The following is a 55,907-nucleotide window of genomic DNA, read 5'->3' as shown; positions in this document are numbered from 1 at the left end:
AATACCCAGCTTTCCGGCGCGGACGGCAAGGTTCGCCGCCAGTTGCTGGACAAGCTGAGGCTCGCGCAGGAAGGTTTCCACGATCCGCTTTGCCTCCGGCATCAGTGCCTGCCGCGTCCCTGGCTCCTCCATCCCGAAGATCATCATCCTCGCAAGGTCGCGCCGGTTCAGGCCCAGGCCATTGTTTCGATCGGAAATGCCAGCTTCCTTGAGCTTTTGTTCGAGCTGGCTGATCAGCGCTTGAGCCTGCGCTTCGTGATCATGCTCCATCGCCAGTCGCATCAGGTATTCCCCAACGCGGTCAGCGCCCCCACCCTCGCGCAGCTTCGACTGCGCCTTTTGCAATACCGCGGGATCCTTGAGCATCTCTGCACCGATTGCAGGCCAGCGCTCTGCAAACTCTTCGGCGGCCCGCCGCACCGCATCCGAGGGAAAGCCATTTGCCTGTGCCGCGGCTACGCCAAGGGGCTGCGCTTCTGTGAAGGCGGCGTTGCCAGGACCATCATGAATGGGCGTCGGATTGCCGCGCTCCATGAATCTCATGGACGCTGCCCCTTGTTGCTCAGCGGGCGTCGTCGCACTAAGTAGACCTGCCTTTTCCGTGGCCGCCCCCTCGGCCGGACCGCCCAAGGCGGATTTGTCGCCAAAAAGTCGCTTGATGAACGCGAGTACAGCCTTGAGAAACCGCGTAATCCAGGCGACGACCTGGGCGATCATCGACCTATCCTTGTCTAGCATCGAGTAGCCGGCCGACCAGCCGCGCTTGTCGGTCCCTGTCGCCTGCGCCGCAGCCTGCGCTACCGGGCGCTTCTGCCCCGGCGGCGTCGAGGCATCGATCTCCTTGTACTGAACGTCCTCCGGCTGCGCGCCGGCGAAGGTTATTGCAACCATAAATTCTCCTTTCTTGAGCAAGAACGGGCCCAAGGCCCTTTAATTGAACAGCCGACTCTGCGAGAAGCGCTTGTTGGCCATATCGTCACGCGCCTCCGCTTGATCAATTGCCACCGTGAGGTCGATCCGGTTCTCCAGCAAATCGCGAGGGCGGATCGGAATGAGCTTGAATACGCTGGTCGTGGAGCCGCTCTGTGCCGTTCCCTCGAACTCACCTGCCCCGCGGCTCACCATGTCATGCGCCGCAAGCTCAAAACCATTGGAGCTCCGCGTCAAAACATCCAGCCGGCCGCGCGTTTCGACTGACAGGCCCGCTAAGTCCTCGACCATAAGGAAGCACTCACCACTTCCGCCGGCACGCGCCAGGCGGCCTCGCATCTGGTGCAGCTGTGACATGCCGAAATGATCGGCGTCCCGGATCACCATGACGGCAACGTCCGGAATGTCAATCCCGGTCTCGAATACCGTCGACGCGATGACGATCGGCGTCCGTCCGCTCGCTACGCTCTCGATTGCTACGCGCTTCTCTTCGTCGCTCATTTCCCCGTAGAGGGTGGCAACCTTGCCTGGAAATGCCTTCTCGAACTGCTCGGCGGCCTTTAAGACGGAGGAGCGATTGGCGGTGATGTCCCCCTCCTTGCCCTCGCCGCTGACGGAACCCACTCGAGGGATCAGGATCGCTGCGCGTTTTCCCGCTGCGACGGCTGCCTGAATCGCGCCAACGGTCATCTTCCTCTGTCCCACATCAATGAGTCGGGTTTGGATCGACTTTTCGACAGGCTGTTCGTCAATAGTGAATACCTGCACGCCAGGAAACAACGATAGCGCCATGGTTCGAGGGATGGGTGTGGCCGACACGTCCAGGACGTGCGTCCACGGGGCGACCATCCGCTCGCGCGTGGTGGTGTCAAGCTTGTGTTGCTCGTCAGCGATGAGCAGGTTTGGCGTGTAACTGGCCTTGGCCGCCACAGTAGTCATCCCCGCGGTACCGACAAGGATGGCTTGCGGATCGACGATCTTCCCCCCGGCCTCCACCCGCTGTACTGCCACTGCATCGCCGAAGCGACGAACAAGATTCCGGGCAATCTGGTCGGCCAGCAGGAAGGTCGGTGCGACAATGGCCACGCGAGCGCCCAGTTGGTGCGCGGCCACGGCCGGCGCCAGGTATGCGAGCGTCTTACCGGTTCCCACATCGCCACAGAGCAAGCCGTTCATCGGTGTGCTGTTCTGCAGGGCCGCCGCGATCCCAGCCGTTGCGCGCTCCTGATCTCCGGTCGGCTTCTCGGGTTGCGACCGGAGAATCTTCGCGGCCCGCTCAACGATGCCACCTTCGCCGCTGCCGCCAATCGGGGCATCCGGGTGTGGCGCTCTTGCGTTCTGACGCAGCGCGGCAGCCTGGATCGCCAGGCAGGCAATGCGCTTTGCGGTTGTGAGCGCTGCGGTTCCCTCTTCGGGTGTAGCCGGGGCATGCAATCCGGCGAACAGATCCTCGAGGTCGGCGAATTGGTCCGGGGCCTCGCAGGCTTCGAGAATCTGCTCCTCAGGAAGGCCGCACGCTTCGCAGATCGCCTCGACGGCGGAACTCAGAGCCAAGTCGACGTCCTGATCCAGTACGTGTCCGACCAAGGCGTTCACGGCGTTGCCGGCCACTCGGCCCGGGATACCGAGGTAAATCGGCATCACCTTGCCAACATACCGCGTGTCGAGCTGCTCGACGTTGTCCAGGCAGAGCTTCGAACCGAAGCGAACCGGCCGGGCCATGATCAGAAGAAAATCGCCGACCTGGATGTCCTTCCATCCCCAGACCGCGCCGAAGATCCCCATGCTGGCGTGGACGCCCGCTGCGTCGGCGACCGAGATGTCCAGTCTCGCAGTGCTCTTCCCAAATGGGGACTTCAGCGGCACCTTCGATCCGGGCGCGAACCCCAGGATTGGATCCCTCCCGTCCTCACGCTCAACCACCCTCACCAGCATTGGGACAGGCCGCTCGGCCCCGGCCACCTCCGCGAACTGTTGGGCTACCCGGCGGAAATCCTGATGCCTCGCGGGCGCGCACAGAAGCGCCTCCTCAAGCCGGCGTAGGCCTAGCCGCGAGACGGTCCTGTCAAGGGTCGGATTGGACAAAAGGGCCATCTGGACACGTATACCGGTGACATCGTTAAGTTTACAATTATAATCATACGCCAAAATAACTTCTGGACGCTCAACCGGCGTGCCACCCTTTCTGACCTGCTATGAGAAGCCCTTACCGATACCTCAATGCCGGCCCATCATCCCGGCTCTATAGCGTCCTTGCTGATCAGATATCCAAGTCTCAGACAAAGGCGCCTGTGGCACAGTGGATCTCGCTGATCGGAAAGCTCACTCAGAAAGGCGTCAAAGGCAACGAGATCGAGGATTCAAACCTCCTCCCTACCTTGGAGTTGCGCGACCCAAAGCAATCGCTTACCAAGGACGATTTGCTGCAGATGCTCGTGTCGACCACTCCGACGATCAAGGAGATCGATCTTGCGCGCCCCAAGTACGCCAATTACAAGCAACCCGGTCCCAGCGCCTATCAGGAAACGCTCTATGTCCTCAACAGCCAGAAGGCAAACATAGAGGACCGGATGGACGAGATACGCTTCGAGCTGGAGGAGTTGGACTTCGATCTGGATCGCCTAGCGCGGGATCCTGGCGCCGTAGTCCGACTCGACGCGGAGCGCCGCGCTCTGCTGGCATCCGTCGACAAGGCACATGATTTTTCACACCACCACTTCTCGGATATGGAGGATCCTGAGCGGCCCGGTCAGAAGATCGCCAACCTCCTCGCCCATGCCCGGACGACCGTGCGCGGCGACCTCTTCATGATCGAGGAGATTCAGTCGGATTGGGCCCAGCGCGGGCGCCGCCAGGATTGGGCAAACATCTCTAAGGGTCCGTTTGTGACGAACACCGAAGTCTGGTCTGGACTCATCCTGCGCCGGACCCTTCAGCGGGCAGCTGAGAATCCGGCAATCCGCCGTGTGGCATGGATCACCGCCAACATGCGCAATGGCTGGAACAACGAGCGCCAGAGCGACGGCTTGAACGACTTCTACCTGAAGATTCTCCCGAAAATCGCCGAAAAGGCCCTCAAAGGTAGCGACCAGAAGATCCGGATGAACGCAGTCAAGTTCCAGGAGAACGGTCCCGAGCACAGCGTGCCCGGGTTTGACATGACGCCACAGGTAAGGGAGGTCCTCTTGAAGCCGCAACCCATGTATTCCCGCGACGTGCTGCACAACACCCTGGCAGTGTTGATCGATGACCTTCCCGAGCACCAGCAAGCCTATCTTAGCCGCGCCCGCGAGATGCTGGGCTCCGTCGCCTCTGTCCGCCTTGCCTCTCAGATCTACGATGCGGCAGGCTCGGAAGTCGCCGGTAGCCAGATCAACCGCATGATCCTCCTTTCATTGCGTGCGAAGGAACCCGACCGTGTCTTCTATCACGAGTGCTGGCACTACGCACAGGAACACTTGATTGAACAGGAGAAGAACAACGCGATTGACCGCGCGTTCCGCGCCGGCTCGCCGCTGCATGCTCTGACGGTAAAGTGCCTGTCGGAGCGCGGACTGCATAAGGCGGCAGCACAGTGCAATGACCCACGCGAAACGGCTGCCCACGCGTTCTCGCTTTGGAAGACTGGCGTGCTCGCCCTCCCAGCCGAGGCGACACCAGACACCAGCGAGGTTGCCAATACCTTCGGGGCGGTCGGTCGCACGGCTGACGGCTTTTTCGCGTGGATGCGCCGGGTTGCTGGCGAGGCTCTAATTCAGAGCGATGCTACCGATGTGCAACTCGTTGCGGCGATCTTCGAGCAATTGGCCTCTGGCGACCTGGCGGAACACGATGGAGAGTGCCCTGGCGACGACGATCATGAGGTCGCGACAAGGCCGCGGATGCGCTAGCCCCCTGCAATCGCTAAGGTCTACATCATGGATCCACAGATTATCGGGCTGAATGGCGTCTCAAAGCACGAGCGCAAGGCAATCGCATCGGAGTTGGAAAAGCAAGCGCACGCGCGCGGCCTGGCGCTCCAGGCTGTCAGCCTTACCGCGCTTCTGATCGACGAGCTGATCCACGCATTCCCTTCGGCTCGCGGCATCCTCGATGCAGCGCTTGCCGGCCATCCGCCCGATGGGGCGCATGGCGGATTGGCGCTGAGCCAATGCGCCGACCGGGCCTTTGTCCGCGCAGCGATCGAGTTCGCTGACGAGCGGGATCTCGAGTTTGACGACCTGGGCCACTTTTTTGCCCAGCCGCGCACGATTGAGCAGATCTTCCACTGGTGGCGCGTTGCCTATCGTGAGCGGCAAACCCCTGGTTACTTCTTCGAGCTCGCACGCGCTGGCTTCAACACCCTCCGCCAACGTGGAGGGGCAGACATTTACCTGGTGGAAGACGCCGACACCATGAATGTCTGCCGCCTCATCCGTGGTGCAGACGGAGAAAACTGGCTCGGTGCCCTAGCCTTTGGTGACACCCGCCTTTTGGGGCCGACCGTACGTGTTCCAGCGACCGCCTTGAACAGCCAGTTGGCCATTTTCGTCCGCCACCAGTTCGCACGCAGCCGAACCGACCACGTGGCCCGATGGGCTGGCCGCCAACACGCGACCACGCAAGTCGACGCAGAGCAGATCCTACTCGACGCTGGGGTTTGGTTTGACCGCGCGTACAGCCGCGCCGGACCAACGCCAGGCTCCGTCGTCTATTTCAACCGCGGTGATGAGCTCAATGTAGCCATGTATGACCCCTCCATCGGATCGGTGAGCATTTTGGAGGACGGTCGCGCCGATGGTACTCCGGAGGAGCGCCGCGTCGACGTACCACTCGTACTTTCCGACCCCAGCCCGGAGCGATCTTTATCGCCGCGCCTCGGTCTCTAATTGGTCCATTTATTTTGACGTATCAGTATTTTTCGAACGATGAACCGCCGGCGTGGCCGGCCCATCACCAATAAGGACACCTCTATGTGGCTCAAGAACGCAACGGTCCTTCGACTCGTAAGCCTCGGCCAGCGTGCCGACGCGCTCAACAATGCGCTCGGAAAACAAGCTTTCACGTCTTGCGGCAGCAGTGACTTCGCATCCAGCGGATGGGTACCGCCCCGCGCCGATGGATCGCTGGCCCATGTAGTGGGTCAGCAAGTTCTGCTTAGCTATTGCATCGAGAAGAAGGTACTGCCAGGTGCCGTGGTGAAAGACGCACTGGCGGCCCGTTCAGCGGAGATTGAGGCCCGCCAAGGCTTCAAAGTAGGCCGCAAGCAGCTGAAAGAGCTGAAGGAATATGTCACGCGCGAGCTGCTGCCAAAGGCCTTCGCAACGCGCAGCAAGACCGCAGTATGGATCGATCCCGTCAACAACCTGATCTGCATCGACGCCGTCGGTTCCAAGGTCGACACCATCGTGACCGCCCTCTTCCGGTCCATTGATCGGCTTGAGGCCACGCCGCTGCATTGCAACCTGTCCCCCGCGGCCGCGATGACGGACTGGCTAGCCAGCGACGAAGCACCCGGCGGTTTCACTGTCGACCAGGATGCCGAGCTCAAAGACTCTGGCGAGGGCAAGTCTACCGTGAAGTTCGCAAACCATAGCCTCGATGCGGCGGATCTTGGTCACCACCTTGCCGGCGGCAAGCGGTGCACGCAGCTGGCAATGACCTGGGAAGACCGAATCTCGTTTGTCCTTACCAGCGCCCTGGGACTGAAAAAGATCAAGGCTCTGAATGTGATCAAAGACGAAACGAAGGATAACGGCGAGGACGCGGACGCCAGATTCAATGCCGACTTCGCGCTGATGGCTGGCGAGCTTGGCAAGCTGATTGCTGCCCTCAGCGGAGCACTCGGGGGCGAATCGCCGGCCGAGGGCGTCCGACATCGAACCGATGAACAAGAGCTGCCGATGGCGGCGTGAGAATTTCAATGAGTAACAAACTACACCTCGAAGAGATCCGTTTGCCTGCGGACTGGGTGGGCCAGTGCTTCACACAAACCCAGGGCGATATCACTTCGCTCTACGCTTCCCGGGCATCTGAAACCACCCCTGCTCGCATTGCCAGCTGTGGCCCATTGACCGGTGACGTGCTAAAGGCCTTGGCTGTTGCGCTCAGTGACGCGTGGCGAACCGGCCGCGGGCTCGCCCCGAGGGCTGACCCTGAGCCATATGAAGTGCCGATTGGTGCAGAGGTGCCTATGCGACGTCAGAGCGCGCAGCGGCTGCTGCTAAACACTTTCGGCGCAGCGCCGATCGTCACCTTCATGCAACACGCGAGCAACGTTGCCCGCGAAGCGGACCCGCTCCTGAAGGACCTGGTCTGGCAACAAGGCCGTCGCGGCTACATGGTCGAGTACAGGCTGCTGGACCAGGCGGGTAACGTTGTAGCCGCCGACGTCGAAAGCAATAAGGCCCTTCGCGCCGCCCGCATTGCGCGGCTGGCCGATGTCGACGCATGGTGCATGCCTCTTGAGGACTTCGAGCTCAGTTCACTGGCAATTCCGGTGACCAGGGGAAACGGTGCGAAGGAGTCCCGTATGCTGGTCGTTGAAGGCGCTCAGGCCCCGGCCGGCGCTCAGGACCTCAACGCGCTCCGCTCCGAGCTTGGCCGCATCTACGATCGCGCGACAGTCGGCAAGAATGGGCTAGAGCTGGCGCCGCGGCAGGAATGGATCGCATCGTCGGTTACGCAGCTGTTGAACCGCGCTCTGGACAGCGACCTCCGGACGTTCCAGATGGCAGGTGCGAAGGCGATGATCTTCTTTCACGCGGACAACCCTCGCCTGAATCCACATTCAGTCCGTTCGATGGTCCACTGTGACCTGGTGGTAGCGGCCTGCGAACGGGGTGAGCACGTGCCGGATGAGGTGATTGCCGATCTGCGCGCAAGGAATCCTCGGATCGAATTGCCGATGGCGGCGCCCGCCGCAGACCGTCAATCGTATTCGCGCCCGACGCTTCATTGAGTAGCGTGGCCACTAAGATTTTGAAGGAGCAGTCGTTGAGCCCGTAGGCATCCCCTAAACGAAAAAAAGCCTGGAGTTGGCGCTCCAGGCTTTTTATCGGCATAGACAAAGGGGTGGAAGGCTTCGAAACCCTCTTGACTTGACCTCTAAGACAGTTCGAGTCTACGAAGCCTCGCCCTTCGCTGTCAATGCTCTCTCCACAAATTTGCGCGTTGATCGAAGATGAATTTAGGCTTCGAAGGGCTTCCTATTGCCCAAAAAACAACAGCATGCGGCGGTGCGTTGCATGCTCCATCCTCGATGGTCAGCGATGGCCGGGAACCCAAGGCAGCCAGGTGCGATGCTGGGCGGCTGCCTGAGCGGATCCTCAGAGCGATCGCATTGGTCTACGAGTCCGATGGGCTCCGGGCTTTGCACATCACTAGTCGCCAAGTCCTGGCCACGCTCATCCGCTTCGCACTGAACCAGAACGATCCCACCTCGCTCGCCTTCATGAAGAAGTCAACGATTGCACAGCACCTCGCGATTAGCGAGGCCACTGTCTATCGAGCGCTCGGGGTACTTGAAGATGCCGGGCTTATCGAGCGTGAACGGCAGCAACGCACCAGGGCGCAGCTCGAGGTCGTTGGCCGGATCGGGTTCACCGCAAAGTTGCTGCAGTTCATCGGGATCGCTGGCAGGCAACTTGGGTCCGCTGAACCTCCTCCGACCGGCCACGATGAGTCCCAGTCCCGCTCTACATGTCTCGCACCGGTGAGTGGCGTAAACAAACCCAAGCAGTCTTCTACGAAGAAACATCCCGGGCGGGGAGTCTTTGTGCAAATTGACGATCGGGCAGTCCCCATTGATCTGGCGCCTCTCGTGCGCGATCAAGAGCTTAAGACGTCCGCCCTCTTCCTTCTGATGCGGCTCGCGAGGGAGGCTGGCCACCGACTGTCGGACGTCGTCTCGGCATCCGGCCATGCTCTCGGGCCGCTCCGGGGGCGAGAACTGTTCGCCTACCTCAAGTCGCTCCTCGGAAAGCCCATCGATTATGGCCATGTGGTCCGGACTCGGAAGGCCCAAGAAGATGAAAGGCACGCAGCCGACGCTCGGGCCGCGCAGGACCGGCAGGAGGTTGCCCAACTCATTGAGCGGTACCGCGGTAGACGGGTGTCAGCACCCGACGGGCGGATCTATGAGGTCGACTCGGCGTCGATCGTGATCACCGAGGCCAACGGCCGCCGAAGTTCATTAGGGCATGGCCAGGCGCGCGCCTGGCTCATCGAGATGGACAGAGCAGCGACTGGGTTCATCCGTCCTCTGGCCCAACCGTCGTCAGCGACAAGGTCATCGTCGGCCATGGCACAGGCAGCTATTGAGCAGCTTCGCAGCCTCGTCGGCGGCAGCCAGGCCTCCAAACATCTTTGGAGGCTGAGCTCGGGGGCCAGGTTATGCGCTTCAACGCGCTTGGAGGCGCTTTAACGCGCTAGTTGAACCCTCTGGGAGGTGAGAGTTACGCGCCTCAAGGCGCCAGAGTGCGCTTCAACGCGCTTGCGCGGGCTAAGACGCGCTTGAAGGCGCTAGATCAGTCGGCCTTGCCTGATACAGACATCGTCGTTGTGCAGTTGGTGGGCTGGGTGGGATTCGAAGGTGTGGCCGGCATTCAAGCTGAGGTGCTTGGGGCAGGCGAGCGGGGCATGGCGGGAGGGCCTTGGATGGTGCATCGGTTTGGGCCGCAGCCTTCATAGTATCTGCGGAGGTGCCGTTTAGAGCACCGAAGGTATGGTGTATCGGTTTGGTCCGCAAACCGGGCGGTGCGGCGCAAAGGTGCATCGGTTTGGTGGCGTGCAGGGAAATTTGCGGGAATAGTGAGCACTCCCTTCGTCCACGAGCGCCAAACTGAGGTGGAAGGAGCCGCCTCCGCAAATTTTGCGGACCAATCCATTGCACCATCGTCAGTCAAAGCCGCGATCTGGTCCCTCGGGCCCCCCCACTGCGGACCAATCAACTACACCTTGAGGATTTGCGGCCCAAAAGAATGCACCTTCAGGTCGTACTTAGCTTCTCGGTGTGTCCTTAGGACACGGCTCAGACCCTTCTGAAGGGCTTGCGGGCCAATCGTTTACACCTTTGGTGGTGACTGGGGCCCGGAGGGCTCGGTTCTGTCTTCCGTTACGGGATGGCTTGCGGACCAATTTGCCAGCGCCTGCGATATTTTGCGCACCAACCCATTGCACCTTGATCCCCGCCGCGGCCTTGTAACCCTGGTGCCGCGGACGTAGCCGTGCGGACCAATGCGTTACACCATAACTGTCTTGCGGACCAACCGATGACACCCCACAAGGATCCGTGCCTACTTGCGGACCAATGAACTACACCATGGCTTCTGCGGCCCAATTGATTGCACTTTGAGGTTTGCTTGGCCACTCTGGACCCAAACCCTTTCCCGTTGTTCGAGGGCTCCAGCTGCGGGAACGCCAACATGAAGCCGCCGTAGAATGCCATCACATGGCTGGCGATATCGCCTGGTTGCCAAGCGAGAGCGCGTAGCTTGCGCCGTCGGAGAAGCCGGCATAGCCCTGCCGCCGCGGGTTGCAGCCGTTGCCCCTGTTGCTTTGGGTCGCTTTTGTTTTGGCCCGGGCCTCAGTGGATGCTAGAAGTGTGGATAAGTACCGTCGGTTTTGACTGTCCGCAAATCTTTGCGGAGAGCTAGCAGCTTCGTTTACGTATACCAACTAACGTATACGACCCGGGATTTTTCTTGGAAAATCAAGAAGTTACATCGAGCAAAGTGTTAACGATTGGTGTAAAGGTGGCATTATTTGGTCCAAAGGTGGTCCGCAATGGGCCGCAAAGGTGTAATCGGTTGGCCTCAAAAGGTGCTAACAGTTGGTGTCAAGGTGCAAGTAATTGGTGCAAGGTGTTAACGGTTGGTGGCAACAGCCTAATCTGCCGGAAAGTCGCACGTAGATTGGGTTTCCAGGCGGCTGGCTCGCGTCGATGGTGGTATGCATTGGCCCGAGGGTGTCATCGATTGGTGTGAGTTGGCGATGGTGCTGCGCAAAGGTGCAATCGTATACTTGACTCATTACACCTTTACAGCGATATTACCGTCCGTCACTCTGTGTACTCGGCGCCCTCTCCATGTCAAACGTCCCGAAGAACATTCAGGAGCAACTAGGCTTCGACATCTTCAACGCTGTCCGCGAGGATCTGGGGCCCACTACCGCAATCACCGAATCGCCGCGGGAGATCGGTTACCGCAAGACCAATGTCCTGATCGACGTGTCTCCGATGTCGCTTGTGGCCAGGCGAGCAATCAACGCCTTGTGGCTCACCGTATCAGAGAATCCGGATCTCGAACATTACGATATCGAACTCAACTACTTCAAATGGCTTTCGAAGTTTGAAACGTCGAACAATGTTGCACATTTGAAGAAAGCTTTGCGTGAGTGCCAGGCCTCATCCGTTCAAGTTTCTGTTGAGGATTCAGGCGGCGACCCGCAATGGGTATCTGTGCCGCTGCTGGGCTCAGTTGGGATTACCGGCGGGCGCGTCGTGTTCAAGGTCGACGAGATGATCCGTCGGCAGTTGAAGGATCCGCAGCGCTACACATATCTCTCCTTGCGCATGTCAGCGGCGTTGAGCCAGTACGCCTATGTTCTTTATGAACGGCTTGGCTCGCTTCGTTTTATGGGCACGACCGGCTGGATCCCAATCGAAGATGTCCGAAAGTGGGTCAATGCCGATGCCGTGAAATCGCTGACGGAATACAAGCAGTTCAAGCGGTTGGTCCTCGACAAGAACATTGCTCAAATCAATGAGCTGACGGACCTCTACATCGAATACGAGACGAAGACTGCGCCGGGCTCGCGCCGCGTAGCGGCGATCCGTTTCAAGCTCCGGGATAACGCAGAGGGCAAGCTGGTTCTGGATTTCGCGCAGCCGCACGAGCTGAAGGATCTGTACGAGACGCTTGTGAAGGGCTTCGGGCTGAGCAAAAAGCAGATCAACGAGATCATTAGCAATCGCGAGGTGAACACGGATGAGAGAATCCGCGCCGCGATCGAGCTCGTGAAGTATCGGGTAAAGGTCGGTGTGGTCAAGTCACCAGGTGCCTATCTCGTGCGAGCGATCAACGAAGGATGGGCTATGAGCGAAATGGAGCGGGCTGTTGCTGCGGGGAATGCGCCTGCCCTGCCCGCTGCCGAGCCGAAGGTTCCAACAGCAGAGATTGAGTTCGCCCGAAATCTTGAGAGGGATATCGAGGAGGGGTTGGCCATCTTTGACTCCCTGGGGTCTGACGATCGGTTGAAAGTCCTCGAGGGCCTGTACAAGGAGACGACTTTTCAGATGGCTGCTCGCCGGCAGAAGGTTAAGGCGAAGCCGGATGAGGTGGCCATCTTGGCTCGCAAGGCGTTGAAATTGGAGCTTGGTCAGTACGCCAAGCGCTGGTCAGACGCGCGCCAAGCGGCATAAGACTCCACGACATAAAAAATATATCTCTCAAAAGATACGTCGTTCCCGCTTTCTCGATTGAAACTCATTGGCATGGGTCAGAGCGCGGCCAACGACCCACGTATGAAAGTGGAGCTTGGCGCCGCTGGCGTTACCATCCACTACTGCGCGGTCCATCACTTCCATCGCAATTCCAGAGGTGTTCCGCCGTCTTCTCCGTACCTTGGCGGCCCGATGCTTTCAAGCATGAAACCAGGGCTCATCCAGGCGCCGCGGCATGCTCCCATTACTTTCACGCTTGAAAGTCCGTCGAGGGGCAGTTCACTCGGCCGGCTTTCAAGCATGAAAGCTCGCAACCTAGCTTCTCCGTCGGCTACCCGGAATGCATCCGTCAGGGCTCCACCGTACTTAGGCATGCTTTCATGCTTGAAAGTTGGTCAGGGCTGTCGTCACGTGCGGCGTCGCTGGGAGGCGGCTTTGACCACAATATCGCGACGGTTGGCTCCCCGACTTTCAGGCATGAAACCTCAAGGGCCAGTCGCAGGCTGGGCCGGTACTTTCAAGCTTGAAAGTTCCACAGGGTGAATCCTGGGCGTGGATGGCTCACTAAGCTTTCAAGCATGAAACCTTACGGTCAGCGGCAGACTGCGCCGGATACTTTCACGCTTGAAAGGTCGGTCAGGTAGTAATCCTCGTCGTGGTTCGCTTCGCTGAAGCCTGGAAGCAAAAAGACCAAAGATTCCGCCGAACAACCTGAGTAGCTTTTCCACGCTGAATTTGCGTGGAGGGCTTGAATCCGGGCCTGCTTTCACGCTTGAAACCCCGCATGCCCAACAGTTCCGCAGGGAATGGTGAGCTTTCACGCTTGAAAGTGGATGTCGACCAAGATGGAGCTGCTGCGCTTTCAAGCATGAAAGCCGCCGTCGAGATCCGGTTCAACTGGGAGCTTGCAGGCGGGCCAATTTGCGAGCTTTCACGCGTGAAACCACTCGGCCTTACCCGCGAGAGCACCGCATTCAAACAACAATGGCTTCCCCGCTAAACCTATGCGCCAAAGGCGAGACGACTCATCGTCCACATGCAATTCTTGGTTGTGGTCCATGTGCAACGCTCAAGTGGGAATTTGTTTGCTTTCATGCTTGAAAGCGCCTAATACGATGTGATGTGTCCTACAGTGGCGGCTGGGGTCGAATTTGCAGATTTGAAAAATATTTTTGGAGAAATATATGACCGCAAAGGTTGTCACCGTCTTCAATCAAAAAGGCGGCTGCGGGAAGACGATGGTCTCGATGCAGCTTGCGGCCAGCTTCGCCTTGCGCGGCCTTCGCACACTACTTATCGATATGGACAAGCAAGGCACCAGCACGATCTGGGCAGGGCAGGGCGGCGTTGAGAAGCCGTTCCCGGCTACTGTGATCAGCCTGGCGCCCCTTCGGGAAAAGCTGATTGGCGAAGTCGCCAAGCACGCAGAAAATTACGACGTTGTCCTGATCGATTGCCCGCCGGCGATCGAGTCATCGATTCCGTGGGCAGCACTCAATATCTCGGACCTGGCGTTGATCCCGGTTATCCCGTTGATGGACAACGTCTGGGCTAGCCGTGAGGCGAAGGAACTGGCGCGGCGGGCAAAGGAAGAGAACCCGGAACTTCAGACCTATTGCATTCCGTCGATGTCGCGCCGCGGAAACGTCTTCAAGGCTTGTACCGAAATCCTGCAGGGCGACGAGGAAATCCCGCTACTGGACACCGGTCTGCAGCAACGAAACGCCTACGGGGAGTCGCAGATGTTTGGGCTCAGCGTCCACGGGCTATCGGGGTCCTCCGCGGCGACTAAGGAGGTGGAGGAGCTGGCCAAGGCCGTGCTGACGAAGCTGGGTATCAGCACGGCGAAGAGGCCGGCCAAGACTAAGCCCGCCGCCGCCAAGCAGAAGGAGGCAGCATAATGGCTAAGAACCGACTCGAGCAGATGAGGGAGCAAGCCACTAAAGCAGTCAATGCGGCGCCGCCTGCTGACCGTTTCGCGCGGGCGCAAGCATTGGTGGAGCGCCAGCCTACGGGCTTCTCAGAAAAGCAGCTTGAGCCTGCTCACGACACGCAACCCACTGCTGAGATCCTTCGTGGGGATTTCTCGCACGAGAGTGCCGCTGCGCCGCGGGAAGAGGGCCGGAAGAAGGACATCTCGAGAGCAGCGCCACGAGCTTCTAATGAGCCGTATTACGAAGAAGCGGACATCGGACTCATTGACGAGAATCCGTTCAACGCGCGACGTCTCTATCGCCCGGAACGCGTCCATGAGCTTGCAGAGAGTATGCGTGCAGACGGTCAGCTCGTTCCCGGTATTGCGACCATCCGCAACGGGCGCCGAGTACTTGCCGGCGGTCACTATCGCTTCAAAGCGCTGAAGGCCGCGGGGATTCAGCGCATGAAGCTGCTGGTGCATGAGGAACTCACCGATCAGCAGCTGTATCAGCTTTCCTACAAGGAAAACGCCGAGCGCGAAGCCCAGTCTCCATTAGACAATGCTCTCGCGTGGCGCGCCCTGATTGACCAAGGCGTCTACACGAACGAATCCGCCATTGCGGAGGCTACCGGCATGTCCTTGCCTAATATCAACAAAACGCTGGCCATCCTGAAGCTTTCCGACAGCGTCCTTGACACCGTCAAGGAGCGACCAGACCCTTTTGCTCTCTCCACGCTGTACCAACTGACTTTGCTGGAACGTGTTGCCGGCCCTGCGGTGGCAGGAGTCATGGCGATCAAGGTGCGCGACGAGGTCGCAGTATGCCGGGACGTGGAAGAGGCGAGGGCGCGATACGAAAGCAAAACCGCTCGCAAGCAGAAGGAAACGTCTCGACAGCACCGTCTGCTCGGCGCCGACGGCTCGCCACTTGGCGTTCTGAAGGACTGGGACTCGGGAAAGGTCTCGTTTGAGATTACCCTCCTGGATCCTGCTCAACGCCAGGCACTTGTAGAGGAACTCAAGGCCAGGTTTGCACCGCAGTCGGCATCTGACGCAACCTGATGGTGGCTGAGCGCCACCGTCTTCCGCACCGTTTGATGCAACTAACCGCCCGGATCTTCACCCGTCTGGCAAACCCGTCGCGACGTTCATCTGTCGTTTTGTTGTCCTGGGCCGAGTCGAGGGCGGCAAAGCCGCCAGGAAGACGAGCGCGGGCCGAGGGGGAGGGCAGTCCGGCCTCTGCTATACCTCGATGAAGATCCTTCGGCCACCGGCGATCCCGATGATGTCAGGACGGATGTCGCCGTCGGACTTTTCGACCAGGACCTCATCGAGGCTAACCAGGCGTCCCGGAAGGTCGGCTGTACCCCAATCCGGGATCTTGTAGTTAAGACTGAGCGAGGTCTTCCGCGTTTGTAGTCGCGTACTCGAAGACGTCGAACCAGGTGACGTTCCGATTGCGATCCTGGATGCGTAGCCCGTTGACAGGGATCGGGTGCCGAACTACGCCGCAATGGGCCAAGAATAGGCGTCGTACTTCCGCAAGGATCCATTTGACCGCCATATGAAGCGCTGACTCATAGCCCGCCGTGCAGTTTTCCGCTCGGTGGTGGGCGAAATGCCAGACCTGCGCGTCGCCTTGCTTGGCGACCATCCGCGCGCCACATCCTGGGCAGATGCATTGGCACGCCAATCCGCTCGCGAAGTCTCGAACAGAAACTATCTCGCCGGACGCATCCAGGGCGAAAGGGAGTTTGGCGACCAGTTCCATCGGGACAGTTGTATCACATTTAGCGGTCTAATCTGCACCTGGCGTACAATGTTAAATGTGACTCGCACGTAACATAATGTAAATTATGCGAAAGTGCGGTTTACCTCACGTTATGAGGCGCTGGCTACGAAGGGACTCACGAGATGACATCCAGGGATGAGGAAAGCGCAATGCTCGACCGGTGTGCGGCCGCTGCGGTCGGCGAACTTGACGCTGCCAGCGATCAGCGGGAGGCCAATATCTTCCGTCTGGCCGCCTTGGTCCTGGGGCCGCGATTTGACGCCGAAAACCGGCGGTTGATGTTGGCGAGCGAGCGATACTTCAAGGAGCATCCTGCCGACGTCGTTCCAAATGTAGAAGTCGTGCGCCGGGGCTGGATCATCGGATTGCCACGCCTGCGCGACATGCTTACCGCGCGGCTCCGCCCGCAGGATCCGGGTACAGTGATGCTGCGGCGGCGGACGATGGAGTGATCACAAGGCTTAGGAATGCAGGCAGCCTGCCCGCCGCGCGGTCTCAAGACGGGCTGCATCCGATGCGCTGGCCTGCCGGGCTAACCGGTTGAGCAATTGCTCACACTCCGATCCGGCATCGAAATTCACTGGGACCACCGTCCCGCGCGGCGAGCCAACCGGATCCGAGTCGGCTCCCTCGAGCCCGAGGTAGATGTGGCGCGACAGAATTGCCACCATCACGATGAAGGCGGTTGCCAGAAGCAATTGAAGACATGTGGATTTGGCCGGCATTGAATCCTACGGACGCTGCCTTTCCCGCGCCGTCTGCGTAGCGTCGTCGGTTTCCTGCAGCGAATGGAGAAAATCCCCCACCAGTGCGACACACTCGTCGAAGCTCCTGTTGAAACTAATCCGCTGGATCCTGCCGAACTGCTCGCGCATGATCGGCGGGCCGGCCTGAACCTGGTCCAAGAAGGCTGCTGCGTGTCGAAGCAGAAACGGCGCAGCGTGCACGAGCGCTGTGGGTTCTTGCTCGACCACGACGGCCAGGTCAAAGAGATCCCGTGCGGTGGCCCGGTCGCCACGATGGTAAAGCTTCTTGGCAACGATCTCGGCTGCGGTCTCCACCTTGACGGGTTGCCCCATGATCTCCCAGATCTCGAATGCCTCGTCGGTCAGGTTGGGCGAGGCCACGACGTCGACTTCGCCGGCGTCGAGGACCAACTTCACGAAATTCCCTTGCTCAACATAGTCGCTCGTGATGCTTTCCGCGGCCTCGCTCAAACGCGGCGTCACGAACCCCAGGTATTGCGGATCCGGTACAAAGAGGTCGATATCACGGGAAAAGCGATGGCGGTACCGGAGCATCAGGACCGTCCCTCCCCCGAAGGTCCAGAACGGCTCGATGCCCCCGTGCTTTCTGACCTCGTCCATCAGCGTGAAGGCGTGCGGGAACAGGCTTTCCCAAATGTCACCCTGGAGTTCAACCTTCATGCCCACAGGCCTCCGCGTGTAGCCATCAAGGACTGCGCGAGCCGCCTGAGGTTCTTCCAGATGTCGGCCGGATTCCGGTGTTGCTTCGCCGCCACTTCCGCGACTACCTTGGTGACGAGCTGCAGAGGCGCTTCATCCAGAACTTGGGCGACTTGCGGGCGATACTCCGACGGCACCTCCCCGGTGGCCAGGGCGCGCTCCAGCTCGTCTGGTGTGAGCTCGCCTGTGTAGCTCACGTTGGCGCCCTTCGCGGCCATCCACAGCGCGCGCGTCGGCGCCCCACTGGCCAGTCGGCTGTCATCGGGATCCGTTATATCGAGTGCCAGGCCGAGCACGTCCATCAGCCGCCCGAGCGTCTGGATCGTGGCGTTGACGCTGCCGTGCTCAATGCCGTTGAGCGACTGGCGCGAAAGCTCGGCCATGTCGGCCAGCTGCTGTTGGGTCAGGCCCAAGGCAACCCGCTTGCGTTGAATCGCGTTACCCAAGAGAGCAGGATTCACGGCGATAATCTCCAAACATGTGTCAAGTATAGACGACAGCCTTGGGAACATGTTTTTCCGCCGCCCGCGTGCTATAGTCCGCACACGGCTTGGTCGGAGCCGGCTGCCCACCTAGGCGAACCCGGACGGGACGATCTCCAGACAACCTTTTTGCCATTTCCCTTGATGCGGAAGCGGCGGCAGTGGGCACCGCGCGTCCTTTCCAGCACCAGGAGAAATCGCAAATGCCGAACATCCATCTCTTCACCGCCGCTGACATTGAGAAGCTGAAGCAGTGTGCGCGCAAGCTCAAGCGGGCTGAAGGCATTCCTCATCATCTCGCCCTTGAACGGGTGGCACAGGCAGTCAAGGCGCCCACCTGGCACCACGTGGTTGAAGCCTACAAGGCGACGGACGCGGTCGACCAGGCTCTCGTGTCAGGGCTCGTGCTGGCGTTCGATGTCAAGGACGCCGATCATTTCGACGCCAGTGAGGCCGGGTTCGTCGCTGACGATCAGCGCATCGCGGAACGAGTGTTCGAGGACATCGTCGATATGCACCGCTATGGCCTGAATGACGACGGCGTGCCGGCGCACCAGCTTTTCGATGACGACCAGATTCGCGAGTTTGCAGAGGAGGACCTGTGGAACTACCGGTACTTCAGACTCACTGCCAGCGAGTCGCCCCACAACATCGAGGCAGCGATGGTTAGCTTGCGAAAATTTTGCTTTTTCGGGCCAAGGATCGTCTGGCTTCGGGGCGCTTGCTACGATACCTTTGAGCAGACCATGTCAAGCGAGTCTGGCAAGATAGTTGGCGTGCAGTGGCGCGGATAGCCGCCTGAAGCCCCCGGGAAACAAGGAGAAGCCGTGAAGCGGGACTGGGACACAATTCGGGACGTCCTTTTGGAGGTCGAGGAACTGGATGCAGCAAAGTTCGCAGACCGTCAGTATGGGCCGGTAGCTCGGTGCGACGATCCGGTTAAGGCCATGCATGCCGTCCTGCTTTGGAAGGCTGGTTACATTGAGGGAGCGGACGCCAGCTCAATGGACGGTGGGGATTCAGTGGTGGCGTTTGGCCTGACATGGGATGGCCATGACTTGCTGGACACGATTCGCAGTAAAGCGGTCTGGGAGCGGATCAAGGACGTTGCGAAGAACAAGGGCATCGAACTCACGTTCGAAGCCGTGAAAACGATCGGCAAATCTGCCCTTGACTGGGTGCTCAACTGTTGAGAGCTCCCCGCCAACCATTTGCGGCACTCAATGCCTGGCTAACTGTTGACATCCGCTGATGCGTCTCTACTACCTCACCGCACAGATCTGGGCGGAAAAAATTCTGCGCGAACGCAGACTGAAGCTTTCGACCATTGACGAACTGAACGATCCGTTCGAGCTACAGGGGGTAGCCATTGGCGAGCGGCAACTGCGTAGAATTTATCGGTTGCTGCATGAGCACTGGACCAAGAACATCGGCATGATTTGCACCAGTACCTCGTGGCAGAGTCCGGTGATGTGGGCGCACTATGGGGACAAGCACCGTGGCGTATGTCTCGGGTTCGACGTCGAGGACGCCGAGGTTCATCAGGTCAGGTATGAGCCGCACCGCTTGGTCGGTCTCCTCGACGACCTGGTCGAGCGCCAGGCAATGACGCAGGAGCAGCTGACAACGATCCTGACCACAAAGTTCAAGGACTGGAGGTATGAGCAGGAGTGGCGGATCTTTGCATCACTGGCCGATCGCAAGCCCAGTGATGGCCGCTATTTCTTAAGCTTTGCGCCGCACCTCAAGTTGAGGGAAGTCATCGTCGGTGCTCGCTGTGACGCGAGCATCGAGGCAATTGCCGCACTAGTCCCGAGATCCACGCACGCGGTCGAGGTATTCAAGGCACGGCCGGCGTTCGACTCTTTCCGAATTGTGCGTCAGCAACGCGTTGCCCCCATCATCGTCGCCGCCGAATAAAACCCAGGGCGAAGCGACGACAAGATAGGCATTGCGGACCTCAGCTCACTAATGTGGTCAGGATAGAAGTCTGCTTGACGCTCGGCCCACTCCATCCCGCCGCCTTGATCAGCTGCAGCATCCTGCCCATCTGCGAGGCCGCTGGCGTGCTATTGATGTCGGAAAAAACCTCGTCCAGCATCTCTCTGAAGGTGATCAACCTAATGGGGTTACCCGCCAGGTTCTCTAGAAATATTGGGTTTTGCTCCCAGCAGGTGCGATCCGGCTCGGCGAGCCGTGTAACGGCCGTGATATACGTGAAGGTGTCCGAGCCAGTCGCATTGCGGATCTCGTGTCGGAATGCATCTGCCCACTTAGGTTTGACCAGCTCGCGGAAGCCCATCCACGCTTCTCGGCCGCCGACTTTCTTGTTGGCGTCAATTGCTGCACACCAGTACTTTGGACGGAATCCTGCCTGCCAACTTTTGCAACTCACCACTACAATACGATCCGACCCGCTTTTCGACGGATGCAAGCCAATGACGTCAATGTCGCTTGCCACCGAATCAGATTGAGAATGGTAATCCTCATGGTCTCTCGCCGGACGAAACTTCAAGTTGTGCCGCGTGAAATACCCCCTGTGCTGTAGGTACTCATCGACCATCTGTTCAAGAATGTCTTCCTTCATGGCAAGTTGCCCTCTTGCTTGAGGTTCCAGAATCTTCTCATCGCCGCCATCCGTCGGGCATCCTCAGTTGTCACATAGCGGGTGGTGGTGTCCAGCGAGCTATGCCCCGCATTCTGTTTGACTGCCTCCAGCGGCGCGCCGGCGGCGAGCGCGTGTGAAATGTGGGTGTGCCGCATCCAGTGGGTGCTGGCGGCGGCCAGCCGTTCGGCGCCGCGCCCGTCGACCGGCGCCAGCTCGGCCGCGCACGCCTGGAAGAACCGCTTGATCTGGCGGTACAGGGTGGTAGCCGCCAGTCCAGCGTCCGCGCCGGCGGTGTCCCGCTTGGCCCAACCCGCCCGCTCGGCTTGGTCGGTCGCGTGGCCCAGCAGCGCGACGCCGCGGCTCGCGGCGGGATCCGCGCGGAACCCGCGGGCCTCGAGGTACCGGCCCAGGGCCGCGATGGCGACGTCCGGCACCGGCACCCGGCGCAGCTTGTTACCCTTGCCCAGCACCGTCAGCCACCAGCCCTCCTCCCGTTCGCCGGTACCGGGCTGCGCGAGGCTCACCCACTCCAGGTCGTCGGTGGTGACCGCGATCACCTCGGACAGCCGCAGCCCCGTGGCGTACAGCAGTGGCAGCGCAACCTGAAGCCGCTGGTTGGCGGAGGTGGCCGGCAGCCGCGCGAGGCAGCCGGTGACAAAGGTCCACTGGTCCTCGGTCAGGCTGCGCCCCACGTCCAACTCGGGTTTGGCGCTCCTCGGCACGTGGATGCCCTGCCACGGGTTGCCGGCCAGGTAATTCTTGGCGTTCAGGTAGCTGTACAGGTTGGCCAGCACCCCGATGGCGTAGCTCTGCGCGCGCGGGTTGAGCGGCCCCTCTAAGGGCCGCCACAGCGGAGACCACCGCTCGCGCGAGCGCGGCGCGCACCAGTCCGCCGGCGGCGAGGCGAGGAAATCCCGGTACGCCAGGCAGTCGTCGGTGTCCATCGAGGACAAAGGCTTGCGCCGCGCCAGCACGGCCCAGAGCAGGAAGCGCTCGGCCTCCTTGCGGTAGGCGCGCTGGGTGTTGGAGAGATAATTGAGCCAATCGACGGGCCCGGGCATGGTGGCGACGTCCTTGCGGCGCTCGCGCAGGCGCAGGATCTGCTCGGGTGAAAGGCCTGGCTTGGCGCGCAGCCACGACAGCACCGCCTCATAGTCGTTGTGGGCACTGATCAGGCAGCGCGCCTGCGGCAGACGGTAACGGCCGTCGCGACCGTCCAGGTCGGCTGGCATCACCAGCTTGTCAAGCGGCACCAGGGTGGCTTCGGGCCCGCGCGGGACCACGCGGGCCAGCTCGTGGGCGTAGCGCTGGCGCCGCGGCACGGCGACGTGGCCACCGATCGTGCGGCCCAGCGAACCGGCGTGGGTCCTCAGGAAGGCCTCGATCGCGCGCGCCTTGCCGGCCCCGATCGCCGCAATGCCGCGCGACCAACCAGTGCCGAGGCCGTTGATGCGGTCGACCAGGTCGGCGAGCGTGCCGACGCCGGTGGCCTCCAGGCGTGCGGCGAGCGGCTCGGCCAGCCACGCGCGGCAGGCGTCGCCGGCCAGTACCGGCTGGACGTACTTCTCCTCCAGCCAGTCAATGGCCTCGAGTTGGCGGCGCATCATTGCGGCGCGCTTGGATTCCCGCTTCAGGGCATCGCCATAGCGCTCCTGGTAGGCGGCGAGCTGCTCGGATTCGCTGAAACCGTCCAGGCCTGCCTCGGCGGCGAACTCCTCCAGCAACGGCAGGCCAAGGCCGCGGCGACCGATGTTGCGGAAATCCTTCAGATCCAGCCGCAAGCGCCGCGCCATGCCCGGACGTTGGGCGCGGCTCGCCGCGGCCGACAACTCGTCGCGCAGCCAGGTCGTGACCCGGCGCACCTTGGGATGCGCGGCGAAGGCCCGCGCGGCCTGCGTGTTCTGGCCGCCCTCCCCCCTATCATCATCGGCGGCCGGCAGCCTGGCCACCAGTTCGGCGTCGGCCTCGATCTCGCCCTCTTCCGCCAGGTAGCGTTCCCACATCGGCCTGGCGTGCAGGCCTTGAATGATGGCGCGCAGGAAGCCAAAGTGGCCGCGGTGCAGCTGGCGGCGAGTGACGGACCGGCGCCGGCGGCTAATAGGTTTAGCGTCGGCGGCCTCCGTACCGGCGACCGGAACGCCGTTGCTGTCGGACCGCATGACAGGATCCTGGGTTGTGGGCATTACTCGACCGCGAGATCCAACCGACGAAGCGTCTTCAGGAAAAGAGCTTGAACGTCGTCCTGCTGTTTCGGAAAATGGGCCTTGAAGGCAGCATCAGCCTCATTCGTCACCCCGTATTCACGCAGGTTCTCTCTTGCATGCCTATAGAGCCACCTTGAGTGGAGGACGATCAGGGCTGTCAAGTAGGTCGTTAGCAGTGACATTTCTGCCACCGCCGTGATGCCAAACGGATCTCGCATTTCCAGTGCTTTCGGTATGCCTTCGAGCAGTGCCTGACATTCGGCATGGGTCTCGCCACGGCTCATGAGAAGTCCAGCATACATCTCTGGACGCTTGAGCTTCAGCGCAATGCAATAGGCCAGAAGCGCTGCGTTGGGCCTGCCGTTGGTAGTAGTGGCGAGGCCGTATAACGTGCAACCGCGCTCTACGTCCCGGGCTGAGAGTTCGAAGATAACCGCGCAGTGCGAAAAGTCTTGGGCGAACTCATGGTCGTTCACGCCAATCCGGTTTAGCGCATCGAACACGAAAGCCGACAACCCTGGAATCGTCGCATCGGGCTCCACGCTCCGTGCAGTCGGCAGTCGCAACGACAGGTGCAGGAACTTGCCAAGATAGGTATTCGCATCGGTTTCGGGACCGTAGACCCCGCGGATCGCCTTCTCCAGTTGGTCGCGGTTCATCAGCAGGACGAACACGAGGTGCGGCACGTCAAAGAAGTGCTTGATGCGCTCAATCACCCGGACGGCGAACCCTGGCCTGCACCGGTCCAGTTCGTCCACTAGGATCACGACGGGCTTGCCTGTCGCCTTGAAAGTCGCCTCGGCGAACTCTGTGAGTGCTGCGCGGAAGTGCTGAACCGTCTTCTGTTCCTCCTCCCAGTCGTCGAATCGTCGCTTGACCCACGCGCTGGCCGCGTCGGCCGACTTCTCGGTCGCTTGGTCCACCGCGTCATCGTATTTGCCAACGATGTCCGAGGTGCCAATGGCCCGGCCGGCGAGGTTGATGAGCGCTTTCGTGCCGAGCGGGAGCAGGGCACGCAGGACGGCGCCGGCACGGTGCTTGAGCATGCCCACAGGCCCGCTGTGCTCCTCGCAAAGTTTTAAGATCGCGCCAGCCAGCAGTAGGAATGCGTCCTCCGCATAGTCCTGTTGGAAGGCGTCGATCACGCCCACCCGGTGGCCGAGTTTCTCGAGGTGCTTGGCCCAGTGCCGTCCGAACCAGGTCTTGCCTTCGCCCCAAGGCGCGTCGATGGCGACGACTGCCCCGACTCGTAGCCGGTCCAGGTATGCGGTCAGCCGTTGCGCGATCTCTTGGCGACCCAGCAAGTCCCCCTCAAACGGTTCATCGATGGAATCGAGTGACGCCGGGCCAAGCACCAGCGGTGTCGGAGTGTGGGTAGACATGTGGCGGGATGTCCCTTGGTTTGATGCCGCGGCCGCCTGCCAGCCCAATGCTGGCGCGCCGTCCGAACGGATCCGTCACATTCTAGCTGGAAGTGCAGGGATATAGGTAGGGTATGCGTACCTTATTTTCGCTGTACATGATAAGTACGGTTATCATGTACAGCGAAAAGCGTTGTTTTCAGCGCCCATGCGAATTTTACGCTCGGAATATGGCGCAACCGTCATGTGACGTGCTACGCTAAAAAAACGTTGTCGACATGGTCGACAGGGGAGTCCGGCTTTACCCACCGCGTGCAAGCATCCCGCTGCGGTCCGTCCGGATGTCGTACCGGCTTACCCATGATGATTCCCGGGTGGCCCGCAATGCACGCAGCGGCAAGACACCCGAGCGGAGATCGTCATGGACATCCCCTTGCTGTACCTATGGGCGCGCATCATTACCGATGACCTCGCCCCCAAAGCGGGCCGCAGGCCCAGCTTCAACCGCGTCCTCCAATGTGTGCCTGCCGCTGCGGGCCGGATGAATTGGCATGAGGCCAGAACATCGCCGGCTGAGTGGCGGCACGTCCGTTGGGACCTGCGCGCGGCCGAGCGGCTCTCGAATCGCCTGTCTCGCGAACTGCGCCTGAACTTCTCGCCTGAAGCGCTGTGGGACACCCTGCGCCCCCGTCCCGCGCTCGCGGTGTTCTACGCGGCACGAGCAACGTAAGGTGATCAAGTACAACCAGCTCGTGGCCAACATGGTCGTCCTATACAACGTGCAGTGGATGTCGCGTAAGCTGAAGGAACTCCAACAGAAGGGGCATCCCATCGACGCCGAAGTGCTCATGGATGGTGTCCGGCTGGATATCCGAACCGTTGCGGATCAGCCCATCCAGGATGTAGACCGCCTCATGCACGCCGCAGGGAATGAAGTTGCTGAAGAGCGCGATGTACATGTCGGACACGTGATAGTAGCCAATGCCGCCATAGCCGCCATAGCGAATGTGATACTCGGACAGCAGGTTCTGCTCGTACAGATTCCACTTGGTCCCATCCGCGGAAGCCCGCTTGCCGGAGCCCCAGTATTTCGGCAGTGCGAACTGGTTGTAGGCGTTGATGACCTTGACGATGGCCTTGTCGAGTCGCTCTTCCGTGACGTGACGCAGGTTCAGCCAGGCGACTTGCTTGCGGCTCAGGCCCTTGACGGAGCGCGCCGTTTGGCTGGGGCCGAGGTTGCAGCCGTAGCAGAACAGCGTGCTGATGAAGCGCTTGCGCGGGTCGTCGATCTTGGCGTCGAACCCGGACAGTGGTCCAAACAGCCTGTGCAAATCCAGCCACTGCTCGGTCTCAGTCAGTAAATCCAGGATACTGATCTGCGGCATGGATGCAGTGATGGCCTGGTCGACCAGCACCTTGTTGGGCGGCTCGGGCTCCCTTCCTGGCCGGTGGATAACCAGACCCTGCTCGCCGAGTTCAATGCCGCTGTTGTTGGGGACGCTCGCATCGACCTCCTCGAGTGCCGTGCTCAGTCTCTCGCGCAGCGTCCTCACGATATCCTTGCCGTCCGTCGGTAGTCCCACCATCTCGCAGTAGCGTGGTAACTCGCGGTGGAACTCCTCTTGGGAGACCTGGTGTACGCGGAAGTCGTCAAATTGATCGCTGCCCTCAACGTAGAGATCGCCAGAATTCAGCTCGCGCATCACCTGGTGGAACACGCACAGCTCGAAATACCTGCGGTGCAGCAGTCGAGTCCCTCCGCCGCCCGGGAAGATGGCTTTCTCCCACTTGTCCGGGATCCAGTCGAGTGGCAAGTGCGCCAAGTCTTCGTCGGTGAGTTGCAGATACTCTCGATGCGACGCTCGGAACCCCTGCATCCAGGCAAGTGCCACCAGTACTGCCTTGTCCTGAGAGCTGGATCGCAGCGGCAGTACCTCGACACACTGGAACAGCAGGGATCGGTGCGCGCGATACGGCGCCAGCATGAACGGTAGATCGAAGTTGCCGGCATAGGCGATATGCTCGTTGCAGCGGGCGAGCGCGCCGGTGGCGTCGTCGCCGAGAACCTCTCGCACTTTATCGAGACGGAAGATGTCGGCAATGCCGTCGTCCTGCAGAACCTGGAGCACGTCACGAAACTGGCTAACCAAGCTCTCCAGCGCGTCGGCATGGGCTAGTTGGTATTGTTGCAGCCGAGCCCTGGCGATCGACTCGAACTTGCGCATGACCTTGATGAAGATCTCCGCCACATCATCGAGCGCCTTCTGCAACTGGGCCTGAATGAAGAGCACCGCCAGCGTGTATCGTTTGGCGGGCTTGAGCGACCGGATCTCGGCGATATCCAGCGCGCGTGCCTCCGTGATCAGCTGGGCCCGCTTGGGCACCGATAGCATGGCTGGCGCCGCCGGCAGGCCGTCGGCCAGCTTTCGCAGTTCTTGGATGTGCGTGAGGAAACTCGCGATCTCGCGGGTGGCTGGGCGTTTGGGTTCGCGTTTCAACTGGTCCCAGGCGGATTTTCCCGCATTGCCCTCGAATAACGCCTCGATCCTGGCGATGAGCGGGGCGTCGAGTCCCTCGGAAATGGCGCGATAGATCGCCTCATTGCATCGGTGGCGGGCCTGGGCCGCGATCCGTTGCAGCCCGGCCAGCGGCGGCAGCTCATACCGTCCCCGGATCAGTTCCTCAATCAGGACGTTGACGATGTCCGGCAACTCGACCTTGGTCTGCGCGGCTTCCGACGCCAGCACCTGCAGCCATTCCTGCGCGTCGGCGTCGATTTGCCGGATGTCAACGTGGGCGCGCAGCAGCTTTTGGTGCCGCGACCGGGTGCCCGAGACGTCGTATCGCATCACCGTGGGCCGCGACAGAGGACGGGTGCGCAGCGCGGAAGCTACATGGTCGATCACGGCGACCGGCACATCGGCCAGCATCGGGAAGTAGCCGAGGCGTTGCAGTAGCTTGAGCTGAACGAGGATCAGGACCGAGGTCGATGTCTGGCGGGCCTGGTTTCGCGCAAAGCGGACTTCGGCCGCAGTCGGTGTGAATGCCGCCTTCAATTCTGCCGCGCTGAGTTCGGCCGGCAGCGCCGGATAGGCGGTCTCGTGGATCGGCTGCATGACCTATCGGCGCGCAAAGGCCTGCTCTAGTTGCCGAGCGCGCTGCACCTCGTCATCGTGCAGATAGATCGAGGTAGTGGTGATCGACGCGTGGCGCAGATTATCGCGCACCGTGGTCAGCGTCGCGCCTTGCGCAAGAGCGTGAGTCGCATGGGTGTGCCGCATCCAGTGCGGGGTGGCGCGGCGCAGCTTGTCCGCCAAGGCGGGATGCTCGATTTGGATCGATTCGGCCGCCAGCTGGAAGAAACGCCGCAGCACGTCCCGCAACCGCGGCGTCGTGATCCCTTCCGACCGTTCCAGATTGGCGACGAGCGGCGTGTCCGCCTTCCAGTGCGCGGGTGTCACCGGCAGGCCGCGCTGCGCCAAGTACTGGTCGAGCGCGTGGCGGGCGAGCGGGGGCAGCGCGACCTTGCCTGGCTTGGCGCCCTTGCCCATCAGGTGCAGCCAGCGTTCGCCGCGGGCGCCGATTTCGATGCCGCCGAGTGTCACTCCCACCAGTTCGCTGGCGCGCAGCCCCGTGGCATACCCGAAATCGAGCAGGAAGCGCAGGCGCTGCGCGGCCGGCGCCGTCCAGCCGTGCGACCATTCGAGCCCATCGGCGATAGTGCAGGTCAACTCCCACTCACCCGCCGTGAATGCCCGGGAGGCGTCCAGGTCAGCATCACGCTGACCACCTCGCACCTTGAGGCCGGCAAACGGATTAGCCAGTACGTAGCGATGCTGGATCAGCCAGCGGAACATCGCGCCCAGGACCGACAGGGCATAGGCGATCGAGCGTGCCGACAGCCCGCCGGTGAAGGGACGCCATTCCGGCGAAGAGCGGGGCCGCGCCGGCGCGACCCAGCGTTGATGCGGCGTCGGCCGGCGCAGGAAGGCGCGGTAGGCGGTGGCGTCTTCCGTCGCGAGCGACGACAGCGCCTTGCCTCGTTCGATAATCGACCACAGCAGCAAGCGTTCGGCCTCCCTGCGGTAGGCCCGTTGCGTCTCGGCGGATTCGTGCAAGCCCAGCCAGGCATTGATCGCTGCATGGTCATTGTTGGCCGCAAGCGTGCACAGCCGCCGTGGCGCCCGAAACGCGCCGCGCGTTCCGTCAACCTCGTGCGGCAGCCGGATCCGCTCCCACGGCACAATGGGCTCGGCCGGCGCCGCCTTGATCAGGGCACGCGCCCGCTCGGTCAGCGGCGGGTGGGCGGCGAAGAACGATTCGATGTGCTGAGCGCTTCTGGCGCCCAGCCCTGGAATCCCCGCCCACCAGCGCCGTCGCCGCGGGATGCGCACCGTCAGGTCCGCCAGCGTGGCGATGCCATGGGCACGCAGCGAAGATACCGCACGGCCGGACAACCATAGTTCGATGTTGTCGCTGACCTGGGGCACTGGCATCGGCAAGGACCGCAGCGTCTCCATCGCGCGGGCGATGGCTTGGGCCTGGTCCGTACGCGTTCTTACACTTGCCTGAAACAGGGTGGCTAGATCGGGGCGGTGACGCCGCAAGGCAAACTCAGCCAGTTGCCGCCGGATCTGCCCGAGCACACCGCGCGCGGACTGGCCCCTTCCCAGCGCGTCGGGGCAATATCGCTGGACCGCCTGCCGCGACGGCGTACCGGCGTACCAGGCGCGCAAAGCGGCCAGCGAGGCCGCGTCGGGCATGTCAGATGGTGTGGGCGTGTGCGGCATTTGAGGCTCTCTGGGGAGATCAATCGATGGACATCGACAGCTGCCCGTACGGTCCGGTGTAAATCGCAAAACCGCAGTTTAGCCAGTGAATATGACGGTATCGATAAGATGGCTTATCGTAATAGCACGATCAAAGCGCCAGTTCGGTCCGAGACTCCGCCCCCGCAAAATCGCTGGTAGCGCCCGCGAAATCGCCAGATCTTGCGGGAGGTGGCCAATCAACTTGTAAGCTGTGCAGTCCGCAGCCGCTTGCTCGGCCTGGCTTTCCGGCGTGCTGCCAACTTGCGCCTCCCCCATCGCAAAGGCGTTGGTGAGCCCCCCTATGCTGTCGTTCACGCGGGGCGGAGGGCTGGCAATGCACCATATGAACATGAAAGCCGGAGCAGCAATGGCAGCAGCTAAAGCAGGTGAATGTCGAAGTGCGGAAGGTCGATGCGAAAGATCACGCTGAAACAGCGTCTGATCGAAAGCTATAGGTTGCATGGCAAAAAACTAGACCCTGCCCCCATAGGAATGCAAGTAAAAGCGCCGATGTCGTGAACGACACCCTATTGGCGGCCTAGGGAGCCTACCCATCCACGACATCGACTCGATACCGGGCAAATTCGCGGCCAAGAGCCCCGCTCCATGTAATCGCCCACCTACCCCTTGACTTTGGGGTGCACTCCAAGAACTAGGATTCAGGCATCGCGATATGGCTTCAGTGTCGTTTGCCCGTGGCTGAGCCGAGAGAAACGAAGGGCGTCACCCTTGTTTGATGGAGTAAAGAAATGACCGCAAAACGTAAAGTGGAAGTGTTCAGCGCGGGTTGTGCATCGTGCGATGACGTGATCGAACTCGTGAAGCGCACCGCATGCCCGTCCTGTGACGTGACTGTTCTTGCTATGACAGATATCAGCGTCGCGCAACGCGCCAAGGCGCTCGGCATTCGCTCGGTTCCGGCCGTGGTGATCGACGGCGAAGTCGCCGGCTGCTGCACGAGTCGAGGGGTCGATGAAGCGTCGCTGCGGGCGGCCGGCTTGGGCTGCTCGGTCTAGTCGGCGAGGTAAGTGGCCTGGGAATCCGCGCTGCAGGCGCCGTCCTGTCAGCGACGGCCTTCCCAGGCTTAATGCCTTCGCCTTTAGCAGGCGAAGGGCAAGGGAACTCATCGCGACCTCGCTCACCACTGATTCCAGATTTCCAACGCGAGACCAACATCTGTGAGTCATCGATTCAGGGCAATCAGGCAAGGTTGTGACAGACATGGACGATCTAACTGTGACCGATAAAGCGCAAATTGCCTGCGATGCGGGCGAACGACTGCCGCGAGCAACAGTCGAGCGCGAACGCCTGCTCCGGATGCTGGCGGCGGCGACCTTCATCATCTTTTTTCAGGCGTACATGGTCGCGCCGATCATCCCGGCACTGTCGAAGGCGTTTGGCAGTTCTGTCGAAGCAGTCGGTCTCATTGTCCCGGCGTACCTGATCCCTTATGGGATCGCGACGTTGGTGTTTGGGCTTTTGGCGGATCGCCTTGGCATTCGGCGCGTCATGTTCGCGTCGCTGCTGGCGTTCGCGGTGCTCACCGCCCTGACGGCGACGGCCCACTCGATTGAGGCAATCGCGACCTGGCGGATCCTGACTGGGCTCGGCGCGAGCGGGGTCGTGCCGCTCGCACTGATGCTCGTCGGCGGCATGTATCCGTACGCGGAACGGGGCCGACCATTGGGGTGGCTGTTCGGTGCCATGGCTGGGGGAATGGCCTTCGGCTCAACCTTTGGCGCGGTGCTCGAACCTTTCCTCGGCTGGCGCGGGATCTTTCTCGGTGTGGCTGCGGCCGGAGTGGGCATCCTGTGCGTGTTGCTGCCGCACGGGCACCTCGTCGGCGCCGCCACGCGGCCGGTCGGCGGCACGCTTGGCGACCTATTCCGAGCCTACCGCGGCCTCCTCGGTACGCCACGGGGGCGACGCACCTACAGCTACGTCTTGCTCAACTCGATCTTTCACTCCGCGGTGTTCACGTGGCTTGGTGTTTACTTTGAACGACGCTACGACCTCGGGCCCGTGGGCATCGGTCTGGCGCTTCTCGGCTATGGCGTACCGGGATTCCTGTTTGGGCCGCTCATCGGCCAGGCCGCGGACCGGTGGGGCCGCGGCCGGCTGCTGCCCGTCGGCCTCGGGCTCAGCGCCCTCGCCGGGGCGGTCCTGATCCTCGATCTGCCGCTGGGCGTCGCTGTGGTGGCGGTGACTGTCCTTTCTCTAGGCTACGACATGACGCAACCGCTCTTTGGCGGGATCGTTACCTCGCTCGGGGGGCAACGTCCGGGCCAAGCCATGGGTCTGAACGTCTTCACGCTATTCGTCGGCTTCGGGCTCGGCAGCCTCGGCTTCGGCGCAATTCTCCAACTCGGTTTCGGAGCCGCGCTCGGGATCTTCGCTGCCGTTGAGGTGCTCGCGACGGTGGCATCGATCACGCTGTTCCGGTCGGAAATCCCATGGAGTGCCGCTTCCCGACACCGTAACAAGTAAGCGTGTCGTGAGCATGGAGTCGGCGCGCGAATCGACCTTGTTCTTCTCGGGCGGTGGCAACGCCGCGCCTAGCCTACAGCGGCCGAACCACCGGGGCGGCCGGATGCCGAGCCGGGCAGTCAGTTCTGGCCGCTGCGCTACGGCGGTTGAGACATTCTCTCTCCGTACCGACAAAGTCGATCCAGGCAACTCTCAATACAGCGCTTGACTCTTGGGTGTACTCCAAGGTTTATATTCAATTTGACGGGGCTGCGAGTGAGTTTCGGCCGCAGTCGCTTGTGACAAACCGCGGAGTTGCAAATTAGGTAATCCCGGCAAGGAGAGACGCATGAAAAAAGCCATCTTGAGAATCGACGGCATGCATTGTGACGGGTGCGCCGCTATCGTTCAGTCGTTGCTCGCGCGTCAGGCTGGAGTCCAGTCGGTACGGGCGTCCTACGCAGAGGGTCTTGCGCAAGTTCTCTTTGAGCCACAAGCGATCTCAGAGCAGGCACTCGTGAGCGTGATCGAGAACGCGGGCTATCAGGTCACCTCGCGCTTCACCACGGCCGAGGTCCCATGACCGCCGCAGCAATATGCCGCCGGCGATGGGTTTTTATCCATGCTCAATCGACCCTTTAGATACCGGTCAAGCCATGAGGTGTCATCGTGAAGGCCGCCACTACCATTGAATCCCCTCCACGCTTCTGGAGCGAGGAACCCGCCAGCCTGCCCGGGCGCCGGCGCATCCGTGCGCGCATCGGCGGGCTGCACTGCTCGCTGTGCACCGGCACCATCGAAAAGGCGCTCGGCAAGCGGCCCGGCGTCGACAAGGTGGCGGTGAGCTTGACGCACGAGCAGGCACTGATCGAGTACGATCCGAGCGTGGCCCGGGCCGAAGACCTACTGCAGACGCTCAAGGACATCGGCTATACCATCTCCGATCCGCGCAAGTTGCGGCCCTTCGAGGAGGAGGAAGCAGCGCTGGTGCGCGAGGGCCGGCGCTTTGTGGCCGCCGTCGGCTGCAGCCTCGCGGCAATCGCGCTGGTGGCCAACCCCGTGGGCTTCTGGTCAACCCTACTTTCTGTCGTTGTCTTCTTTAGCTTGGTCACGTTCCTCTTCGTGGTCCTCAGACCCCGGGGGATCGGCACCGCGCTGGGCGGAACCACGGGCCTGTGCGTGCTCGGCGTCGTGCTCTACTACGCCAGGTCCCAGGGCTGGCTCGCAGAGGCGGCGCCGTGGTTGACGGCTGCGCTGGCGTTGGGGCTGGTGTTCGGCATCGGCAATCACATCCTCGTCATGGCGGTGCAGGCACTGCGCCGGGGCATTCTCAATCAACACGTCCTGCTGGAGATCGGCGCCTTTGCTGGCATCGCTGGGGGGCTCATCGGCCTGATCCTGCAACCCGCCGGCTATCCCACCGCACCCTTCTTCGCGGTCGCGGTAATGGTGGCGACGTACCACATCTTCTCGGAGTGGCTCTCGCTGATCGTCAAGACGAGAAGCTCGCAGGCGGTGAAGAAGCTGTTGGATCTGCAGCCGGACATCGCACGCGTGATCCGTGACAACCGGGAAATGGATATGCCAGTCGAAGAGGTCAGGCTTGGCGATCGCGTGCGCATCCGTCCCGGCGAGCGGATTCCGGTGGATGGTAAGGTCATGGACGGCCACTCGGCAGTGAACGAGGCGCTGATGACCGGCGAGCCGTTGCCGGTCGAGAAGACGCGCGGCGACGCGGTGATTGGCGGCTCGATGAACGGGACCGGGACCCTGCTGGTCGAGGTCACCGCGATCGGCGAGGAGAGCTTCCTGCAACAGGTGATCCGTCATGTCGAGGACGCGCGCGCCCTGAAACCAGGGCTGCTGCATCTGGTGGACCGCGTGCTGCGGGTCTATACGCCAACGGTACTCGCAGTTGCCGCGCTCTCGGTGATCGGGTGGCTCATGGGTTCGCTGCTCGTTACGGGACAGATCGACCTCGAGCGCGCGGTGTTTGCGGGCTTGAGCGTGCTGGTGATGGGTTATCCGTGCGCGGTCGGTATTTCCGCCCCGCTCTCGATCGTGCGGGGCGCGGGCGAGGCCGCGGAGCGTGGCATTCTGATGCGCACCGGCGAAGCGTTCCAAGGCTACCGCCTTGTGACCTGGGTCGTGCTCGACAAGACCGGCACGCTCACCGAAGGCCAACCACTGGTGCAGGAGGTCGTGCCGCACGACGCGAGTGAAGACGAATTGCTCGCGATTACGGCCGCCGCCGAATCGAGTTCGGAGCATCCGCTCGCCCAGGCGATCCTGGATGTGGCGCTCCAGCGAGGCGTCACGCCGCCGCACATCGACGAATTCGAGGCGGTTCCGGGTCAGGGCGTGGTGGCGCGCATCGAAGGCGTGCAGGTTCTGGTGGGACGCCCCACTTTCGTGGAGGCTCATGGGGTCAGCCTCGTCGCCCTGGCTGCGCGTATTCGGGAGCTGGAACAGAAGGGGCGCACGGTGATTGCCGTCGCGAAGAACGGCAAGGCACTCGGCATCATCGCTCTGGGCGACCGGTTGCGCGCCGATGCAGCGAAAACCGTGGCTGCGCTGCGTAAGGCAGGGATCAAGCCGGTGCTGCTAACCGGCGACAATGAGCGTGCGGCTCGGCGGATCGCCGCCGAGGCAGGCATCGACGAGGTTTATGCGGGCGTGCTGCCAGACCAGAAGGCGGAAATCGTGCGCCGCTTGCAGAAGAACGGCAAGGTCGCGATGGTCGGCGACGGCGTAAATGACGCGCCAGCACTAATGCAGGCGGACGTGGGCATTGCCATGGGGAGCGGCACGGACATCGCGATCGAATCGGCCGACATCATCATCCTGAACCCGCGCCTGGCGTCGCTGCTTGTCGCCCACGACATCAGCCGTCGCGGCTACCGCAAGATGCTGCAGAACGTCATCCTCGCGTTCTGCTTCAACGGCATCGGGATTCCCGTGGCGGCGACCGGTCTCGTCTATCCGGTGTGGGCGATGGCGGCGATGGCGGGCAGCGTGACAGCGATCTTCTTCAACTCGCTGTGGGGCAAGCCCGGATTGTTCTTTGATGCGCTCATGAGCGTGGGACGGCCGCTTGACATAAAGGAGCAGACCGCGTGAGCAACTTGGCGGCACGAGATGACCTCCTCACGCCGCCCGTATTGGCGGCGCGTCCGCCTATGGTCTGCGCGCGCAGAGAGGACGCAGCGTCTGTCAGACGGGCCATGTGGGTATCCATGGTCGAATCCGAAACTCCGGACAACCTAAAGCCGGAGGACGACATGCTATGACCGGCGCTATTTTGAGGGGGCTGCGCAATCCGTTCCGGAGCGCGACGCGGGGTGTCGTCGTCGTGTCGCTGCTCGCCCTCGTGATCGGCTTCCTCGCGCTCATGATTCAGGCAACGCTTGCCAGCCGCGAGAAAATCGCTGAGATGGACGGGCGGGTGCGCACCTTGATCGAGCTGCGTGAGGCGGGCGCTTTCGGCACCGGCGGGTTCGGCGGTGACAATCCAATCGGCGAAGCGCTCGGGTTTAACCTTGACACCCTGAAGAAGGCCTTACGGATTCCGCATGCACGCCACCTCGCCCGGGTGGACGAGTATGTCTACAACCCGGACGTTGACCCTTCCAAGCGGAATGCGTACGCGATGGTGATCGGGCTTCACCCCGGGGCGGCGTTGCGCGCGATCGGAGAGGTCGATTACGAGAATGCAAAAATCATTGCGGGTCGCTCCTTGGGGCCGGGCGATGCGCAAGCCCATGTCGCTGTGGTTGGACAGCTCTATGCCCAGCAACGGCTCGGTATCGGTGAGCCGTCGGCGGCGGCTCTAGGCGGTCGCGAACTCGTCCTGAACGGGCAATCGTTCCAGGTCATTGGCATTTACACCACGCAGAACGATTTCGGCGACAACCACGTCTTCATCCCGATTGAGGCGTTCCGCGAAACCTATCACCCGGGCAGAAAGCTCTCGAAGATCTTCGTCACCGTGGATTCCGTTGCCCACGTCGAATCAGTGGTCGCAGACCTGAAAGCGATACCCGAAGTCGACGTGGTCACGACGCCTGAGGCCGTGTCTACTGCCCGTACCACCTTAGGGAGCCTCTCGGTGGCAAGCGCCTATGCGGCTGTGGTGCTGTTCGCGATCGGCGCGGTCCTGATCGTCTTCGTGATGATCCTGAGCACCCGCGAGCGAATCCGCGAGATTGGCACGCTCAAGGCGATCGGCGCTTCGAACCGCGAGGTGGTGGTTCAGTTTCTTGCCGAGGCAGTCGCCGTGAGCGGTCTCGGCGGCCTGGGTGCGCTGATCGTCGCAGCCGCGCTCACCCGCGCCCTGAGCCGGGCCTTGGGCCTGCCCGTAGCATTCGACGCAACCGTGATCGTCTTCATTCTGGCCGGCTCGATACTGTTCGCAGCGCTCGGGAGCCTCTATCCGGTCGCCAAGGGCGTGCGTCTCAGCCCGATGGAAGCCATGCGAAGGGAGTGACAACCATGATGCGCCTTGGACTGCGGAATCTGCTTCGAAGCCAACCCCGGCTGCTCATCGTGGCCCTGTTGATCGGCGTGCCTTTCTTTCTGCTGCTGGTAATGCAGGCCATCGGACAGGCGGTGGAACAGCAGACGGAGATACTGAAACAGAACGTCAACAACACCCTACAACTGCGCGCGCGCGGTGCCATGGGGCACGTCAATATGGTGGGCAATGAAGACATTTTGCCCCAGGATGCCCTGGAGCGCGTCAGGCAGGTCGAGCACGTGGCGAAGGTGGAACCTTATCTGCTGGCGATGATGCCCACCGAATCAACGAACTTCGCCATGATCGTCGGCGTGACCCCAGGCGATACCAAGCGGCTAGAGTCCCATGGTGAAGCGGGCCATCCCCGGATCATTGCCGGGCGGGACCTCACCGAGGCAGACCGTGGTCAGAGGGTCGCCATCGTCGGCCAGGGATTTGCGAAGTGGGCCGGCATCGCGCCGAAGGACCTCGACAAAACGACTTTTACCCTTGATCTGAAGCGGACCCATCCCGTCATCTTCGCGCTGAACCGTCCGCCCGCCACCCTCAAGATCGTGGGCATCTATGCGAGCGGCTACGTCTTCGGCGACATGCAGCTCTTCATGCCGATTGACACATTCCGTGAGATCTACGGGGTCCCCGCGGGCATCTCATGGCTGTTCGTCAAGGCCGACTCCGCCGAGCATCTGCCGCAGGTCGAACAGAAGCTAAGGGCCCTGCTTGGCGACGTCGCGGACACGATCGCGCCCACCAACGCGGCCGAATTCCAGAATACCGCCACCCGCGCGGTGTTGCGCCTGACGGAGGGCGGAATCATGCTTTCCGCGCTGCTGATGGTGATCGTGGTCTTCTTCGTGATGCTCCTCGTCGTTCGCGAACGCGCCTGGGAGATCGGCACGTTCAAGGCGCTGGGGGCCTCGAACGGCGGCATTGTTCTAAGCTTCCTGACGGAGGCACTCGCACTTTGCACCGTCGGCGCGCTGTTAGGGACGCTGCTCTTCAGCGCATGGGGCGGCCAGGTCGCCCGACAGGCCTTTGGCTTGGGCGTGGCGCCGTTCCTACCGGCGCAGTACAAGGATTCGCTCAGCAACGCGCTCACCCTTGCCCCCGATATCGGCCTCAGGACCGTCGGACTTCTCATCCTTGTCTGCATCGTGGCGGCATTGGCCGGGAGCGCCTGGGGCATCCGACAGATCGTCAGGCTTTCCCCGATAGAGGCGATTCGCCATGAATAACCCAACAGCCATGACCGACCGCAAGACGTCGATCGCGCTGCGCGGCGTGAGCAAGCTTTACCGGAAGGGCCAGGAGAGCGTGAGCGCGCTTGACGGGATCGAGCTTGCGATCGCCGAAACCGGCATGGTCGCGATCGTGGGCCCAAGCGGGAGCGGCAAATCATCCCTGCTGCACATTATCGGAGCGATGGACCGCCCGACCCAAGGGGAGGTCATCGTCGCAGGCCAGTCGTTGAATACCCTGCCCGAGGCGGGCCTGGTGAGCTTCAGGCGCAAGACAGTAGGTTTCGTGTTCCAGAGTTTCAACCTCATTCCCAACCTGAGCGCGTTAGAGAACGTCATGCTGCCGATGGAGTTCAACGGCGTGCGGAGTGAAGAGCGGCATCGGCGTGCCAAGGATCTGCTGGACAGAATCGGCCTCGGCGCACGACTAACCCACAAGCCGCGTGAACTCTCGGGCGGCGAGCAACAGCGTGTGGCCATTGCGCGGGCGCTGGCCAACAACCCGCCCGTCGTCCTGGCCGATGAGCCGACCGGGAACCTGGACTCCAAGACGGGCCAGATGATCTACGAACTGCTGAAAGGGATCGCGCAGGAACGGACGGTCATCGTGGTGACCCACGCCGAGGCGCTGGCCCAGATGGCCGATCGGGTCTTGCACATCAAGGACGGAACATTGGTGCCTGACGTGCCATCAGCGGCACGGGGCAGCCCATATCCCGAACAAGTGGGAGGAACGAACGATGTATAAAAGGCTCGCCTTGACGGCGTCGCTGGCCTTGTGGCTCATCGGGAGCGGGTTTCCTTCGATTGGATTCGCGCAGGGGAGAGTTGAAGGCACGGTCGCCAGTACGAAGCTCACGTTCTGCGACTTCAAGCCCGGTGGCTGCGAGGGAAGCCTCGTGCTGGAGACGAACGTAGCTGGCAAACCGGGCCAGATGGGCATCAAGGTTCCCAGAGGCACGCTGATCAAGAAAGGTAATGACTTCGTTTATTTACCTACGTTACGCGGCAATTACATTGCTGTCGCCTATGTCCTGGAGAAAGGCGAGCCAGTCGCTAAATCGATTGAAGTGCTCAAGACGAGCAAACCTTGAGCCAGACAGTCTTTCCATTGGATGATGAATGATGAGATCAGCAGTCGCCGGAAACACGAGGCCACCAGCCGTTGTCACCAACACCGCCGGCCGCGCGCCGGTCGCTCGCGGGAAGCGGAAGCCAGCCGATCGACCCGACAATGCCCCCCAAAGCGATACGATGCTCACGATCGGCAAGCTCGCGAAGCTTGCACAGCTCAGTACCGATACCCTCCGATTCTATGAGGAAGAAGGCCTGTTGCTGCCCGCCAGAAAGACGGAGGCAGGTTACCGACTCTACGGTGAGGATGCGGTACGGCGGCTGAACTTCATCAAGCATGCCCAGCAGTGTGGCCTGGCGCTATCTGAAATCCGCCAACTACTGGAACTGAAGAGTCTTGACTGCTCCTGCTGCCAGGATGTGCGCAGCCTCGCGATCCAGAAGAAGCTTCAGCTCGAGGCCAAGATCAAGGCGATGAAAGCCATGTCGCAAGCCTTGAGCGAGTTGATCGACATCTGTACGGTTGAGGAAAGGCCGCTAGAGGAATGCCCGATTCTCGCCGCGCTGGAATCGAGCCTTTCAGAACAGAAGCGCAAAGCCAAATGAACGGAATAGTTGCCATGAGTATCAAGGTCGAAGTCTTCTCAGCGCCGGGCTGCGGCAATTGTGACCAAGCCCGGCAAATCCTGAAAGCCGTCGCTGCGGAATTCGGCGAGGATCAGGTGGTCTGGCGTGACGTGAACATCCTGGAGGAAATGGACTACGCGGTCGAGCTTGGGGTGCTGGTGACACCGTCGATCGCGATTGACGGCGAACTCTTGTTTCCGCAACTACCCAGCGCCGCCAAACTGCGCGAGGCGTTGGCACGGCGATTGGGGCAGATGCTGCCGGACAGCGTCCCAGCATACGCAAACCTATAGGAAGAGCTTAATGGATATCGAGGCATTGCGAAGCACGCTGGAGCAGGCCAGCCTAGCATCGCTGGGCGTGGGGTTCTTGCTGGGGTTCGTGTTCACCTTCAACCCGGTGGCGCTGGCCGCGATTCCGGTGGCGTTGGCCTACGTCACCAAAGCACACGAGACGAAAACGGCGATCAGGTATGGCGCCATGTTCATCCTCGGGATGGTCCTCACCCAAACGCTGTTGGGGCTGGCCGCCGCCCTGGGCGGCCAATGGGTAGAGAGGGTCATTGGGCGTGAATGGGGAGTCGTGCTGGGACCGGCGCTGATCCTGCTCGGGCTTATGTGGCCGGGATGGATCAGACTGCCCTTGCCATCACTTCCCGTTCGCGCCAAAAGAGTGGGCAGCAGTTGGGGCGCGTTCGTCCTTGGTGCCCCCTTTGCCGTCGCCGTCTGCCCAGCCTGCACGCCGGCTATGGTGATCTTACTCGGCATCGTTGCGGTGATCGGGTCTCCGTTGTTCGGCGCGACCCTTTTATTCTCGTTCGCGTTGGGCCGTGCCGTGCCTATCATCGTCGGCGCGGTGACCTTGGGCCGGCTGGAGAGCCTCGCTGTGCTGAAGCGTTACCAAAAAGCCTTCGAGATCGCCGGCGCGATCGTGCTGATTCTTTCCGGCCTCTACATGCTGAATGCGTATTTCTTCATCGTTCCCGAGCTAGCGGCCTGAAGGTGAACTGGTGCGCAAACTGGAGCTGTCCAATGAGTCGACAAACTGGCCGAGATGCGATCGCATCCTTGCCATCGGCGACGATATCCACCACGCCGTCGAGCAAGGTGACCAACTTCTCCATCTGGGCGCGCTGGCGAGACTGGATACGCTCCATCTCGTCGCGGGCCCGCTTGTGAATCGCCCCCATGCGGCGGATAAACATTTCCGCGAGATCGTCGCGGGTGCGCACGCGCATGTGGTTGAGCAGCGCCACGATCAGCGTGTAACGCTTCTCGGGTAGAGTTTCCTTGAGGTTGGCGGCATCCAGGCTCATCGCTTGGCTCGCCAGTGAGCGCAGCTTCGAGCCTGGAACGCCAGCCAGCGCCCGAGAGAAGTCGCCAAAGCCGTCGAGCCAGGCGCCGCGCGTGGCGCTTGACGTTGTTGTAGACGGTCTGGCGGGTGGCAAACTCCCGGACGAGAAGTTTGTCAAACTTTTGCCGTTCCTCATCCGACAAGCGTCTTGTCACGCGCCGAAGCAATGCGGTTTGCGTGCGAGTGTGAATCTGCTCGGCAATGACTATCCAGGGTGGAGAATGCCGGCAGTTCGACCTGCTGCAGGACCAGTGCATCAATGGTGGCGTTAATGATATCCACCGGCTGATCCATCGTCTCCGCAGCTTCGCGCGCGGCACGGATCGTTACCTCGTTGGCATCCGTGCCGATATACGGCTGCACGCCAAGGAATTCGCGCACTGCCGTGTAGTGCCGGAACAGCGTGGGGGAAAGCTTACGGTCATAGCCAAAATGCGTACCGGAATCCAGACCGGCGCTGGCACGCACGTGGTCGATCACGGCCGTCGGTACCGTATCCAGATTGGGAAAGTAGTGCAGTTGCTGGAAAACCTTCAGCAGGACCAACAGGCCAAGTCGGGAACCTTGTCCGCGAGCGAACCGGTTAGCCCAGTCCAACTCTTCGGCATCCGGCGTATAGCACGTCTGCAACCTTTTGGTCGAGAAGACCTTCGGGAAACGCGGGTAGGCGGTACGCTCGACGGTGGCCATACAGGATCTCGGCAATCGCTGAAGGGCCAGCCAGTCTAGCCGAGGGCGATAACCGAAATCCAGTGATTTCTTATAACTACGAGAAATGCAAATTCAAATCTATATAACTAGGCTTATGATAGCCGATTGACCGCATCTTGGCATGACCCCTCCTTGGCGCGCGAAGCGTCTGCCTCCTCATGGGCTTGCCAATATCGAATCGTCACACTCTTGTAAGCGAGGCGCTATAGCGTGGTAGCCCCCAAGGGAGGGCGTGCGATGGAAAGTATTGCTGGGCTGTTGGAGAAGACAGATGCCGGACGCCAGGAAATAGCGGCGCGAACCGGTTCACTGGACCGCCGGCACCGCGCGCTTCTTATCATGGTGGATGGCCGAACCAGCGCGGATGACCTTCTTGAGCGGACCAGACTACTTGGACTCGAAGCCGATGCGGTGCTTCAGCTTTTGCGAGTGGGATTATATCCGGCTTGTCGCTGCCTCAGCCAATGCGCTTGCTGTCAAGTCGATGGTCGGAAATCAGTCGCAAGCCCGTGCAGCCTAGACGTGCGGCCGAGAAACGTTCCCTGGTCACGGCAAAGATGTATCTGATGGACATCATGGCACAGACATTCGGTACACCAGACAATTCCATCAGAATGCGTTTGATTAGTGCGGCTGATTTGGCGGATGTTGAGCAATCCTTCGAAGAGTTCCTTGTGGTGCTGCGCGGGATGGCCAAGCCGTCCATGGTGGCTCATATCGAGAAATCCTTCCGCGGCCTGCTGCCGATTGGCAAAGGAAATCAGGTCGGCTGATAACGCCTAGGTATGGCGCCACTGCACGGTCCCTCGTGTGTTGGACTCTTGAGTTGAGTCATATTTCCAGAGCTTGCGCTTATGCGATATTTCCGGTATCGTGGAAATATGGAAGAAAACGATATTGTCCGCTCCCTTGCAGCTTTGGCTCACGGTCTTCGCCTCCAGGTCTTCCGGATGCTGGTTGTCGCTGGCCCGGGCGGTTTGACGCCCGGCGCGATCGCCGAGCGGCTGGATGTGCCGGCCGCTACCTTGTCGTTTCACCTGAAGGAACTGGCTCACGCCAGCTTGGTAACGCAAGAGCGCGACGGACGAAATGTGATCTACCGTGCCGCTTTTGAGCATATGCATGCATTGCTCGGCTACCTCAGCGCCAATTGCTGCGAGGGCGTCAAAGAGGAAGAGGCGGCTTCCTGTCAATGTTGATGGAGATATCCTGATGAAGCGCTTTCACGTTCACGTCCATGTCGAAGACTTGGACAAGAGCATTGCCTTCTATTCCAAACTGTTTGCCGCCGAGCCAACGCGGGTGGAGAGCGACTATGCAAAGTGGATGCTCGAGGATCCTCGTATCAACTTCGCAATTTCCACGCGCGGCCAAGACTCCGGTGTCGATCACCTCGGCTTCCAAACGGATGATGCCGCTGAGCTTGCCGAGCTCAAGGCGCGCGCCGAGGCGGCCGACATGGCGCTGCTGGACCAGGGCGAGACTACATGCTGCTACGCCCGCAGCGAAAAGCACTGGGTGACCGATCCCCAGGGCATTGCGTGGGAGCACTTCCATACGCTGGGTGACGTCCCCGTGTTCGGGGAAGGCAAGGCTGAAGCGGCCGCCACGGAAGGCTCTGCCTGTTGCGCGCCGCGTGCGCCTCGCGGCAAGCCGATCGGCGTCGCGGTGAAATCCAACTCGTCATGCTGCTAAGGACCCGCCATGAGGAATAGTGCGTACAACGTCCTTTTTATTTGCACCGGCAATTCAGCCCGCTCCATCCTTGCCGAGGGGCTGATGAACCATCTCGGGGATGGCCGCTTCCGTGCCTACTCGGCAGGCAGCCACCCGACCGGAGCCGTCAACCCGTTCGCGCTGGCGGCGCTGGCAAAGCTGGGCCTGCCGACAGACGGGTTTCGCAGTAAGAGCTGGGATGAATTTGCCCGGGACGGCGGGCCGGTGCTCGACTTCGTCTTTACCGTCTGCGACAAGGCCGCCGGTGAGGTCTGCCCGGTTTGGCCGGGCCAGCCGATGACCGCGCACTGGGGGGTAGCGGATCCAGCGGCGGGCGATGCGTCCGACGAACGCCGGCAAAAACTGGTCCGCGAAGCGGCGGTGATTCTCACGCGGCGAATCGAGTACCTGCTGGCTCTCCCCATCGATAAGCTGGATGCCGTCGGCCTGCAGCACGCCGTGCGGGACATCGGGCTACGCTGAAACAACTCTGAAACTTGAACTCTCCATGACCACCAACGTTCTGATCCTGTGCACCCACAACTCCGCTCGCAGCGTGCTGAGCGAAGGGATGCTCAACCATTGGGCCAAGAAGCTCGGCAAGGATGTCCGCGCCTTCAGCGCCGGCAGCGCACCAAGCGGGCGCCTGAATCCGTTCGCACTCGAAGCACTGACGAATGCCGGTGTCGATGTGGCTGGCTACCGCAGCAAGAGCTGGGACGAATTTGTTGACGACAACGCGCTGGAAATGCGGATCGTGATCACTGTCTGCGACAGCGCCGCGTCCGAGCAGTGCCCCTATTGGCCGGGCAGCCCGGTCAAGGTGCACTGGGGCTATGCCGACCCGTCCAATGCCCTGGGCGGCGACGAGGGCAAGCGCCTGGCATTCGAGCTCACGCGCGAGGCCATTGGCTACCGCATGCTGCAACTGCTGGCACTGCCGCTGGAGACCATGAGCAACGCGGAACTCCAGGACGCGCTCAACGCGATCGCGAAAAACTGAAGTCCGGTCCGGGGCATTCGCAAATCCCGGCGAGGAATCATCCAATGAATCAAAACGCAACTACACACGCCCCCATTTCGACCAAGCCGGCCATTGGCTTCTTCGAACGCTACCTGACCATCTGGGTGGCCCTGTGCATCGTCGTCGGTATCGCGCTTGGACAGGCGATGCCAGGTGTATTCCAGGCGATCGGCAGCATGGAGTACGCCCAGGTGAATCTGCCGGTCGGCATCCTGATCTGGATCATGATCATCCCGATGCTGCTGAAGATCGACTTCGGCGCGCTGGGCCAGGTGAAATCCCACTGGCGCGGCATCGGCGTGACGCTGTTCATCAACTGGGCCGTCAAGCCGTTCTCGATGGCGCTGCTCGGCTGGCTGTTCGTGCGACACCTGTTCGCGCCGATGCTGCCCGCCGAACAGCTCGACAGCTATATCGCCGGGCTGATCCTGCTGGCCGCGGCACCGTGCACGGCGATGGTGTTCGTATGGAGCCAGCTCTGCAAGGGCGATCCGTATTTCACGCTGTCGCAGGTGGCGCTGAACGACGCCATCATGGTGGTCGCCTTCGCGCCGGTGGTGGCCCTGCTGCTGGGCCTGTCGTCCATCACTGTGCCGTGGGACACGCTGCTGACTTCTGTCGCGCTTTACATCGTGGTGCCCGTGGCGATCTCGCAGGTTCTGCGCAAGCTGCTGCTGAGCAAGGGCGTAGCACACTTCCAGCGGGTAGTGCGCAAGCTCGGGCCGTTTTCCATCGCTGCGCTGCTGCTGACGCTGGTGCTGCTGTTTGCCTTCCAGGGACAGGCCATCATCGAGCAGCCGCTGGTGATCGCACTGCTGGCCGTGCCCATCCTGATCCAAGTGTTCCTGAATTCCGGGCTGGCGTACCTTCTCAATCGGAAGCTCGGCGTAGCGCACTGTGTGGCGGGCCCGTCCTCGCTGATTGGCGCCAGCAATTTTTTCGAACTGGCGGTGGCAACGGCGATCAGCCTGTTCGGCTTCAAGTCAGGAGCGGCGCTGGCAACGGTGGTCGGCGTGCTGATTGAAGTGCCTGTCATGCTGCTGGTCGTCGGTATCGTCAATCGGACGCAATCCTGGTACGAGGCGGGGGCCAAGGCCTGACGCTCTGCACAGGACAAAACAAGAAGAACCCGCTCAACGCCCGGCTCTGTTCCGGGCGTTTTTGTGTCGCGCCCAAGGAGGGCCCGGTATGCGTAGCGCCATTGGCAGCAACCAAGAGGCCGCATCACCCGTTCCAACGGTGCGGCTTACCGTGGTGATCCCTGCTTTGGGGATTGCACAGATCGCATCGTGGGGCAGCCTCTACTATGCGTTCGCGGTCTTGTCCGGGCCAATCCAGGCCGAGCTGCAAATCGATCAACCGGTTCTTTTCGGCGCCTTCACCATGGCGCTGTTGGTATCTGCATTGACCGCGCCTCGCACAGGGAAAGCGATCGATCGCCTTGGCGGTAAACGCATCCTGTGCGCTGGCTCAATCACTGCAGCGCTGTCTCTGGGGGTGCTCGGGCTCGCCAACAACGTCCCGACCGTCTACGTCGCCTGGATACTGGCGGGACTGGCCATGCCCATGGCGCTGTATGATCCCGCCTTCGCCACACTGCACCAGCTCGCCCCTGATCGATATCGCAGGAGCGTCTCAGCCCTGACTCTTTTTGGCGGCTTCGCGAGTACGGTGTTCTGGCCGATTACCGCGTATCTGAATGCGGAGATCGGCTGGCGCATGACCCTTGTGGCGTTCGCCGCTTTGCAGCTCGTTATCTGCCTCCCCCTGCATGCGTTGGTGCTCCCCACATTTACCCGCAGTGCCGCGCCAGACGTGCAGGGCGAGACCAAGGGGCCGTTGGCCAAAGGTGCTGACATGACACCGGGTATCCGCTTCTACCTGCTAGGCGGTGCGTTTGCCGCCGCGCTGTTTGTCTTCGGCGCTTTGTCAGTCCATCTGCTGAGCTTGTTGCAGCTCGGTGGTCTTACGGTCGCGCAGGCGGTGATGGTCGCGAGTGTCATCGGGCCAATGCAGGTAACGGGCCGCATGCTGGAGTTGGCGCTATCCAGCCGGTTCCGTGCGAGCCAGGCGGGACGGTTTTCCCTGGCGCTGCTCTGCCTCGCTCTAGTGCTGCTTTCGATCACCGCCGGAAGCGTTGCCGGCGGATTTGCCTTCGCAGCGCTTTATGGACTGAGCAATGGTCTCCTGACGATCGTCAGGGGAACGCTGCCATCGGATCTGTTTCCATCCTATCCCGTAGGCAGCTTGCTCGGGCGGTTGGCCAGACCAGGGTTGCTGGCAATGGCGCTGGCGCCGCTGTGCTATGCATTTGTGGCCTCGAGCGGAGCGACGTTTGCATGGCGAGCATTCGCGTTGTCAGGCCTCGCCGCGCTCGCGTTGGTATTGCTGTTTGCGGCGACCTGGAGACACGGCGCGTTTGCCAAGCTGCTCGCAACCCGCGACAGCTAAAAGTATCTAGCAGGGCCGTTCATGGTCGATTCGAATGGGCCAAGTTTATTCAGCCAATAGCAGGTATGCCTTTTCGAGCAATTGCTTGCCCCGCTGCCTGCGAGCCAATGCTTCCAGGGTGCGGAGAAGGTACTCAGCCAATTCCAGATCGCCTTGCCGGCAAGCCTTGGTGAATAGGACAAAGACCTCTTCGTGCAAGGTTGGATGACGCCAGTTTTCCATTCTGCATACTTCCATCTTGGGCCCACCCCGACTCCTATACCCTGACTATGGACCTTCCCAATAGGGCAAGGTCAAGCCATCCGCCATCCCTCGGATATAAGTCGATATTTCCGGAATCGTTTAATTGAATTGTCACCAAAGCGACGTCTGCGCTTCATGCTTCGGACATATCTTGAGACTCCTAACCCACAGGAGAGCCTGAAATGAAGAAGCTGCCAACATTCGTCGCACCCGATACGGATATGGACGACATCGGCCACAACCATGTCGCCAATCCCACGTTCGACGAGATCCTTGCCGCCCGCTTCAGCCGGCGAGGGATGCTGAAGGCCGGGGTCGGCGGCGCGGCAGCCGCACTGCTTGGTTCGATTTCCCTAACGGCATGCGGTGGCGATGATTCCGAACCCGCGCCGGCGCCGACCCCTGGCGGCGCGCCAGCACCGGCCCAGCCGCAGCAGCTTCTGCAGTTCGGCGCGGTGCCGAAATCGCTGGCCGACACGCTCTCGGTACCCAACGGCTACACCGCGCGGGTCCTGATCGCAGTGGGCGACCCGCTTGGCGCCAGCACGCCGGCATACAAGAATGACGGGACCGACACTGATTTCGAGCTCCGCAACGGCGAGTGGCACGACGGCATCGAGTTCTTCGGGCTCAACACTGCTGGCAATGCGCCGGATCGCACGACTTCCGAGCGCGGCCTGCTTGGCATGAACCACGAATGGGTGTCGCAGCAGTTCCTGCACGCGAACGGCCCGACGGCAGCGCCCCGTCCGGCAGCGGAGGTCGACAAAGAAATTGCTGCGCTGGGCGTTTCGATCGTCGAGGTCGCGAAGGGTAGCGCCGGCTTCACGTATGTAAAGGGCTCGGCGTTCAATCGCCGCATTACCGCTGCCACCGCGATCGATATCACTGGCCCGGCGCGAGGCAACGCGCTGATGGCCACCCGGTACTCCACCGATGCGACCGTCACGCGCGGCACGCTCAACAACTGTGGCACCGGTCAGACGCCGTGGGGTACGCTGGTCACCGGTGAAGAGAACTGGTCTTCGTTCTTTGCGCGCGCGTCGGGCGACACCACGCGCGATGCGAAGTCGGCGTACGCGCTCGGCCGCTACGGCATCACGCCGGGAGTCGTCGGGGCGTACCAGTGGGCATCGGTTGCCGGCGGCGGCGATCTGTACGACCGCTGGGACGTCAGCGTCAAGGCGGGCGCTGCGGAGCTGGACTACCGCAATGCGGCCAACACCTTCGGCTATGTGGTCGAGATTGACCCCTACAATAAGAGTTCTCGCGCCCGCAAGCGCACGGCGCTCGGCCGCTTCGCGCACGAGAGCGCCGCGGTGTCGCTGGCGGTGGAAGGAAAGCCGCTCGCCTTCTATATGGGTGACGATTCGCGCAACGAGTACATTTACAAGTACGTCTCGGCGGCGGCATGGCAGGGGTCCGACGCCACTGCGATCGATCGGCTCGCTGTGGGCGACAAGTACCTGGACAATGGCAAGCTGTATGTCGCCAAGTTCAATGCCGACGGCACCGGCGAATGGATCGAGCTGGCCATCAGCAACCCGGCAATCCAGGGCTACGGTGCTTATACCTTTGCTGACCAGGGAGACGTTTGCATCCATAGCCGGCTGGCTGCCGACGCCGTGGGTGCGACCAAGATGGACCGCCCGGAATGGTGCTCGGCACATCCGCGCACCGGCGAGATCTACTTCACGCTCACTAACAACAGCAACCGGCGTGCCGCGCCGTCCAGTTCATCTCAGGTCGCCGTGGACGCGGCAAATCCTCGCGCCTATACGGATATGAAGGGCTCGACCACACAGTCGGGCAACGTAAACGGCCACATCATCCGCCTCGCGGAAGCCGACGCGAACCCAGCCTCGATGACGTTCAAGTGGGATATCTACCTGTTCGGCTCGGAGGCCGGCGCTGACGCGGCGACCATCAACCTGTCCGGCTTGACTGCTGCCAATGACTTCTCCAGCCCTGACGGCCTGTGGTTCAGCCCCAAGACCGGCGTCTGCTGGATCCAGACGGACGACGGCGCGTACACCGATGTCACTAATTGCATGATGCTGGCAGCGCTGCCCGGCAAGATCGGTGATGGCGGCAACGTGACGCTGACCTACAACGTTTCGGGTGGCACCAAGTCGGTGACCACGCCGGTCGGCAAGAAAGCGGCGGAGTCGACGCTGAAGCGCTTCCTGGTCGGGCCGTCGGGTTGCGAAGTGACCGGTGTTGCCGAAACGCCTGACGGCAAGACGCTGTTCATCAACATCCAGCACCCCGGCGAGGAAACCGCTGTGGCTGACCTTGCCACGCCGTCCAAGTATGCAAGCCACTGGCCGGACGGTGGCTCTGCACGCCCGCGCTCGGCCACGGTCGTGATCACCAAGGATGACGGCGGCGCTATCGGAAGCTGACAGCCATTTGTCGAGAAATCCCTGGACGGCCAAATCGTCCAGGGCACGCGATGGTCAAGCTGTCTGCGCTTCTGTGGCGAGATCGCGTTTGGCCGCTTTGGCGGCCGCTTCCTTGCGCTCGCTATAGCGGTCGGTCAGGTAGTCCGACTTGTCGCGCAGCAGCAGCGTGAATTTGTAGAGTTCCTCCATCACATCCACTACGCGGTCGTAATAGGACGACGGCTTCATGCGGCCGGCCTCGTCGAACTCCTCATATGCCTTGGGTACGGATGACTGGTTCGGGATGGTGAACATCCGCATCCAGCGGCCGAGCAGTCGCAGCGTATTGACCGAATTGAACGACTGGGAGCCTCCGGACACCTGCATCACAGCCAGCGTGCGCCCTTGTGTCGGCCGGATACCCGCACTCTCCAGCGGCAGCCAGTCGATCTGGGTCTTGATCACGCCGGTAATGGCGCCATGCCGCTCTGGACTGCACCAGACCTGGCCTTCCGACCATTCGGAGAGCTTGCGTAGTTCGACTACCTTGGGATGGTCTGCCGCCGTCGCATCAGGTAACGGCAGGCCGCGCGGATCGAAGATCCGTGTTTCGGCACCCAGGGTGCGCAGGATGCGGGCGGCTTCCTCGACCAGCAGCCGGCTGTACGAACGCTCGCGCAGGGAGCCATAGAGCAGCAGGATGCGAGGGGCCTGGCCAGAAAGCGGCTGCGACAGGCGTTCCGCTGAGATTTCGTGGAACTGCGACGGGGCAATGTTGGGAAGCGTATCGATCATCGTGACTCCTTTTATTCGATGATACTGCAATTATGGAAGTGTGGTCTTGTCGAGGGCCGGCATAGTATGTGTCCATCGCCATGAAGGGAAAGGAAGCCATGAGGCTGCGCCACGCCACGACGGATGACCTGGCTGCCATCGAAGCACTACTGCTGGCCTGCGCCCTGCCCGTGGTGGCAGTGGCCGAGCATGTGGAGAACTTTCTCCTTGCCGAGGGTCCGAAGGGCGAACTCCTCGGGTGCGCAGGACTGGAGTACTACGGCGATTCGGCGCTGCTGCGTTCCGTCGCTGTCGCCCCAGACGCCCGCAGCACGGGCGTCGCGGCGGGCCTGGTGGGGCCCCTGCTTGAGGAGTGCCGGTTGCGCGGCATCCGTTGCATGGCCCTGTTGACGATCAGTGCCGAGTCGTACTTCGCGCAGCATGGGTTCACGCGCGTAGAGCGCAGCGCTGTGCCGCCGCGGCTGCTGGAGTCGAGCCAGTTTCAGGGCGTATGCCCCGCTTCCGCGACGGCGATGCTCAGGCTGTTGTAACTCAGGCCGACTCGGTGGCAGCGCGGCGACGCTTTGCCGCTACCGGCTTGCATTCCGCATTTGCCACGCCGCAGGCCTCAGGATGCCCCTCGCAGCAATGCTCCATCAGGAACGCAATGAGCTCGTTCATTTTGTCGAACTGAGCCCGATAAATCACAAATTTGCCTTCCTGAGTGTTCTTGATCAGGCCTGCATGAACCAGTTCTTTCAGATGGAAGGACAAAGTGGCGGGCGGTACACCAAGAGCTTCGCGAATCCGGCCCGCGCTGACGCCATCCAGGCCGGCTTGGACAAGCAAGCGGAAAATCGCCAAACGGGAATCCTGGGCAAGTGCAGCGAGCGCTGCTACGGCGTTTTCATTCTTCATTTCTCGAACTGTAGAGGTATTGGCGGGGTCGGCGCAAGTTTGAGCGGCTGAGGTTTCACGCGAGTGTCATGAACCGTCATACAGCTGTCATATTTCTGCTCCATGATTCGATATGACTAGATTTCTGGAATCATAGTTCCTAATCTGGCCCTGTTGATCTTGCCCATACACACAGACCCAAGGGAGTTCCAAATGCGCTTCACCCCCCATGCCGCCGTCGCGGCGGCCGCGTTTGCCATCGGTTCGCAGGCCGCCCACGGCCAAGCCATCGTCAAGATCGACGGCTCCAGCACTGTCTATCCCGTCACTGAAGCGGTTGCTGAAGACTTCCAGAAGGCCAAGAAGGGGGCCACCAAGGTCACCGTCGGCATCTCTGGCACGGGCGGCGGCTTCAAGAAATTCTGCCGCGGCGAGACCGACATTTCGAACGCGTCGCGCCCGATCCTGAAGCAGGAGATGGAAGCCTGCGCGCAGACCGGCGTCAAGTACTACGAACTGCCCATCGCATTTGACGCGCTGACCGTAGTCGTCAATCCGAAGAACACCTTCGTCAAGCAGCTGACGGTCGAGCAGCTCAAGAAGATGTGGGAGCCGGCCGCGCAAGGCAAGGTCACGACCTGGAAGCAGGTGGACCCGTCGTTCCCGGATACCCCGCTGAAGTTGTTCGGCGCGGGCTCGGACTCTGGCACCTTTGACTATTTCACCGAGGCCATCGTCGGCAAGGCCAAGTCTTCGCGCGGTGACTACACCGCCTCGGAAGACGACAACGTGTTGGTCCAAGGCGTTTCGCGGGATGTGAACGGGATCGGTTACTTCGGCTACGCCTACTACGAAGAGAACAAGGGCAAGCTGAAGGCCGTGCCCATCGTCAATAAGAGCGGCAAGCCCATCGCGCCTGCCGCCAGCGCGGTGCTGGACGGTTCCTACAATCCGCTCGCCCGCCCGATCTTCATCTATGTCAACGAGAAGTCGTTGGACAAGCCGGAGGTCAAGGAGTTCGTGGCTTACTACCTGCAGCACGGCGCCCGTCTCGCTGCGGAAGTGAAATACGTTCCGCTGCCGGCCAAGGCCTATACGACCGCGGCGGACCATCTGGCGAAAAAGAAGCTGGGCACCGTGTTCGGTGGTGAGCCGGACGTTGCGGCGACCATCGATTCGCTGCTGGCTCGCGAAGCCAAGCTGTAATCGGTTGCCGGGCGCGGGCAAGAGCTCGCGCCCTGTCTTAACGCTCGCGCGAAGGCCGACATGCCAGACCACTCACCCGCCACCGCAACCTCCAACGTATCGGCGCTCGGCCTGACGCCGCACGCGGTTAGCGATCGTCTCGCCAAGAAGGCGTTCCGCAATAGCAGGGAGCGCTTCATTGAATCCATCCTGTTCCTTGCTGCCTCGGTATCCGTGCTTGCGACGCTGGGTATCGTCTGGGTCCTGGTCAGCGAGTCGGCGCACTTCTTCAGCAATATCCCCATCAGACAGTTCTTTACCGACACCCTGTGGACCCCGCTCTTTGCCGATCCGCGATACGGCATCCTGCCCCTGTTGCTGGGCACGCTGACGACCTCACTGGTGGCGCTGGCGGTCGCCATTCCGCTGGGTACCACCATTGCCATTTACCTGTCTGAATTTGCCAATCCGGCGTTGCGGGAAGTCATCAAGCCGTTCCTGGAACTGCTGGGTGGCATTCCTACCATCGTCTACGGTTACTTCGCACTGACGGTGGTCACGCCGCTGCTCCAGGTACTTTTCCCTTCGCTGCCCGGCTTCAACATGCTGTCCGCAGGACTGGTGATGGGCATCGCCATCATCCCGTACGTCAGCTCCCTGGCAGAAGATGCCATGCGAGCGGTGCCAATGAACCTGCGCGAAGGATCGTACGCAATGGGCGGCACCCGCTTCCAGACCGCCTGGCGGGTCGTGGTCCCCGCGGCGCTGTCCGGCATTCTGTCCGCCTACATCCTCGGCATCTCGCGCGCCGTGGGCGAAACCATGATCGTCGCGGTCGCTGCCGGCATGCAGCCGAACTTCACGATGAATCCGATGGAGCCGGCACAGACGATCTCGGCCTACATCGTCCAGGTGGCACTGGGTGACCTGCCGCACGGCTCCATCGGCTACCAGTCGATATTCGCCGCAGGCCTGACGCTGATGTTGATGACCTTGCTCTTCAACATCCTGGGGCACATCATCCGCCGCCGCTATCGCGAAGCCTATTGACGAGTCCGCCATGCACCAGCCAGCACTCGACGCGATCCGCGTCGTCATCAAATCGAACAAGCGGTGGGATCTCTTCTTCGCCATCGCCGGCTTTTTTGCACTTCTCATAGGGGTCCTCACGTTTGCCGCCCTGTTCCTGCAGATGGCGTACACCGGGTGGGAGCGTCTTACCCCTGAGTTCTTTACCAACTTCCCGTCGCGGCGCGCCGGGCAGGCGGGCATCCTGTCCGCTTGGGTCGGCTCCCTGTTGGTGATGCTCGTAACGGCGATCACCGCCGTACCACTGGGCATCGCCGCAGGAACCTACCTGGAGGAATACGCACCCAGGAACCTGGTGACCGATATCATCGAGATCAACGTCACAAATCTGGCGGGCGTTCCGTCCATCGTCTATGGCCTGCTGGCGCTTGGAATCTTCGTCTACGCCTTCGGCTTTGGGCAGAGTGTGCTGTCTGCCGGCCTGACGCTTGCGCTGTTGATCCTGCCTATTGTGATTGTGGCGACACGCGAAGCGATTCGTGCCATCCCTCAGCATATCCGCGAAGGCGCATACGGCCTGGGCGCGACACGCTGGCAGGTGACGCGGGACCACATCATTCCCTATTCCATGCCCGGCATCATGACCGGCGTAATCATCGGCATGTCGCGGGCCATCGGCGAAACGGCGCCGATCATCACCATCGGCGCACTCACCTTCATTGCGTTCCTGCCGGCGTCGCCCATCGACCCGTCGTTTCCGTGGCTCAACTTCGAATGGCTCTGGTCAGGCTTCACGGTGATGCCGATCCAGATGTTCAACTGGACGTCGAGGCCCGAGGAAGCCTTCCAGCAGAACGCCGCGGCCGCCGGCTTCATTCTGGTCCTGATGACGCTCTCCATGAATGGATTGGCCATCTGGATCCGCTATCGCCTGAGGAAGAACATCAAATGGTAAGCAACACCATGCCCCTGCAAGACCAGATGGGTTATGCGGCGCCGGCGCGCGGCACCGTTACGGAAGAACTCATGGCAAGTACGTTGGAGCCGTCGCCGGTGAAGGCCGCCGCCATCAATTTCAATTTCTACTATGGGTCTTTCCAGGCGCTGAAGAACGTGAATCTCCCCATCCAGGAGAAGCGCGTCACAGCGCTGATCGGCCCGTCGGGGTGCGGCAAGTCGACGCTGCTGCGGTCCTTCAACCGCATGCACGACCTGTACCCTGGGAACCGCTACGAGGGCGGCATCCGACTGTATCCGGACAACACCAATATTCTTGATCCGCGCGTCGATCCCATTGAGGTGCGCATGCGCATCGGCATGGTGTTCCAGAAGCCAAATCCGTTCCCGAAATCGATCTATGAGAACGTGGCCTATGGGCTACGGCTGCGTGGAGAGAGGACCCGCTCCCTGCTGGACGACCGCGTCGAGGAAGCGCTGCGTGGTGCCGCACTTTGGGACGAGGTAAAGGACCGGCTGCACGCGCAGGCCACGGCGCTGTCCGGTGGCCAGCAGCAGCGCCTTTGCATTGCCCGTTGCCTGGCTACCGATCCTGAACTTCTGTTGTTCGACGAGCCGACCTCGGCACTGGATCCCATCGCGACTGGCAGCATCGAGGAACTGATCAGCCAGCTCAGGTCTCGGGTCACCATCTTGATCGTTACCCACAACATGCAGCAGGCCGCACGCGTCTCGGATTTCACGGCCTACATGTACCTGGGTGAGCTGATCGAATATGGACAGACCAACCAGATCTTCCTGAAGCCCACCAAGCAGGCGACGGAGGACTACATCACCGGACGTTTCGGCTGACCTTGGGAGCGCCGTATGACCGAAAAGCATCTGTCCAGCCAGTTCGATACCGATCTCACGGACATCTGCACCGAAGTACTGCAGATGGGCGGGCTTGTCGAAGCGCAGGTCCAATCGGCGATACGCGCGCTGGAGACATTCGACGTTGCCTATGCCGACCAGGTGATTGCCGCGGAAGAGCGCGTCAATCGCCAGGAGATCGAGATCGACGCGCATTGCAGCAACATCATCGCAAGGCGACAACCGACGGCTCGTGATCTGCGGTTGCTGATGGCAATCTCGAAGTCGATCACCAATCTTGAACGCGCGGGGGACGAGGCATACAAGATTGCCAAGCGGTCGAAGCGCATCATCGGCGAGGTGGCGCGCTCCACCATTGACTTCTCTGAGATTCGCGTATCCGCGGCACTGGCGGTCGAAATGCTGCGCAAGGCCCTGGATGCGTTCGCGCGCCTCGACGCGGCGTCGGCGGCGACGATCGTGCGAGACGACCGCGCCCTGGACCAGGAATTCCGCGGCTTCGTGCGCAAGCTGATGAGCTACATGATGGAGAACCCGAAGCTGATCTCGGTCTCGCTCGACTATCTCTTCATCGCCAAGGCAATCGAGCGCATCGGTGACCATGCGAAGAACATCGCGGAGTTCACCATCTATATAGCCAAGGGCACCGATGTTCGCCACATCGGCCAGGACGCCCTTGAGCAAGAGGCAAACAAGCAATGAGTGGAAATCAAACTGCGATGACCAAGATGGCGCACAAGACAGTCCTCGTCATTGAAGACGAGCAATCGATCTGCGAACTCATCGCCGTCAACCTGCAGCATGCCGGCTTTATTCCGTTGCGGGCACACGACGCGAATACGGCGATGCGGATGATTGCGGAAGTCCTGCCCGATGTCATCCTGCTCGATTGGATGCTGCACTCGAAATCTGGTTTGCAGCTCGCGCGCGAATTGCGCGCGAGCGAGCGCACTGCCTCGGTGCCGATCATCATGGTTACCGCCAGGTCTGAAGAATCGGACACGATCATGGCTTTGGAAGCTGGTGCCGACGACTATGTCACCAAGCCGTTCTCGCCGCGAGAACTGATCGCGCGGGTGCGCGCAGTGTTGCGTCGACGCGCGCCACAACTCGCGGACGATGTGGTGGCGATGGGGCCGCTGAAGCTCGATCCTGTCCGTCATCGCGTGTACGTGTCAAAGGCTGATAGTGAAGAGCCGTTGGACACTGGTCCCACTGAATTCCGGCTGTTGCACTTCATGATGACGCATCCGGAGCGGGTTCACAGCCGCTCCCAGATCCTCGACAAGGTATGGGGCGATCACGTCTTCGTGGAAGAGCGGACTGTCGATGTTCACATCAAGCGTCTGCGCGCATGCTTGGCGAAGGCTGATCTCTCCGAACTGATCCAAACGG

General features: G+C 61.3%; 53 protein-coding genes and 3 pseudogenes (2 of these 56 only partly in view). 41 read left to right on the top strand and 15 right to left on the bottom strand.

The features are described 5' to 3' along the window. Positions 1-891, bottom strand: the 5' portion of a protein-coding gene (locus ACW4E8_RS16040; RefSeq protein WP_456805399.1) for a hypothetical protein. It extends 156 nt beyond the left edge of the window; 891 of the gene's 1,047 nt are visible here — the first part of the coding sequence; the start codon lies at positions 889-891; its stop codon lies beyond the left edge, outside the window. 39 nt (positions 892-930) lie between these two features. Then, positions 931-2,796 carry a DEAD/DEAH box helicase gene (locus tag ACW4E8_RS16035; RefSeq protein WP_456805398.1) on the bottom strand — a complete coding sequence of 622 codons (1,866 nt, stop codon included), beginning with the start codon at positions 2,794-2,796 and terminating at the stop codon, positions 931-933. A gap of 425 nt (positions 2,797-3,221) precedes the next feature. Here ACW4E8_RS16035 and ACW4E8_RS16030 point away from each other — a divergent pair, with 425 nt between their 5' ends. From ACW4E8_RS16030 to ACW4E8_RS15990, 9 genes are all read left to right on the top strand, one after another. After that, the gene (locus tag ACW4E8_RS16030; RefSeq protein ID WP_456805397.1) at positions 3,222-4,820 is read left to right on the top strand and encodes a hypothetical protein; all 1,599 of its coding nucleotides are present in this window, start codon (positions 3,222-3,224) and stop codon (positions 4,818-4,820) included. Positions 4,821-4,847: 27 nt separating this feature from the next. Next, positions 4,848-5,798: a hypothetical protein gene (locus ACW4E8_RS16025; RefSeq protein ID WP_456805396.1), complete on the top strand. Its 951-nt coding sequence runs from the start codon at positions 4,848-4,850 to the stop codon at positions 5,796-5,798. Between the two features lie 84 nt (positions 5,799-5,882). Next, positions 5,883-6,824 (top strand): recombination-associated protein RdgC, encoded by a 942-nt coding sequence (locus ACW4E8_RS16020; protein ID WP_456805395.1) that lies wholly within the window; start codon positions 5,883-5,885, stop codon positions 6,822-6,824. 8 nt (positions 6,825-6,832) lie between these two features. After that, on the top strand, positions 6,833-7,870 hold the full coding sequence (locus tag ACW4E8_RS16015; protein WP_456805394.1) for a hypothetical protein: 1,038 nt from the start codon (positions 6,833-6,835) through the stop codon (positions 7,868-7,870). Positions 7,871-8,092: 222 nt separating this feature from the next. Next, positions 8,093-9,334 (top strand): helix-turn-helix domain-containing protein, encoded by a 1,242-nt coding sequence (locus ACW4E8_RS16010; protein ID WP_456805393.1) that lies wholly within the window; start codon positions 8,093-8,095, stop codon positions 9,332-9,334. A gap of 1,662 nt (positions 9,335-10,996) precedes the next feature. Beyond that, the gene (locus ACW4E8_RS16005) at positions 10,997-12,331 is read left to right on the top strand and encodes a replication initiation protein (protein WP_354687262.1); all 1,335 of its coding nucleotides are present in this window, start codon (positions 10,997-10,999) and stop codon (positions 12,329-12,331) included. A gap of 805 nt (positions 12,332-13,136) precedes the next feature. Further along, the gene (locus ACW4E8_RS16000) at positions 13,137-13,352 is read left to right on the top strand and encodes a hypothetical protein (protein ID WP_456805392.1); all 216 of its coding nucleotides are present in this window, start codon (positions 13,137-13,139) and stop codon (positions 13,350-13,352) included. A gap of 184 nt (positions 13,353-13,536) precedes the next feature. Continuing rightward, complete coding sequence (locus ACW4E8_RS15995) at positions 13,537-14,253, top strand: AAA family ATPase (RefSeq protein ID WP_456805391.1); 717 nt, start codon at positions 13,537-13,539, stop codon at positions 14,251-14,253. Further along, positions 14,253-15,332 carry a ParB/RepB/Spo0J family partition protein gene (locus tag ACW4E8_RS15990; protein ID WP_456805390.1) on the top strand — a complete coding sequence of 360 codons (1,080 nt, stop codon included), beginning with the start codon at positions 14,253-14,255 and terminating at the stop codon, positions 15,330-15,332. The genes ACW4E8_RS15995 and ACW4E8_RS15990 overlap by 1 nt, the downstream gene beginning before the upstream one ends. Before the next feature lie 325 nt (positions 15,333-15,657). On the opposite strand, the gene ACW4E8_RS15985 is transcribed toward ACW4E8_RS15990, so the two are convergent. Continuing rightward, complete coding sequence (locus tag ACW4E8_RS15985; protein ID WP_456805389.1) at positions 15,658-16,041, bottom strand: competence protein CoiA family protein; 384 nt, start codon at positions 16,039-16,041, stop codon at positions 15,658-15,660. Positions 16,042-16,184: 143 nt separating this feature from the next. Here ACW4E8_RS15985 and ACW4E8_RS15980 point away from each other — a divergent pair, with 143 nt between their 5' ends. Beyond that, positions 16,185-16,514 (top strand): hypothetical protein, encoded by a 330-nt coding sequence (locus ACW4E8_RS15980; protein ID WP_456805388.1) that lies wholly within the window; start codon positions 16,185-16,187, stop codon positions 16,512-16,514. A gap of 9 nt (positions 16,515-16,523) precedes the next feature. On the opposite strand, the gene ACW4E8_RS15975 is transcribed toward ACW4E8_RS15980, so the two are convergent. The 3 genes from ACW4E8_RS15975 to ACW4E8_RS15965 are packed head-to-tail and all read right to left on the bottom strand — an operon-like array spanning position 16,524 to position 17,989. Next, the gene (locus ACW4E8_RS15975) at positions 16,524-16,787 is read right to left on the bottom strand and encodes a hypothetical protein (RefSeq protein ID WP_456805387.1); all 264 of its coding nucleotides are present in this window, start codon (positions 16,785-16,787) and stop codon (positions 16,524-16,526) included. 6 nt (positions 16,788-16,793) lie between these two features. After that, positions 16,794-17,489 carry a nucleotidyl transferase AbiEii/AbiGii toxin family protein gene (locus ACW4E8_RS15970; RefSeq protein WP_456805386.1) on the bottom strand — a complete coding sequence of 232 codons (696 nt, stop codon included), beginning with the start codon at positions 17,487-17,489 and terminating at the stop codon, positions 16,794-16,796. After that, positions 17,486-17,989, bottom strand: coding sequence for a helix-turn-helix transcriptional regulator (locus tag ACW4E8_RS15965; protein WP_456805385.1), 504 nt, complete (start codon positions 17,987-17,989; stop codon positions 17,486-17,488). Before ACW4E8_RS15965 ends, ACW4E8_RS15970 begins: the two co-directional genes overlap by 4 nt. 224 nt (positions 17,990-18,213) lie before the next feature. Between ACW4E8_RS15965 and ACW4E8_RS15960 the strand changes: the two genes are divergently transcribed. Genes ACW4E8_RS15960 through ACW4E8_RS15950 form a run of 3 tightly spaced genes read left to right on the top strand, consistent with a single transcriptional unit; the run spans position 18,214 to position 19,930 of the window. Then, positions 18,214-18,804 (top strand): hypothetical protein, encoded by a 591-nt coding sequence (locus ACW4E8_RS15960; RefSeq protein ID WP_456805384.1) that lies wholly within the window; start codon positions 18,214-18,216, stop codon positions 18,802-18,804. 33 nt (positions 18,805-18,837) lie between these two features. Beyond that, entirely contained in the window at positions 18,838-19,203 is a 366-nt protein-coding gene (locus ACW4E8_RS15955) for a DUF2513 domain-containing protein (protein ID WP_456805383.1), read from the top strand. Between the two features lie 58 nt (positions 19,204-19,261). Further along, complete coding sequence (locus ACW4E8_RS15950; RefSeq protein WP_456805382.1) at positions 19,262-19,930, top strand: DUF2971 domain-containing protein; 669 nt, start codon at positions 19,262-19,264, stop codon at positions 19,928-19,930. A 40-nt stretch (positions 19,931-19,970) separates the two neighbouring features. Here ACW4E8_RS15950 and ACW4E8_RS15945 read toward each other — a convergent pair whose 3' ends face one another. Genes ACW4E8_RS15945 through ACW4E8_RS15935 form a run of 3 tightly spaced genes read right to left on the bottom strand, consistent with a single transcriptional unit; the run spans position 19,971 to position 24,204 of the window. Continuing rightward, the gene (locus tag ACW4E8_RS15945; protein WP_456805381.1) at positions 19,971-20,597 is read right to left on the bottom strand and encodes a hypothetical protein; all 627 of its coding nucleotides are present in this window, start codon (positions 20,595-20,597) and stop codon (positions 19,971-19,973) included. Continuing rightward, positions 20,594-22,777, bottom strand: a complete 2,184-nt coding sequence (locus tag ACW4E8_RS15940; RefSeq protein ID WP_456805380.1) for a phage integrase family protein — start codon at positions 22,775-22,777, stop codon at positions 20,594-20,596. Before ACW4E8_RS15940 ends, ACW4E8_RS15945 begins: the two co-directional genes overlap by 4 nt. Positions 22,778-22,800: 23 nt before the next feature. Beyond that, on the bottom strand, positions 22,801-24,204 hold the full coding sequence (locus tag ACW4E8_RS15935) for a KAP family P-loop NTPase fold protein (protein ID WP_456805379.1): 1,404 nt from the start codon (positions 24,202-24,204) through the stop codon (positions 22,801-22,803). 400 nt (positions 24,205-24,604) lie between these two features. On the opposite strand from ACW4E8_RS15935, the gene ACW4E8_RS15930 reads away from it, so the two are divergent. Both ACW4E8_RS15930 and ACW4E8_RS15925 read left to right on the top strand, forming a co-directional pair. Beyond that, positions 24,605-24,913 carry a hypothetical protein gene (locus tag ACW4E8_RS15930; protein WP_456805378.1) on the top strand — a complete coding sequence of 103 codons (309 nt, stop codon included), beginning with the start codon at positions 24,605-24,607 and terminating at the stop codon, positions 24,911-24,913. After that, positions 24,897-25,031: pseudogene (locus ACW4E8_RS15925) on the top strand (Tn3 family transposase); the annotation flags it as partial. The gene ACW4E8_RS15930 and the pseudogene ACW4E8_RS15925, both read left to right, overlap by 17 nt. Here ACW4E8_RS15925 and ACW4E8_RS15920 read toward each other — a convergent pair. Together ACW4E8_RS15920 and ACW4E8_RS15915 are read right to left on the bottom strand one after the other, a co-directional pair. Continuing rightward, positions 25,032-27,299, bottom strand: a pseudogene (locus ACW4E8_RS15920) (Tn3 family transposase); the annotation flags it as partial. Between the two features lie 3 nt (positions 27,300-27,302). Beyond that, positions 27,303-28,973, bottom strand: coding sequence for a phage integrase family protein (locus ACW4E8_RS15915; RefSeq protein ID WP_456805377.1), 1,671 nt, complete (start codon positions 28,971-28,973; stop codon positions 27,303-27,305). A 770-nt stretch (positions 28,974-29,743) separates the two neighbouring features. Here ACW4E8_RS15915 and ACW4E8_RS15910 point away from each other — a divergent pair. The 11 genes from ACW4E8_RS15910 to ACW4E8_RS15860 all read left to right on the top strand — a co-directional run bounded on the left by ACW4E8_RS15910 (position 29,744) and on the right by ACW4E8_RS15860 (position 39,914). Beyond that, the gene (locus ACW4E8_RS15910) at positions 29,744-30,010 is read left to right on the top strand and encodes a thioredoxin family protein (RefSeq protein ID WP_456805376.1); all 267 of its coding nucleotides are present in this window, start codon (positions 29,744-29,746) and stop codon (positions 30,008-30,010) included. 205 nt (positions 30,011-30,215) lie between these two features. Beyond that, on the top strand, positions 30,216-31,481 hold the full coding sequence (locus ACW4E8_RS15905) for an MFS transporter (RefSeq protein WP_456805375.1): 1,266 nt from the start codon (positions 30,216-30,218) through the stop codon (positions 31,479-31,481). Between the two features lie 328 nt (positions 31,482-31,809). Further along, positions 31,810-32,043: a heavy-metal-associated domain-containing protein gene (locus tag ACW4E8_RS15900; protein WP_456805374.1), complete on the top strand. Its 234-nt coding sequence runs from the start codon at positions 31,810-31,812 to the stop codon at positions 32,041-32,043. Positions 32,044-32,129: 86 nt separating this feature from the next. Beyond that, positions 32,130-34,580, top strand: coding sequence for a heavy metal translocating P-type ATPase (locus tag ACW4E8_RS15895; RefSeq protein WP_456805373.1), 2,451 nt, complete (start codon positions 32,130-32,132; stop codon positions 34,578-34,580). 166 nt (positions 34,581-34,746) lie between these two features. Beyond that, a complete protein-coding gene (locus tag ACW4E8_RS15890; RefSeq protein WP_456805372.1) occupies positions 34,747-35,946 on the top strand; it encodes an ABC transporter permease in 1,200 nt (399 codons plus the stop codon). A 5-nt stretch (positions 35,947-35,951) separates the two neighbouring features. Beyond that, entirely contained in the window at positions 35,952-37,211 is a 1,260-nt protein-coding gene (locus ACW4E8_RS15885; protein ID WP_456805371.1) for an ABC transporter permease, read from the top strand. After that, positions 37,204-37,962 (top strand): ABC transporter ATP-binding protein, encoded by a 759-nt coding sequence (locus ACW4E8_RS15880; RefSeq protein WP_456805370.1) that lies wholly within the window; start codon positions 37,204-37,206, stop codon positions 37,960-37,962. Before ACW4E8_RS15885 ends, ACW4E8_RS15880 begins: the two co-directional genes overlap by 8 nt. Next, complete coding sequence (locus ACW4E8_RS15875; RefSeq protein ID WP_456805369.1) at positions 37,955-38,308, top strand: hypothetical protein; 354 nt, start codon at positions 37,955-37,957, stop codon at positions 38,306-38,308. The genes ACW4E8_RS15880 and ACW4E8_RS15875 overlap by 8 nt, the downstream gene beginning before the upstream one ends. 160 nt (positions 38,309-38,468) lie before the next feature. After that, the gene (locus ACW4E8_RS15870) at positions 38,469-38,894 is read left to right on the top strand and encodes a heavy metal-responsive transcriptional regulator (RefSeq protein WP_456805368.1); all 426 of its coding nucleotides are present in this window, start codon (positions 38,469-38,471) and stop codon (positions 38,892-38,894) included. A 14-nt stretch (positions 38,895-38,908) separates the two neighbouring features. Next, positions 38,909-39,208, top strand: coding sequence for a glutaredoxin family protein (locus ACW4E8_RS15865; RefSeq protein ID WP_456805367.1), 300 nt, complete (start codon positions 38,909-38,911; stop codon positions 39,206-39,208). Positions 39,209-39,218: 10 nt separating this feature from the next. Further along, positions 39,219-39,914: a cytochrome c biogenesis CcdA family protein gene (locus ACW4E8_RS15860; protein WP_456805366.1), complete on the top strand. Its 696-nt coding sequence runs from the start codon at positions 39,219-39,221 to the stop codon at positions 39,912-39,914. Positions 39,915-39,969: 55 nt separating this feature from the next. Here ACW4E8_RS15860 and ACW4E8_RS15855 read toward each other — a convergent pair. Beyond that, a pseudogene (locus ACW4E8_RS15855) lies at positions 39,970-40,958 on the bottom strand (DUF4158 domain-containing protein); the annotation flags it as partial. Between the two features lie 587 nt (positions 40,959-41,545). On the opposite strand from ACW4E8_RS15855, the gene ACW4E8_RS15850 reads away from it, so the two are divergent. The 7 genes from ACW4E8_RS15850 (at position 41,546) to ACW4E8_RS15820 (ending at position 46,170) form a co-directional block, all read left to right on the top strand. Continuing rightward, a complete protein-coding gene (locus ACW4E8_RS15850) occupies positions 41,546-41,752 on the top strand; it encodes a hypothetical protein (RefSeq protein WP_456805365.1) in 207 nt (68 codons plus the stop codon). A 108-nt stretch (positions 41,753-41,860) separates the two neighbouring features. Beyond that, positions 41,861-42,178: an ArsR/SmtB family transcription factor gene (locus ACW4E8_RS15845; protein ID WP_456805364.1), complete on the top strand. Its 318-nt coding sequence runs from the start codon at positions 41,861-41,863 to the stop codon at positions 42,176-42,178. 13 nt (positions 42,179-42,191) lie between these two features. Then, positions 42,192-42,674, top strand: a complete 483-nt coding sequence (locus ACW4E8_RS15840) for an ArsI/CadI family heavy metal resistance metalloenzyme (protein ID WP_456805363.1) — start codon at positions 42,192-42,194, stop codon at positions 42,672-42,674. A gap of 9 nt (positions 42,675-42,683) precedes the next feature. Further along, entirely contained in the window at positions 42,684-43,178 is a 495-nt protein-coding gene (locus ACW4E8_RS15835) for an arsenate reductase ArsC (protein ID WP_456805362.1), read from the top strand. 25 nt (positions 43,179-43,203) lie between these two features. Further along, the gene (locus ACW4E8_RS15830; protein ID WP_456805361.1) at positions 43,204-43,698 is read left to right on the top strand and encodes an arsenate reductase ArsC; all 495 of its coding nucleotides are present in this window, start codon (positions 43,204-43,206) and stop codon (positions 43,696-43,698) included. A 44-nt stretch (positions 43,699-43,742) separates the two neighbouring features. Continuing rightward, complete coding sequence (arsB, locus tag ACW4E8_RS15825; RefSeq protein WP_456805360.1) at positions 43,743-44,819, top strand: ACR3 family arsenite efflux transporter; 1,077 nt, start codon at positions 43,743-43,745, stop codon at positions 44,817-44,819. Positions 44,820-44,907: 88 nt separating this feature from the next. Then, positions 44,908-46,170 carry an MFS transporter gene (locus ACW4E8_RS15820; protein WP_456805359.1) on the top strand — a complete coding sequence of 421 codons (1,263 nt, stop codon included), beginning with the start codon at positions 44,908-44,910 and terminating at the stop codon, positions 46,168-46,170. Positions 46,171-46,215: 45 nt separating this feature from the next. On the opposite strand, the gene ACW4E8_RS15815 is transcribed toward ACW4E8_RS15820, so the two are convergent. After that, positions 46,216-46,392: a hypothetical protein gene (locus ACW4E8_RS15815; RefSeq protein ID WP_456805358.1), complete on the bottom strand. Its 177-nt coding sequence runs from the start codon at positions 46,390-46,392 to the stop codon at positions 46,216-46,218. Between the two features lie 203 nt (positions 46,393-46,595). Here ACW4E8_RS15815 and ACW4E8_RS15810 point away from each other — a divergent pair, with 203 nt between their 5' ends. Beyond that, complete coding sequence (locus ACW4E8_RS15810) at positions 46,596-48,818, top strand: PhoX family protein (protein ID WP_456805357.1); 2,223 nt, start codon at positions 46,596-46,598, stop codon at positions 48,816-48,818. A 54-nt stretch (positions 48,819-48,872) separates the two neighbouring features. Here ACW4E8_RS15810 and arsH read toward each other — a convergent pair whose 3' ends face one another. Then, on the bottom strand, positions 48,873-49,592 hold the full coding sequence (arsH, locus tag ACW4E8_RS15805; RefSeq protein ID WP_456805356.1) for an arsenical resistance protein ArsH: 720 nt from the start codon (positions 49,590-49,592) through the stop codon (positions 48,873-48,875). Between the two features lie 68 nt (positions 49,593-49,660). On the opposite strand from arsH, the gene arsN2 reads away from it, so the two are divergent. Continuing rightward, on the top strand, positions 49,661-50,122 hold the full coding sequence (gene arsN2 / locus ACW4E8_RS15800) for an arsenic resistance N-acetyltransferase ArsN2 (protein ID WP_456805355.1): 462 nt from the start codon (positions 49,661-49,663) through the stop codon (positions 50,120-50,122). A 1-nt stretch (position 50,123) separates the two neighbouring features. On the opposite strand, the gene ACW4E8_RS15795 is transcribed toward arsN2, so the two are convergent. Next, positions 50,124-50,489, bottom strand: a complete 366-nt coding sequence (locus ACW4E8_RS15795; protein WP_456805354.1) for an ArsR/SmtB family transcription factor — start codon at positions 50,487-50,489, stop codon at positions 50,124-50,126. Between the two features lie 192 nt (positions 50,490-50,681). Between ACW4E8_RS15795 and ACW4E8_RS15790 the strand changes: the two genes are divergently transcribed. The 6 genes from ACW4E8_RS15790 to phoB form a co-directional block, all read left to right on the top strand. Then, positions 50,682-51,674, top strand: a complete 993-nt coding sequence (locus ACW4E8_RS15790) for a PstS family phosphate ABC transporter substrate-binding protein (protein ID WP_456805353.1) — start codon at positions 50,682-50,684, stop codon at positions 51,672-51,674. A 60-nt stretch (positions 51,675-51,734) separates the two neighbouring features. Further along, a complete protein-coding gene (gene pstC, locus ACW4E8_RS15785) occupies positions 51,735-52,703 on the top strand; it encodes a phosphate ABC transporter permease subunit PstC (RefSeq protein ID WP_456805352.1) in 969 nt (322 codons plus the stop codon). Between the two features lie 10 nt (positions 52,704-52,713). Further along, positions 52,714-53,637 carry a phosphate ABC transporter permease PstA gene (gene pstA / locus ACW4E8_RS15780; RefSeq protein ID WP_456805351.1) on the top strand — a complete coding sequence of 308 codons (924 nt, stop codon included), beginning with the start codon at positions 52,714-52,716 and terminating at the stop codon, positions 53,635-53,637. 71 nt (positions 53,638-53,708) lie between these two features. Then, positions 53,709-54,491 carry a phosphate ABC transporter ATP-binding protein PstB gene (gene pstB, locus ACW4E8_RS15775; protein ID WP_456805492.1) on the top strand — a complete coding sequence of 261 codons (783 nt, stop codon included), beginning with the start codon at positions 53,709-53,711 and terminating at the stop codon, positions 54,489-54,491. A gap of 15 nt (positions 54,492-54,506) precedes the next feature. Then, on the top strand, positions 54,507-55,214 hold the full coding sequence (gene phoU, locus ACW4E8_RS15770; RefSeq protein WP_456805350.1) for a phosphate signaling complex protein PhoU: 708 nt from the start codon (positions 54,507-54,509) through the stop codon (positions 55,212-55,214). Between the two features lie 26 nt (positions 55,215-55,240). Continuing rightward, positions 55,241-55,907: the 5' portion of a phosphate regulon transcriptional regulator PhoB gene (gene phoB / locus ACW4E8_RS15765; protein WP_456805491.1), read on the top strand. Its footprint extends 89 nt past the window's final position; only the first 667 of its 756 coding nucleotides appear in the window; its start codon is at positions 55,241-55,243; the stop codon falls past the right edge of the window.

The organism is Cupriavidus sp. CP313 (genome assembly GCF_054072015.1).
The sequence above is the reverse complement of the archived record's forward strand: the minus strand, read 5'-3'. Positions and strand labels throughout refer to the sequence as shown.

Excerpts from the sequence above, each read along its gene's own strand:
- ACW4E8_RS16025 (WP_456805396.1), top strand. The coding sequence starts at position 4,848 with ATGGATCCACAGATTATCGGGCTGAATGGCGTCTCAAAGCACGAGCGC.
- ACW4E8_RS16020 (WP_456805395.1), top strand. The coding sequence starts at position 5,883 with ATGTGGCTCAAGAACGCAACGGTCCTTCGACTCGTAAGCCTCGGCCAG.
- ACW4E8_RS16015 (WP_456805394.1), top strand. The coding sequence starts at position 6,833 with ATGAGTAACAAACTACACCTCGAAGAGATCCGTTTGCCTGCGGACTGG.
- ACW4E8_RS16010 (WP_456805393.1), top strand. The coding sequence starts at position 8,093 with ATGAATTTAGGCTTCGAAGGGCTTCCTATTGCCCAAAAAACAACAGCA.
- ACW4E8_RS16005 (WP_354687262.1), top strand. The coding sequence starts at position 10,997 with ATGTCAAACGTCCCGAAGAACATTCAGGAGCAACTAGGCTTCGACATC.
- ACW4E8_RS16000 (WP_456805392.1), top strand. The coding sequence starts at position 13,137 with ATGCCCAACAGTTCCGCAGGGAATGGTGAGCTTTCACGCTTGAAAGTG.
- ACW4E8_RS15995 (WP_456805391.1), top strand. The coding sequence starts at position 13,537 with ATGACCGCAAAGGTTGTCACCGTCTTCAATCAAAAAGGCGGCTGCGGG.
- ACW4E8_RS15990 (WP_456805390.1), top strand. The coding sequence starts at position 14,253 with ATGGCTAAGAACCGACTCGAGCAGATGAGGGAGCAAGCCACTAAAGCA.
- ACW4E8_RS15985 (WP_456805389.1), bottom strand. The coding sequence starts at position 16,041 with ATGGAACTGGTCGCCAAACTCCCTTTCGCCCTGGATGCGTCCGGCGAG.
- ACW4E8_RS15980 (WP_456805388.1), top strand. The coding sequence starts at position 16,185 with ATGACATCCAGGGATGAGGAAAGCGCAATGCTCGACCGGTGTGCGGCC.
- ACW4E8_RS15975 (WP_456805387.1), bottom strand. The coding sequence starts at position 16,787 with ATGCCGGCCAAATCCACATGTCTTCAATTGCTTCTGGCAACCGCCTTC.
- ACW4E8_RS15970 (WP_456805386.1), bottom strand. The coding sequence starts at position 17,489 with ATGAAGGTTGAACTCCAGGGTGACATTTGGGAAAGCCTGTTCCCGCAC.
- ACW4E8_RS15960 (WP_456805384.1), top strand. The coding sequence starts at position 18,214 with ATGCCGAACATCCATCTCTTCACCGCCGCTGACATTGAGAAGCTGAAG.
- ACW4E8_RS15950 (WP_456805382.1), top strand. The coding sequence starts at position 19,262 with ATGCGTCTCTACTACCTCACCGCACAGATCTGGGCGGAAAAAATTCTG.
- ACW4E8_RS15945 (WP_456805381.1), bottom strand. The coding sequence starts at position 20,597 with ATGAAGGAAGACATTCTTGAACAGATGGTCGATGAGTACCTACAGCAC.
- ACW4E8_RS15940 (WP_456805380.1), bottom strand. The coding sequence starts at position 22,777 with ATGCGGTCCGACAGCAACGGCGTTCCGGTCGCCGGTACGGAGGCCGCC.
- ACW4E8_RS15935 (WP_456805379.1), bottom strand. The coding sequence starts at position 24,204 with ATGTCTACCCACACTCCGACACCGCTGGTGCTTGGCCCGGCGTCACTC.
- ACW4E8_RS15930 (WP_456805378.1), top strand. The coding sequence starts at position 24,605 with ATGGACATCCCCTTGCTGTACCTATGGGCGCGCATCATTACCGATGAC.
- ACW4E8_RS15915 (WP_456805377.1), bottom strand. The coding sequence starts at position 28,973 with ATGCCGCACACGCCCACACCATCTGACATGCCCGACGCGGCCTCGCTG.
- ACW4E8_RS15910 (WP_456805376.1), top strand. The coding sequence starts at position 29,744 with ATGACCGCAAAACGTAAAGTGGAAGTGTTCAGCGCGGGTTGTGCATCG.
- ACW4E8_RS15905 (WP_456805375.1), top strand. The coding sequence starts at position 30,216 with ATGGACGATCTAACTGTGACCGATAAAGCGCAAATTGCCTGCGATGCG.
- ACW4E8_RS15900 (WP_456805374.1), top strand. The coding sequence starts at position 31,810 with ATGAAAAAAGCCATCTTGAGAATCGACGGCATGCATTGTGACGGGTGC.
- ACW4E8_RS15890 (WP_456805372.1), top strand. The coding sequence starts at position 34,747 with ATGACCGGCGCTATTTTGAGGGGGCTGCGCAATCCGTTCCGGAGCGCG.
- ACW4E8_RS15885 (WP_456805371.1), top strand. The coding sequence starts at position 35,952 with ATGATGCGCCTTGGACTGCGGAATCTGCTTCGAAGCCAACCCCGGCTG.
- ACW4E8_RS15880 (WP_456805370.1), top strand. The coding sequence starts at position 37,204 with ATGAATAACCCAACAGCCATGACCGACCGCAAGACGTCGATCGCGCTG.
- ACW4E8_RS15875 (WP_456805369.1), top strand. The coding sequence starts at position 37,955 with ATGTATAAAAGGCTCGCCTTGACGGCGTCGCTGGCCTTGTGGCTCATC.
- ACW4E8_RS15870 (WP_456805368.1), top strand. The coding sequence starts at position 38,469 with ATGCTCACGATCGGCAAGCTCGCGAAGCTTGCACAGCTCAGTACCGAT.
- ACW4E8_RS15865 (WP_456805367.1), top strand. The coding sequence starts at position 38,909 with ATGAGTATCAAGGTCGAAGTCTTCTCAGCGCCGGGCTGCGGCAATTGT.
- ACW4E8_RS15860 (WP_456805366.1), top strand. The coding sequence starts at position 39,219 with ATGGATATCGAGGCATTGCGAAGCACGCTGGAGCAGGCCAGCCTAGCA.
- ACW4E8_RS15850 (WP_456805365.1), top strand. The coding sequence starts at position 41,546 with ATGGACATCATGGCACAGACATTCGGTACACCAGACAATTCCATCAGA.
- ACW4E8_RS15845 (WP_456805364.1), top strand. The coding sequence starts at position 41,861 with ATGGAAGAAAACGATATTGTCCGCTCCCTTGCAGCTTTGGCTCACGGT.
- ACW4E8_RS15840 (WP_456805363.1), top strand. The coding sequence starts at position 42,192 with ATGAAGCGCTTTCACGTTCACGTCCATGTCGAAGACTTGGACAAGAGC.
- ACW4E8_RS15835 (WP_456805362.1), top strand. The coding sequence starts at position 42,684 with ATGAGGAATAGTGCGTACAACGTCCTTTTTATTTGCACCGGCAATTCA.
- ACW4E8_RS15830 (WP_456805361.1), top strand. The coding sequence starts at position 43,204 with ATGACCACCAACGTTCTGATCCTGTGCACCCACAACTCCGCTCGCAGC.
- arsB (WP_456805360.1), top strand. The coding sequence starts at position 43,743 with ATGAATCAAAACGCAACTACACACGCCCCCATTTCGACCAAGCCGGCC.
- ACW4E8_RS15820 (WP_456805359.1), top strand. The coding sequence starts at position 44,908 with ATGCGTAGCGCCATTGGCAGCAACCAAGAGGCCGCATCACCCGTTCCA.
- ACW4E8_RS15815 (WP_456805358.1), bottom strand. The coding sequence starts at position 46,392 with ATGGAAAACTGGCGTCATCCAACCTTGCACGAAGAGGTCTTTGTCCTA.
- ACW4E8_RS15810 (WP_456805357.1), top strand. The coding sequence starts at position 46,596 with ATGAAGAAGCTGCCAACATTCGTCGCACCCGATACGGATATGGACGAC.
- arsH (WP_456805356.1), bottom strand. The coding sequence starts at position 49,592 with ATGATCGATACGCTTCCCAACATTGCCCCGTCGCAGTTCCACGAAATC.
- ACW4E8_RS15795 (WP_456805354.1), bottom strand. The coding sequence starts at position 50,489 with ATGAAGAATGAAAACGCCGTAGCAGCGCTCGCTGCACTTGCCCAGGAT.
- ACW4E8_RS15790 (WP_456805353.1), top strand. The coding sequence starts at position 50,682 with ATGCGCTTCACCCCCCATGCCGCCGTCGCGGCGGCCGCGTTTGCCATC.
- pstC (WP_456805352.1), top strand. The coding sequence starts at position 51,735 with ATGCCAGACCACTCACCCGCCACCGCAACCTCCAACGTATCGGCGCTC.
- pstA (WP_456805351.1), top strand. The coding sequence starts at position 52,714 with ATGCACCAGCCAGCACTCGACGCGATCCGCGTCGTCATCAAATCGAAC.
- pstB (WP_456805492.1), top strand. The coding sequence starts at position 53,709 with ATGGCAAGTACGTTGGAGCCGTCGCCGGTGAAGGCCGCCGCCATCAAT.
- phoU (WP_456805350.1), top strand. The coding sequence starts at position 54,507 with ATGACCGAAAAGCATCTGTCCAGCCAGTTCGATACCGATCTCACGGAC.